The 41,283-nt window shown below is 71.2% G+C and carries 37 protein-coding genes (1 of these 37 cut by a window edge); 19 read left to right on the forward strand and 18 right to left on the reverse strand.

What is annotated here, in order from left to right; translation table 11 throughout:
* Positions 1-538, reverse strand: the beginning of a protein-coding gene (locus tag ACI3KY_RS05505; RefSeq protein ID WP_404929198.1) for an aspartate aminotransferase family protein. 902 nt of this gene lie to the left of the window's left edge; 538 of the gene's 1,440 nt are visible here — the first part of the coding sequence; its start codon is at positions 536-538; its stop codon lies off the left edge, out of view.
* 210 nt (positions 539-748) lie between these two features.
* A complete protein-coding gene (locus ACI3KY_RS05510; RefSeq protein WP_404929199.1) occupies positions 749-1,747 on the reverse strand; it encodes a LacI family DNA-binding transcriptional regulator in 999 nt (332 codons plus the stop codon).
* Between the two features lie 94 nt (positions 1,748-1,841).
* Between ACI3KY_RS05510 and ACI3KY_RS05515 the strand changes: the two genes are divergently transcribed.
* Genes ACI3KY_RS05515 through ACI3KY_RS05530 form a run of 4 tightly spaced genes read left to right on the forward strand, consistent with a single transcriptional unit; the run spans position 1,842 to position 6,356 of the window.
* Positions 1,842-3,059 (forward strand): Gfo/Idh/MocA family protein, encoded by a 1,218-nt coding sequence (locus ACI3KY_RS05515; protein ID WP_404929200.1) that lies wholly within the window; start codon positions 1,842-1,844, stop codon positions 3,057-3,059.
* A complete protein-coding gene (locus ACI3KY_RS05520) occupies positions 3,056-3,748 on the forward strand; it encodes a ThuA domain-containing protein (protein WP_404929201.1) in 693 nt (230 codons plus the stop codon). Before ACI3KY_RS05515 ends, ACI3KY_RS05520 begins: the two co-directional genes overlap by 4 nt.
* Entirely contained in the window at positions 3,745-4,854 is a 1,110-nt protein-coding gene (locus tag ACI3KY_RS05525) for a Gfo/Idh/MocA family protein (protein WP_404929202.1), read from the forward strand. Before ACI3KY_RS05520 ends, ACI3KY_RS05525 begins: the two co-directional genes overlap by 4 nt.
* Positions 4,851-6,356, forward strand: coding sequence for an alpha-N-arabinofuranosidase (locus ACI3KY_RS05530; RefSeq protein ID WP_404929203.1), 1,506 nt, complete (start codon positions 4,851-4,853; stop codon positions 6,354-6,356). The genes ACI3KY_RS05525 and ACI3KY_RS05530 overlap by 4 nt, the downstream gene beginning before the upstream one ends.
* Before the next feature lie 66 nt (positions 6,357-6,422).
* Here ACI3KY_RS05530 and ACI3KY_RS05535 read toward each other — a convergent pair whose 3' ends face one another.
* Genes ACI3KY_RS05535 through ACI3KY_RS05550 form a run of 4 tightly spaced genes read right to left on the reverse strand, consistent with a single transcriptional unit; the run spans position 6,423 to position 11,921 of the window.
* A complete protein-coding gene (locus ACI3KY_RS05535) occupies positions 6,423-8,726 on the reverse strand; it encodes a glycoside hydrolase family 3 N-terminal domain-containing protein (protein WP_404929204.1) in 2,304 nt (767 codons plus the stop codon).
* Positions 8,723-9,601, reverse strand: a complete 879-nt coding sequence (locus ACI3KY_RS05540; RefSeq protein ID WP_331906698.1) for a carbohydrate ABC transporter permease — start codon at positions 9,599-9,601, stop codon at positions 8,723-8,725. The genes ACI3KY_RS05535 and ACI3KY_RS05540 overlap by 4 nt, the downstream gene beginning before the upstream one ends.
* A 14-nt stretch (positions 9,602-9,615) precedes the next feature.
* Positions 9,616-10,614, reverse strand: coding sequence for a carbohydrate ABC transporter permease (locus tag ACI3KY_RS05545; protein WP_404929205.1), 999 nt, complete (start codon positions 10,612-10,614; stop codon positions 9,616-9,618).
* A gap of 17 nt (positions 10,615-10,631) precedes the next feature.
* Positions 10,632-11,921 carry an ABC transporter substrate-binding protein gene (locus ACI3KY_RS05550; RefSeq protein ID WP_404929206.1) on the reverse strand — a complete coding sequence of 430 codons (1,290 nt, stop codon included), beginning with the start codon at positions 11,919-11,921 and terminating at the stop codon, positions 10,632-10,634.
* Positions 11,922-12,093: 172 nt separating this feature from the next.
* Between ACI3KY_RS05550 and ACI3KY_RS05555 the strand changes: the two genes are divergently transcribed.
* The gene (locus ACI3KY_RS05555; RefSeq protein WP_404929207.1) at positions 12,094-13,089 is read left to right on the forward strand and encodes a LacI family DNA-binding transcriptional regulator; all 996 of its coding nucleotides are present in this window, start codon (positions 12,094-12,096) and stop codon (positions 13,087-13,089) included.
* 61 nt (positions 13,090-13,150) lie between these two features.
* Here ACI3KY_RS05555 and ACI3KY_RS05560 read toward each other — a convergent pair whose 3' ends face one another.
* A complete protein-coding gene (locus tag ACI3KY_RS05560) occupies positions 13,151-14,314 on the reverse strand; it encodes an ROK family protein (protein WP_404929208.1) in 1,164 nt (387 codons plus the stop codon).
* Between the two features lie 101 nt (positions 14,315-14,415).
* Here ACI3KY_RS05560 and xylA point away from each other — a divergent pair, with 101 nt between their 5' ends.
* The 4 genes from xylA (at position 14,416) to ACI3KY_RS05580 (ending at position 18,917) form a co-directional block, all read left to right on the forward strand.
* On the forward strand, positions 14,416-15,621 hold the full coding sequence (gene xylA, locus ACI3KY_RS05565) for a xylose isomerase (protein WP_404929209.1): 1,206 nt from the start codon (positions 14,416-14,418) through the stop codon (positions 15,619-15,621).
* 106 nt (positions 15,622-15,727) lie between these two features.
* Entirely contained in the window at positions 15,728-17,032 is a 1,305-nt protein-coding gene (xylB, locus tag ACI3KY_RS05570; RefSeq protein ID WP_404929210.1) for a xylulokinase, read from the forward strand.
* A 163-nt stretch (positions 17,033-17,195) separates the two neighbouring features.
* Complete coding sequence (locus ACI3KY_RS05575; protein WP_404929211.1) at positions 17,196-18,044, forward strand: transposase; 849 nt, start codon at positions 17,196-17,198, stop codon at positions 18,042-18,044.
* Positions 18,045-18,119: 75 nt separating this feature from the next.
* On the forward strand, positions 18,120-18,917 hold the full coding sequence (locus ACI3KY_RS05580) for a GTP pyrophosphokinase family protein (RefSeq protein WP_404929212.1): 798 nt from the start codon (positions 18,120-18,122) through the stop codon (positions 18,915-18,917).
* A 342-nt stretch (positions 18,918-19,259) separates the two neighbouring features.
* Here the strand turns inward: ACI3KY_RS05580 and ACI3KY_RS05585 are convergent, their stop codons facing one another.
* Positions 19,260-19,895 carry a TetR/AcrR family transcriptional regulator gene (locus ACI3KY_RS05585; RefSeq protein WP_404929213.1) on the reverse strand — a complete coding sequence of 212 codons (636 nt, stop codon included), beginning with the start codon at positions 19,893-19,895 and terminating at the stop codon, positions 19,260-19,262.
* Positions 19,896-19,977: 82 nt separating this feature from the next.
* On the opposite strand from ACI3KY_RS05585, the gene ACI3KY_RS05590 reads away from it, so the two are divergent.
* The 4 genes from ACI3KY_RS05590 (at position 19,978) to ACI3KY_RS05605 (ending at position 23,875) form a co-directional block, all read left to right on the forward strand.
* Complete coding sequence (locus ACI3KY_RS05590; RefSeq protein ID WP_404929214.1) at positions 19,978-21,153, forward strand: hypothetical protein; 1,176 nt, start codon at positions 19,978-19,980, stop codon at positions 21,151-21,153.
* A 135-nt stretch (positions 21,154-21,288) separates the two neighbouring features.
* Positions 21,289-22,488 carry a cation:proton antiporter gene (locus ACI3KY_RS05595; protein WP_404929215.1) on the forward strand — a complete coding sequence of 400 codons (1,200 nt, stop codon included), beginning with the start codon at positions 21,289-21,291 and terminating at the stop codon, positions 22,486-22,488.
* Positions 22,485-22,970, forward strand: coding sequence for a glutaminase (locus tag ACI3KY_RS05600; protein WP_404929216.1), 486 nt, complete (start codon positions 22,485-22,487; stop codon positions 22,968-22,970). The genes ACI3KY_RS05595 and ACI3KY_RS05600 overlap by 4 nt, the downstream gene beginning before the upstream one ends.
* 104 nt (positions 22,971-23,074) lie before the next feature.
* Positions 23,075-23,875 carry a TspO/MBR family protein gene (locus ACI3KY_RS05605; protein WP_404929217.1) on the forward strand — a complete coding sequence of 267 codons (801 nt, stop codon included), beginning with the start codon at positions 23,075-23,077 and terminating at the stop codon, positions 23,873-23,875.
* A gap of 1 nt (position 23,876) precedes the next feature.
* Here the strand turns inward: ACI3KY_RS05605 and ACI3KY_RS05610 are convergent, their stop codons facing one another.
* Positions 23,877-24,620 carry a glutamine amidotransferase-related protein gene (locus ACI3KY_RS05610; RefSeq protein WP_404929218.1) on the reverse strand — a complete coding sequence of 248 codons (744 nt, stop codon included), beginning with the start codon at positions 24,618-24,620 and terminating at the stop codon, positions 23,877-23,879.
* Between the two features lie 124 nt (positions 24,621-24,744).
* On the opposite strand from ACI3KY_RS05610, the gene ACI3KY_RS05615 reads away from it, so the two are divergent.
* From ACI3KY_RS05615 to ACI3KY_RS05630, 4 genes are all read left to right on the forward strand, one after another.
* Positions 24,745-25,422: an RNA polymerase sigma factor gene (locus ACI3KY_RS05615; RefSeq protein ID WP_404929219.1), complete on the forward strand. Its 678-nt coding sequence runs from the start codon at positions 24,745-24,747 to the stop codon at positions 25,420-25,422.
* Positions 25,412-25,879, forward strand: a complete 468-nt coding sequence (locus ACI3KY_RS05620) for a hypothetical protein (RefSeq protein ID WP_404929220.1) — start codon at positions 25,412-25,414, stop codon at positions 25,877-25,879. The genes ACI3KY_RS05615 and ACI3KY_RS05620 overlap by 11 nt, the downstream gene beginning before the upstream one ends.
* 72 nt (positions 25,880-25,951) lie before the next feature.
* Positions 25,952-27,589 (forward strand): S8 family peptidase, encoded by a 1,638-nt coding sequence (locus ACI3KY_RS05625; RefSeq protein ID WP_404929221.1) that lies wholly within the window; start codon positions 25,952-25,954, stop codon positions 27,587-27,589.
* 103 nt (positions 27,590-27,692) lie between these two features.
* Positions 27,693-30,179: a CHAT domain-containing protein gene (locus ACI3KY_RS05630; RefSeq protein WP_404929222.1), complete on the forward strand. Its 2,487-nt coding sequence runs from the start codon at positions 27,693-27,695 to the stop codon at positions 30,177-30,179.
* Between the two features lie 202 nt (positions 30,180-30,381).
* Here the strand turns inward: ACI3KY_RS05630 and ACI3KY_RS05635 are convergent, their stop codons facing one another.
* A complete protein-coding gene (locus ACI3KY_RS05635) occupies positions 30,382-31,134 on the reverse strand; it encodes a LysR substrate-binding domain-containing protein (protein WP_404929223.1) in 753 nt (250 codons plus the stop codon).
* A 36-nt stretch (positions 31,135-31,170) separates the two neighbouring features.
* Between ACI3KY_RS05635 and ACI3KY_RS05640 the strand changes: the two genes are divergently transcribed.
* On the forward strand, positions 31,171-31,569 hold the full coding sequence (locus ACI3KY_RS05640; protein ID WP_404929224.1) for a DUF1304 domain-containing protein: 399 nt from the start codon (positions 31,171-31,173) through the stop codon (positions 31,567-31,569).
* Between the two features lie 4 nt (positions 31,570-31,573).
* On the opposite strand, the gene ACI3KY_RS05645 is transcribed toward ACI3KY_RS05640, so the two are convergent.
* From ACI3KY_RS05645 to ACI3KY_RS05660, 4 genes are all read right to left on the reverse strand, one after another.
* Positions 31,574-32,143, reverse strand: coding sequence for a thermonuclease family protein (locus ACI3KY_RS05645; protein ID WP_404929225.1), 570 nt, complete (start codon positions 32,141-32,143; stop codon positions 31,574-31,576).
* A gap of 43 nt (positions 32,144-32,186) precedes the next feature.
* Positions 32,187-32,594: a transferase gene (locus ACI3KY_RS05650; RefSeq protein WP_194414587.1), complete on the reverse strand. Its 408-nt coding sequence runs from the start codon at positions 32,592-32,594 to the stop codon at positions 32,187-32,189.
* A gap of 139 nt (positions 32,595-32,733) precedes the next feature.
* Positions 32,734-34,140, reverse strand: coding sequence for an aspartate aminotransferase family protein (locus ACI3KY_RS05655; RefSeq protein WP_404929226.1), 1,407 nt, complete (start codon positions 34,138-34,140; stop codon positions 32,734-32,736).
* Between the two features lie 124 nt (positions 34,141-34,264).
* The gene (locus tag ACI3KY_RS05660; RefSeq protein WP_404929227.1) at positions 34,265-35,833 is read right to left on the reverse strand and encodes a CoA-acylating methylmalonate-semialdehyde dehydrogenase; all 1,569 of its coding nucleotides are present in this window, start codon (positions 35,831-35,833) and stop codon (positions 34,265-34,267) included.
* A gap of 167 nt (positions 35,834-36,000) precedes the next feature.
* On the opposite strand from ACI3KY_RS05660, the gene ACI3KY_RS05665 reads away from it, so the two are divergent.
* Complete coding sequence (locus tag ACI3KY_RS05665) at positions 36,001-37,584, forward strand: PucR family transcriptional regulator (protein WP_404929228.1); 1,584 nt, start codon at positions 36,001-36,003, stop codon at positions 37,582-37,584.
* A gap of 18 nt (positions 37,585-37,602) precedes the next feature.
* Here the strand turns inward: ACI3KY_RS05665 and ACI3KY_RS05670 are convergent, their stop codons facing one another.
* The 4 genes from ACI3KY_RS05670 to ACI3KY_RS05685 form a co-directional block, all read right to left on the reverse strand.
* Positions 37,603-38,646 carry a zinc-dependent alcohol dehydrogenase family protein gene (locus ACI3KY_RS05670; RefSeq protein ID WP_404929229.1) on the reverse strand — a complete coding sequence of 348 codons (1,044 nt, stop codon included), beginning with the start codon at positions 38,644-38,646 and terminating at the stop codon, positions 37,603-37,605.
* Between the two features lie 76 nt (positions 38,647-38,722).
* Complete coding sequence (locus ACI3KY_RS05675) at positions 38,723-39,052, reverse strand: cupin domain-containing protein (protein WP_404929234.1); 330 nt, start codon at positions 39,050-39,052, stop codon at positions 38,723-38,725.
* A complete protein-coding gene (locus tag ACI3KY_RS05680) occupies positions 39,052-40,482 on the reverse strand; it encodes an NAD(P)/FAD-dependent oxidoreductase (RefSeq protein WP_404929230.1) in 1,431 nt (476 codons plus the stop codon). The genes ACI3KY_RS05675 and ACI3KY_RS05680 overlap by 1 nt, the downstream gene beginning before the upstream one ends.
* Before the next feature lie 126 nt (positions 40,483-40,608).
* Positions 40,609-41,169 carry a cysteine hydrolase family protein gene (locus ACI3KY_RS05685; RefSeq protein WP_404929231.1) on the reverse strand — a complete coding sequence of 187 codons (561 nt, stop codon included), beginning with the start codon at positions 41,167-41,169 and terminating at the stop codon, positions 40,609-40,611.
* Between the last annotated feature and the right edge of the window lie 114 nt (positions 41,170-41,283).

Genomic DNA, 41,283 nt, shown 5'->3' on the forward strand with positions numbered 1-41,283 from the left:
TCGCGAGTGCACCCTGCGGGGTGCCGTGGTACGCGACCGAACGCGAGATCACCTTGTGCTTCGTCGGCTGGCCCTGGATCTTCCAGTAGTACTTCGCGAGCTTGAACGCGGTCTCGACGGCTTCGCCGCCGCCGGTGGAGAAGAACACCTTGTTGAGGTCGCCGGGCGCGTAGTCGGCGAGACGGTCGGCGAGTTCGATGGCGGCGGGGTGCGCGTACGACCAGATGGGGAAGAACGCCAGCTGCTCCGCCTGCGTGGCGGCGACCTCGGCGAGACGCCGGCGGCCGTGACCGGCGGCGACGACGAACAGTCCCGACAGGCCGTCGATGTACTGCTTGCCCTGCGAGTCCCAGATGTGGTGACCCTCGCCCTTGACGATGATCGGCACCCCCGGGCCGTCCGTCATCACCGACTGGCGGGCGAAGTGCATCCACAGGTGGTCCTTGGCCATCTGCTGGAGCTCCGCCTCCGTCCTCGCGGGGCGGTCCGTCCTCGCGGGGCGCTCGGTGCGGGTGGGGCGGTCGGTCGAGATCGACATGTGGAGCCTTCCGTCAGACGTGCTGCCCACGCTACTCGGGTGCCTCTGGCGCACGGGGGCGACGTTTCGTCCGGTTCGGATGCCGCGGCCGCCGGTCCGTCCGGATGCCGAGCCCGCGGCATCCGCTCTCCTCGGTGGTTCGTGTCCCTCTGCCGTCGTTCAACCTGTCGGGATCCGGCTGGGCGCGGAATCCGGCACCGCGCCGCCGGCTCAGGTGGAGCCGCGGACGATGAGCTGCGTGGGGAGCGCGATCGGCGCGGGCGGCAGGTCGGCGCCGGCCGCCGCCTCGGTGAGCGCGGTGACGGCGGCCCCCGCCATCTCGCGGATCGGCTGGCGCACGGTGGTGAGGGGCGGGGTGAGCCAGCGCGCGCCGCGGAGGTCGTCGAAGCCGACGACGAGCACGTCGTCGGGGATGCGGCGGCCCGTCGCGGCTGCGGCGGCGTACACGCCGGCGGCCATCTCGTCGGAGCACGCGAAGACGCCGAGCCGTTCGCCTGGTTTGAGTCCGCGCAGGACCGGCAGGGCGGCCTCGCGCGCCCCCGCGGCGCCCCAGTCGGCCTGCACCGCGACGAGGTCGGCGTCCGGGCGGACGAGTCGCAGCGCCTCGCGGAAGCCGGTGTTCCGTGCGCGACCGTAGCGATACGGCGGCGAGCCGAGCACCACCGCGAACCGGGTCGCGCCGCGCTCGGCCAGGTGCATCGCCGCGGCCGCGCCGCCCTCCCGGTCGGTGGTGCGGACGCTCGTGAGGCCGCGCGATGTCTCGGCCTGCGGATCCATCAGCACGACGGGGATCTCGGCATCGTTGAGGGCGGCCAGCTGCGACGCCGTCGGAGAGATCAGTCCGAGCACCACGCCGGCCGAGCCGCGCCGGCGGATGCGCATCGGCCAGTCGTCGTCGGGGGTGTCGCGCTCCTCGGTCAGCACGAGGTCGTAGCCGGCGGCGGCCGCGGCGCTGCGGGCGCCGGCCGTCACCTCGTCGGAGTACGCGTTGTGGAACCACCCGAGCACCAGGTCCACCAGACGCGCCGACCCCGGCGGTCGGCCGCCGGCGGCGGGGTCACGCGCATAGCCGAGGGCGCGGGCGGTCGCCAGCACGCGGCGTCGCGTCGCGGGCGCGAGGTCGCCGCGCCCGGAGAGCGCGCGGGACGCCGTCGCCACGCTGACCCCGGCCGCGGCCGCCACCGCGGCGAGGCTCACGCGTGAAGGCACGGCACCACTGTCGCGCATGCCGGAGGTTTTGCGCAACAGAGTCGCGACGCCCGGCCGGCGGTGGCATCGTCTGTGGCTGGAAAGGGCACACCCGATGACGACGACGACATCGCCGCTGCGGATCGCACTGATCGGCACCGGCTTCATGGGCCGCATGCACACCCATGCCTGGCGCACCGCGCCGCGCTTCTTCGACCTCCCGCTGACACCGGAGCCGACCCTGCTCGTCGGGCACCGCCCCGACGCGACCGCAGAGGCTGCAGCCCGCTGGGAGTGGCCGGAGCACACGGTCGACTGGCGCGAGGCCGTCGAACGCGACGACATCGACGTGATCGACATCTGCACCCCCGGCCAGACCCACGCCGAGATCGCGCTCGCCGCCTTGGCCGCCGGCAAGCAGGTGCTGTGCGAGAAGCCGCTGGCCAACTCGGTCGCCGAGGCGGAGGAGATGACGGATGCCGCATCCCGCGCCGGAGTGATCGCGATGTGCGGCTTCAGCTACCGTCGCACTCCGGCATTGACCCTTGCGCGCGAGCTCATCGCGGCGGGTCGCGTGGGTGAGATCCGCCACGTGCGGGCGCAGTACCTGCAGGACTGGCTGAGCGACGCGGATGCGCCCCACACCTGGCGCCTGGACCGTGATCGGGCGGGTTCCGGGGCGCTGGGCGACATCGGGGCACACAGCATCGACACGGCCCAGTGGCTCACCGGCCAGGACATCACCGCGGTCTCGGCGACGCTGCGCACCTTCGTCACCTCGCGGCCCCGCCGCGGAGAGGTCGAGGGGCTGGGCGGCGTCGCCGCCGACACGTCCGACCGGCTCCCCGTCACCGTCGACGACGCCGCCGCGTTCACCGCCCGCTTCGACGGCGGCGCCCTCGGCGTCTTCGAGGCGACGCGCCTGGCGACCGGACGCCGCAACGCCAACCGCATCGAGATCAACGGCGACCGCGGCGCGATCGCGTTCGACTTCGAGCGGATGAACGAGCTCGAGGTGTACGACGCCGCCGCCGATGTCGCGCAGGGCTTCCGGCGCGTGCAGGTCACCGAGGCGCAGCATCCGTATGCCGGCGCGTGGTGGCCCGTCGGGCACGGACTCGGGTACGAGCACCTCTTCACGCACCAGGCCGTCGACTTCGTGCGCGCCGTCGCCGGTGAGATCCCGGTGTCGCCCACCTTCGCCGACGCGACCCAGGTGCAGCGCGTGCTCGCCGCGGTCGAGCAAAGCGCCGCGCACGACAGCATCCTGACGACGGTCGCCACGGGCGCCGCCGATGCCCCCGAACACCCCCTGGAAGGGAACCCCTCATGACCCGCACCGCCCTCGTCGTCCGCGGCGGATGGGACGGCCATCACCCGGTCGAGGCGACCGAGCTGTTCCTGCCGTTCCTCCGCGACAGCGGCTTCGACGTCACCATCGAAGAAGACCCGCAGGTCTACGCCGACGCCGACCGCATGGCCGCGACCGACCTCGTGCTGCAGTCGGTCACCATGTCGCAGGCCTCGAACGAGGCAGTGAAGGGCCTGCGCGAAGCCGTCGCGGCCGGCACGGGACTCGCCGGCTGGCACGGTGGCATCGCCGACTCGTTCCGCGCAAGCTCGGACTACCTCCAGCTCGTCGGTGGCCAGTTCGCGACCCACCCCTCCAAGCACCCCGACGAGGTGCACGGCGACCAGACCGACAACTACCTGGAGTACACGGTCGAGATCACCGACCTGGGCCGCCGGCACGAGATCACCGCCGGCATCGACGACTTCCGGCTCACGACCGAGCAGTACTGGGTGCTCCACGACGACCTCATCGACGTGCTCGCGACGACCACCCACCCGGTGCAGCCGTACCACCCGTGGCACCGGCCCATCACCTCGCCGGCCGTGTGGACACGGGACTGGGGCCAGGGCCGCGTCTTCGTGTCGACGCCGGGTCACAGCCTCGACGTGCTGCAGGACGCCAACGTCCGCACGATCATCGAGCGCGGCATCCTGTGGGCCGCGCGATGACCCCCGGCAGCGTCACCCCGGCCACCACGACCGACATCGGCATCGTCGGGCTCGGCGTCATCTCGCGCCAGTACCTCCAGACCCTCCTCGGAGTGGACGGGGTGCGGATCGCCGCCGTGGCCGACCTGGACGCGTCGCGGGCGCAGGCCGCGGCCGACAGCATCCCCGGGTGCCGTGCGCTCGGCACCGACGAGCTGCTCGCCGATCCCGGCGTCGGCACGGTCCTCAACCTCACCATCCCCGCCGCGCACGCCGAGGTGGCGCTGGCGGCCATCGCGCACGGCAAGGACGTCTTCGGCGAGAAGCCGCTGGCCGCGACGCTCGTGGACGCCACGCGGGTGATGGATGCCGCAGCCGCCGCGGGCGTCCGCGTCGGGAGCGCGCCCGACACGGTGCTCGGCACCGGTGTGCAGACCGCGCGCGCGGCGATCGACGAGGGGCGGATCGGGCGGCCGGTGTCGGCCTCAGCGATGTGGATCTCGGCGGGCCACGAGGCGTGGCATCCGCAGCCCGACTTCTACTACCGCGAGGGCGGCGGACCGCTGCTCGACATGGGGCCCTACTACGTCACGTCGCTCGTGCAGCTGCTCGGACCGGTCGAGGCGGTGTCGGGTGCCGCATCGCGGTCGCGCGACGTCCGTGTGATCGCCACGGGGCCGCGGGCCGGCGAGAGCATCGGGGTCGACGTCGACACCCACCTCACCGGCATCCTGCACCATGCGTCCGGCGCGATCTCGACCGTGACCATGAGCTTCGACGGCGTGCGGTCGACCGCGGCGCCGATCGAGGTGCACGGCGTCGAGGGATCGCTGATCGTGCCCGACCCCAACATGTTCGTGGGGGAGGTGCAGCTGCATCCCAGGGGCGGCTCGTGGGAGACGCTCGAGCCGTCGGCCGGGTACGCCGACGCCGGTCGGGGCATCGGCCTGCTCGACTTCGTCGCCGGCCACGATCGGGCGAGCGGGGCGATCGCGCTGCACGTCCTCGAGATCATGACGGCGCTGTCGGACTCGGCGGCATCGGGCGCGCGCGTGGCGTTGCGCACCACGGCCGAGCGCCCGTCCCTCGTTCCGCTGACCCCCGCATCCGAGTGGAGAAGCCTGTGACCACGGCCCGCGCCGTCATCGACCTCGACGTCCCCGGCGACGTCATCAGCCGCCACCTCTACGGCCACTTCGCCGAGCACCTCGGCCGCTGCATCTACGGCGGCTTCTGGGTGGGGGAGGACTCCGCGATCCCGAACGTGCGCGGCATCCGCTCCGACGTCGTCGAGGCTCTGCGGGCGCTCGACATCCCGAACCTCCGCTGGCCCGGAGGCTGCTTCGCCGACGAGTACCACTGGCGCGACGGCATCGGACCCCGCGAGGACCGGCCGCAGATGATCAACTCGCACTGGGGCGACGTCGTGGAGAACAACCACTTCGGCACGCACGAGTTCATGGACCTGTGCGAGATGCTCGGCGCCGACGCGTACGTCAACGGCAACGTCGGCAGTGGCACGGTGCGCGAGATGAGCGAATGGGTCGAGTACCTGACGCGCGACGGGGACTCGCCGATGGCGCGGCTGCGGCGCGAGAACGGGCGCGACGAGCCGTGGAAGGTGCCGTTCTGGGGCATCGGCAACGAGGCGTGGGGCTGCGGCGGCAACATGACCGCCGAGCAGTACGCACTCGAGGCGCGCCGGTACGGCACCTTCTGCCGCAACCACGGCGGCAACGAGCTGTACCGCATCGCCGCCGGCGCCTCCGACGACGACATCACGTGGACGCGCGCGCTCATGGAGTCGCTCGGCTGCCTGACGTGCGGCTCGCAGCCCGCGCCCGTGTTCCAGGGCGTCTCGTTCCACTACTACTCACATGCCGGCGGGGGCATCAACACCGAGTCGGCGACGTCGTTCGCGCCGGAGGAGTTCTACGGCACGATGCGCAAGGCACTCGACGTCGAGCGGGTCATCCGCCGGCACGAGGCCGTCATGGACTCGTACGACCCGGATCGCAAGGTGGGCCTCATCCTCGACGAGTGGGGCACCTGGTGGAACGTCGAGCCCGGCACCAATCCCGGCTTCCTGTTCCAGCAGAACACCGTGCGCGACGCGCTGGTCGCTGCCGTGCATTTCGACGCCTTCCACCGTCACGCGGGGCGCCTGAAGATGGCGAACATCGCGCAGACGCTCAACGTGCTGCAGGCGATGATCCTCACCGACGACGACGGCGCGATGGTGCTCACGCCGACGTACCACGTGTTCGAGATGAACCGCGGGCACCACGATGCGACCGCACTGGCCGCGCACGTGCTGTCGGCGCCCGTCGCCGCAGACGACGTGCCGGGCCTTTCGGTCTCGGCCTCGACACGCGACGACTCCGCGCTGGTGTCGCTGTCCAACCTGTCGCTCGACGCTCCGCTCGACGTGCGCGTCGACCTGCGTGGTCGCGGAGCGTCGGTGCGGCGCGCGCGCGTGCTGACGGGGACGGATGCCGCGGCCCACAACACTCCCGAGAACCCCGACGCCGTGGCGCCGGCGTCGCTCGAGACGTCGATCGAGGCGGGTGTGCTGACCGTGACGCTGCCCCCACACTCCTTCGCGACGGTGGAGCTCGACCTGGCCTAGCGGGCGAACGGCACGACGAAGGCCCCGCGGCGCGATGCCGCGGGGCCCTCTTCGCTGCAGACGGGCTCAGCGCACGGGCAGGGCGTCCTCGCCGGTCCGGACCGTCGAGGACGCGGCGCGGGGATCGGCCGACGTCACCACGTGCACGTCTCCGGTCAGCTCGACCTGGACCTCCGCGTCGCGCTGCGCGCACGACGGACCGACCCAGAGGTCGATCGCGCCCGGCTCGACGATGCGGCGACCCTCGCGCCCGGTGAACGCCAGGCGCGCTGCCGGCACGGCGAAGCGCACCGACACCGACTCGCCCGGCTCCAGCGGCACGCGCTGGTACGCGAGCAGCTGCGCGACCGGACGCGTGACCGACGCGACGGGGTCCCGCGCGTAGAGCTGCAGGACATCGGTCCCCGGCCGGTCTCCGGTGTTGGTGACCACGACCGAGACATCCAGGATGCCGTCGGTCGCGGCATCCGTCGCTCGCAGCGATGCGCGCTCGAACGTCGTGTACGTGAGACCGTGGCCGAACGGGAGGGCCGGGGTGTTGTCGGCGCTCGTGATCTCGGTCGGCCCGCCCAGCACCGGGTGGAGGTACGTGTACGGCTGCGCGCCCGCCGACCGGGGGAGCGACACGGGCAGATGCCCCGACGGCTGCGTGCGGCCGGAGAGGATCCCCGCGATGGCGGGGCCGCCCTCCTCGCCCGGGAAGAAGGCCTGCAGCACCGCGCTCGCGGCACCCGGCCCCTCGAGCATCCAGCCGATCGCGTACGGGCGTCCCGAGACCACGACGACGATGGTCGGCGTGCCCGTGGCGATGACCGCCTCGACGAGACGTCGCTGTGCGCCGGGCAGCTCGAGGTCGTCGACGTCGTTGCCCTCGCCCACGGTTCCGCGGCCGAACAGGCCGGCGCGGTCGCCGACGACGACGATCGCAGCATCGGCGGCGCCTGCCGCCTCCGCGGCCGCGGCGATCCCGCTCGTGTCGGGGTCCTCGACCTCGCACCCGCGTTCGACCACCACATCGGTGCCGGCGAACTCGCGGCGCACCGCCTCGGCGATGGTCGGCATCTCGAACCCGAGCGGCGTGCCGGGGTGATGCGCGAGCACGTGGTTCGCGAAGGAGTAGCACCCCATGAGCGATTCGGCGGAGTCGGCGTTCGGCCCGATGAGCGCGATCCGGCCCGGAGTCGCCAGCGGCAGCAGGCCGTCGTTGGTCAGCAGGACCACCGATTCCTCGGCGGTCCGCCGGGCCAGCGCACGCAGCGCGGGATCGTCGAGGTCGATCTCGGTGGGCGGTGACGCGAAGTCCTCATCGAGCAGGCCGAGCCGCTCCTTCTGCGCGAGCACGCGCAGCACAGCCCGGTCGACGAGCTCCACCTCCTCCGGGTGCGCGGCCAGCCTGTCCCGCAGCGGACCCGCGAAGGCGTCCGCGGTGGGCAGCTCGACGTCGATCCCGGCGCGCAGGGCCAGCACGGCCGCCTCGCCGAGATCTCCCGCGACACCGTGGAGCGAGTGCAGGAACGCCACCGAGAAGTAGTCGGCGACGACCGTGCCCTCGAAACCCCACTCGTCGCGGAGCAGATCCGTCAGCAGGGTCGGGTCCGAGGCGACGGGAACGCCGTCGATCTCGGCATACGAGTTCATGACCGACCGCACGCCGCCGTCGCGGATCGCCATCTCGAACGGCGGCAGCACCAGGTCCTGGAGCCGACGCCGGCCCATCTGAACGGGGGCGTGGTTGCGGCCCGCCTGCGAGGCGGAGTACCCGGCGAAGTGCTTCAGGGTCGCGTCGACCCCGGCCGACTGCAGGCCTCGCACGTACGCGGTGCCGATGGTGGCGACGACATAGGGGTCCTCGGCGATGCACTCGTCGACGCGGCCCCAGCGGGGATCGGTGATGACGTCGAGCACGGGGGCCAAGCCCTGATGGATCCCGAGCGCGGCCATGGACCGGCCGATGGCGGCGCCGAGCTCCTCAGTCAGCTCGGGATCGAAGGCCGCGCCCCATGCCAGCGGGGTCGGGAAGGTCGCGGCCTTCCACGCCGCGAGACCCGTGAGGCACTCCTCGTGCACGATCGCCGGGATTCCCAGGCGGGTCTCGGTGCGCAGGCGCCGCTGCTCCGCCCAGAGCCACTCGGCCCGCGCGATCGGCTCCACCGGCCGCGTGCCGTACACGCGGGTGAGGTGACCGAGGCCGTGGGCCGTCGCCTCCTCGTACGGACCGGTGTTGCCGCGTTCGCCGGCCATCGGCGCGACGACCTCGCCGCCCTTGTCGACCCAGTAGCCGACGAGCTGCGCGAGCTTCTCATCCAGCGTCATCTGCGCGTGGAGGGACTGCACCCGCGGTGAGACCGCGGGCATCACGACGTCGCTCATCCCTTGACCGCCCCCGTCAGACCGCCGACGATCCGCCGCTCGAACAGGCTGAAGAACACCAGCGCGGGCAGCATCGACAGCGAGGTGAAGGCGAGCACCTTGGCCGTGTCGACCGAGTACTGCGACGAGAACGCCTGGACACCCAGTGGGAGGGTGAACTGTGCTTCGTCGTTCAGGATGAACAGCGGCAGCAGGTAGCCGTTCCAGCTTCCGATGAACGCGAGGATGCCGACGGTGATGACGCCGGGCACCGCGAGCGGGAGCACCATCCGCCAGAAGAACGACAGGCGACCGCATCCGTCGATGTACGCGGCCTCCTGGATCTCGTCGGGGATGGCTTTCAGGAACGGCACGAGGATGATGATCGTGGTCGGCAGTGCGAACGCGATCTGCGGCAGGATGACCCCCGGCAGCGTGTTCATGAGCCCGAGGTTCCGCACCACGATGTACAGCGGCGTGATCGCCACCGTGATCGGGAACATCAGCCCGGCGGCGAACAGCGCGTACAGCGCCCCGCGGCCGACGAAGCTGTAGCGGGCGATCACGTAGCTCGCCATCAGGCCGAGCACCACCGCGCCGACCGTCGTCGCGAGGGCGACCATCGTCGAGTTCAGGACTTCGGTCCAGAACAGCCCGCTGGTCAGGACGTCGATGTAGTTCTGCGGGTTCCAGCTCACCGGCATGCCCGACGGGTCGACCGTGATCTCGGAGTTCGTGCGGAAGCCGCCGATGATGATGTAGAGCACGGGCCCGAGCATCAGCGCGATGATGACGAGCGCGATGAAGTAGACCGCCGGGCTGCCCCACGGGAGTTTGTTGACGTCGCGGCGGCGTCCGGGGACGGTGTCGCGAAGAGTGATGGTGCGGGTGCTCATCGAGTCCGTGGTGCTCACTTGACGCCCCTCTCTGTGATGGCCCCCGCGGTGTCACGGCGCAGGATCGTGCGCTGGTAGATCAGGGCGACCACCAGCGAGATGACGAAGATGACCACGGCGACCGCGCTGCCGTACCCGAAGTTCCCGGAGTTGCGTCCGGTCGCGACCATGTAGATCGCCATCGTGTTGGTGCCCGCGACGGACGACACGTACTGGCCCCAGATGATGTAGACGAGATCGAACAGCTGCAGCGCGCCGATGATGGACAGGAACGCCCAGATGCGCAGGGTGGGTCCGAGGAGCGGCAGCGTGATGGTCCGCTGGATCTGCCAGTACGACGCGCCGTCGATCGCGGCGGCCTCGTACAGCTCCTGGGGAATGCCCTGGAGTCCCGCGAGGAAGAGGATGACGGCGAAGCCGATGTACTTCCACGTGAGGATCGCCATCAGCGTCCAGATGGCGATGCTCGGGTCGGAGAGCCAGTCCTGTGCGAGCCAGGTCAGGCCGACCTTCTCGAGGAAGCCGTTCACCGCGCCATTGGTGGCCAGCATGAGGCTGAAGCCGGTGCCGACGATGACCTCGGCGATCACGTACGGGACGAAGATGAGCACGCGGATCAGGGACTGGCCGCGCATCCTGCGGTTGAGCAGCAGCGCCAGCAGGATGGCGATCGGGCCCTGGAGCACCAGGGACGCGACGACGATGAAGGCGTTGTGCCCCAGCGCCTGCTGGAAGATCGGGTCGGTGAAGATCGTGACGTAGTTCTGCAGGCCGATGAAGTCGGTCGCCGGGCCGAAGCCCGACCAGCGGAAGAACCCGTAGTACGCGGCCATGATGACCGGGAAGATCACGAAGCCGACGAAGAAGATCAGGGCCGGCCCCACCAGGATCATGACCTCGAGGCGGCCGGCCCAGCCTAGGCCTCGGGGGCGCCGGCGGCCCTGCGGCACCGACGGGGGCGGCGTGATGCCGCCCCCGTGGTGTTCTGCAAGACCGCGAGCGTCGGAAGACATCTCGCGGGTAGACACGATCAGCCCTGCTTGCCTGCCGCGTTGACCGCTGCGACGAGCTTCTCCGGGTCGCTGTTGCCGGCGAGCATGTCGACGACCGCGACGTTGAGCGCGTTGCCGACGTTCTGGCCCAGCACCGTGTCGAGCCACTGCGAGACGAACGGAGCGTTGTTGTACGCCTCGAGGATCTGCTGCAGGTACGGCTCGGTGACGGCTTCCTGCGCCACGGTGTTGACCGGCGGCGAGTTGAAGGCCTTGTAGTAGGCGGTCTGCTGGTCGGCGCTGGCGACGAAGTTCAGGAAGTCCGCGCACTCCTTCGGAGCATCGACCGAGCACGAGTACCCGTCGACGCCGCCCATCATCGAGCCCGGCTCACCGTCGCCGCCCGAGATCTCGGGGAAGGGGAACCATGCGAGGTCGGGAAGCGGCTTCTCGTCGGGCGTCAGCGACGCGATCACGCCCGGGTCCCACGCGCCCATGAGCTCCATCGCGGCCTGACGGTTGGCGATGAGGCCGGCCGAGCTGCCCGCTCCCTGCTGGGGCTCGGTGGTGAGGAAGCCGTCGTTGAACGGGTCGATCGCCGCGAAGTCCTGCAGGTCCTCACCGGCGCGCAGCCAGCACTCGTCGCTGAAGTCCTTCGTGTCGCCGGTCTCCTCGATGACCTCGGGGCTGCACTCGCGGATCGCGAAGAAGTAGTACCAGTGGGCGGCGGGCCAGGCGGCCTTGGCGCCGAGGGCGATCGGCTCGATGCCCGTTTCCTTGAGGCTCTCCACCGCGCCCTTGAGGTCGTCGATGGTCGCGGGAGCCTCGGTGATGCCGGCCGCGTCGAAGGCGTCCTGGCTGTAGAAGAAGCCACCCGGCAGCACCGAGAGCGGCATCGCCCACACCTTGTCCTGGTACGTCTCGGCCGCGAACGAGCCCTCGGGGATCTCGCTCTTGATGTCGTCCGAGATGGCGTCGGTCAGATCCATCAGCTGGCCGGCGTTGACCATCGCGGTCATCTTGCCGCCACCGCGCTGGAGGAAGATGTCGGGCGCGTCGCCCGCGTTCAGCGCCGTCTGCAGCTTTCCGTCCATGTCCTCGTTCTGGACCGACTGCATCTTGATCGTGACGCCCGGGTTCTCGTCCTCGAACGCGGCGATCGCGTCCTTCCAGAACTGCTGGCCGGGGCCGGTCGTCGAGTTCTGCCAGAGCGTCATCTGGACGTCGCCGTCGCTGTTCTCGCCCGAGCCGCCGGCACTGCAGCCGGCGAGCGCAAGCGCGCCGACGACGAGTGCTGCGGAACCCGCGAGGATTCTCTTGCCCATCATGTGATTCCCGTTCTCTTCATCGAGGAGCACCTCTGCTCCGGGGTGCGGTTCGGCGCGATCGGGTCGCGCACTGCTCGGCGCTGCGACCGAGCAAGCAAAAGTGTGCGTGCGCAACAAATAGTTTGTCAAACGTTTTCGAAAACGGTTTCCATGCCGTTACGCTATCGAGATCATGAAGCGTCGTCCCACCATCACGGATGTCGCCGCTGCGGCCGGCGTCTCCGTCGCGACCGTGTCGAAGGCGGTCAACGGCCGCTACGGCGTGGCCAGTGAGACGGCGGACCGCGTCCTCGCCGTGGTGGCGGAGCTCGGCTACGAGTCCAGTCTCATCGCCAGCAGCATGCGCTCGCGTACGACCGGTGTGATCGGCGTGCTGGTCGCCGATTTCGAGCCGTTCAGCGCGGAGATCCTGAAGGGCGTCGGGCAGGCGCTGCGCGACTCCCGCTACGACCTCCTCGCCTACTCGGGGTCGCACGGCTCGGCGGAGGGATGGGAGCGGCGATCGCTGTCGCGCCTCAGCGGCACCCTGATCGACGGCGCGATCATGGTGACCCCCACGGTGGTCAACGTGGGCGCCGAGGTGCCCGTGGTCGCCATCGATCCGCACACGGGACCGGCCGATCTGCCCACCGTCGAGTCCGACAGCTACGGCGGCGCACTGCAGGCGACGCGTCATCTGCTCGATCTCGGTCATACCCGCATCGGCTTCATAGCCGGCCGGCCCGACCTGCGTTCGTCGATCGCCCGTGACGCCGGGTACCGGCGGTCGTTGACGGATGCCGGCATCCCGGTGGATCCCGCCCTCGTCGGCTCGGGCAGCTACCGTCAGGACGCCGTCCGTGTCGCCGCGCTCGAGATGCTCCGCCGCGGCGATCGCCCCACGGCGATCTTCGCCGCCAACGACATCTCGGCGATGGAGATCGTCAAGGTCGCGGCCGAGCTGGGGATCGCGGTTCCTCGTGACCTCTCCGTCATCGGGTTCGACGACATCCCCGAGGCGTCCAAGGCGGCACCGGCCCTGTCGACGGTCCGCCAGCCGATGCAGACCCTGGGTGCCGAGGCGGCGCGGCTGCTGCTCACCCTGATGGACGGCGAGGTGCCGGCGGCGACGCACGTGACGCTGCCGACGCGGCTCATCCCGCGGGGGACGACCGCGCCGCCGCTCTGACCGCGGCCGGCTCTGTGGCTCAGTGCGGCGCGCTCATGCAGCGCAGCTCGGCCGAGGCGACTCAGTTCAGCGCGACGCCCGCCGGGTCGCGCAGGAGCTCCGCGAAGGCGGCCTCGGCGGCGCCGATGAGCAGGCGGTCCTCGGCGAGTGCCGCCGGCCGGATCTCGAGGTCTTCACCGTTCGCGGGCATGGTCTGAGCGGTGACCGCGTCGGTGAACCCGTCCAGATCGTCGGTGGCGAGCATCGCGAGGAAGCCGCCCAGCACGACGACTCTCGGGTTCAGCACGTTGACCGCGTTGGCCAGCGCGGTGGACAGGATGCGGCGCTGCCGAGCGATCTCGTCGCGCACCTCGGGCGCGCCGGCCGCGCGCAGCATCTCGGCGAGGGTCGGCTCGTCGGCGTTGTCGCGACCGAGGACGGCGAGCAGGCGCGCGCGGCTCACCTCGTCCTCGAGGACGCCGGCGCTCGCGCGCCGATCGTCGCTGGATGCGATGCCGGGGCGGTTCTGCCCGAACTCGCCGGAGTAGCCGGAGGCGCCGGCCACCGGCATCCCGTGCACGATCAAGCCGCCGCCGATACCGCTCGCACCGCCGTTGAGGTAGACCACGTCGTCGATGCCGCGGGCGGCGCCGAACAGGTGCTCGGCGAGGACGCCCAGCGCCGCGTCGTTGCCGACGACGGTGGGCAAGCCGGTCGCGGTCTCGATGAGCTCGCGCAGCGCGGTGTCGGTCCACCGCAGGTGCGGGGCGTCCCGCACGAGGCCGTCGGAGGCCCGCACGAGCCCGGGCACGGCGACGCCGATCCCCGCGATCGCCGCGTCGGCGAGGTCGTCCTGGCGCCAGGCGTCGATCCGCTCGCCGATGAGCTGCGCCGTCCCCTCGGGGCCCAGCAGCCCGGTCATCTCGAGGCGCTCACGGCGCCGTACCGTGCGATCCAGCCCGACGGCCGCCATCGTGAGGGCGTCGACCTCGGGGTTCACGGCGATCGTCACGACGCGGGGGTGCGGGGCCACGAGCGGAGAGGGCCGGCCGACGCGACGGCTGGGGTCGGGGGCACGTTCCTCCACGACTCCGAGGGCGACGAGGTCGCCCACGAGGTCGGCGATCGTCGAGCGATTGAGGCCTGTCGCTCCGGTCAGTGTCGCGCGCGAGACGGGTCCATCGAGGTGGGCGAGGCGCAGCAGCCGCGACAGATTCGCTTGGCGACTGCCGACCGGCTCGTTCATACCCTCACTGTAGAGGCCGATCCGCGACGCGATCGCGCGGTGGACGCCGCAGACTTTCTGGTATAGGTTGTCGTCAGCAACATTTCTCGCAAAGGAGCGTCATGCCCACGCAGTCCACCGGACCGACCCCCACCCGCGCCGACAAGTTCTCGTTCGGTCTCTGGACCATCGGCTACAACGGCACCGATCCCTTCGGCGGACCGACCCGCCCGGCCCTCGATGTCGTCCACGCCGTCGAGAAGCTCGCCGAGCTCGGCGCCTACGGCCTCACCTTCCACGACGACGACCTGTTCGCCTTCGGCTCCACGGATGCCGAGCGCCAGACGCAGATCGACCGCCTCAAGGGCGCGCTGGCCGACACCGGCCTCATCGTGCCGATGGTGACGACCAACCTGTTCTCGGCCCCCGTCTTCAAGGACGGCGGCTTCACCTCGAACGACCGGCAGGTGCGACGCTTCGCGCTGCGCAAGGTCTTCCGTCAGCTCGACCTCGGCGCCGAGCTGGGCGCCAAGACCTTCGTCATGTGGGGCGGCCGCGAAGGTGCCGAGTACGACTCGGCCAAGGACATCCGCGCCGCGCTCGAGCGCTACCGCGAGGCCGTGAACCTGCTCGGCGACTACGTCACCGACAAGGGCTACGACATCCGCTTCGCGATCGAGCCCAAGCCCAACGAGCCGCGCGGCGACATCCTGCTGCCCACGCTCGGGCACGCCATCGCGTTCATCGACTCGCTGGATCGCCCCGAGCTCGTCGGCCTCAACCCCGAGGTCGGCCACGAGCAGATGGCGGGCCTCAACTTCGCCGCCGGCATCGCTCAGGCGCTGTACCACGGCAAGCTCTTCCACATCGACCTCAACGGTCAGCGCGGCATCAAGTACGACCAGGACCTCGTGTTCGGCCACGGCGACCTGCACAACGCGTTCGCCCTCGTCGACCTGCTCGAGAACGGCGGCCCCGGCGGGGTCCCGTCCTACGACGGCCCGCGTCACTTCGACTACAAGCCGTCGCGCACCGAGGACGAGGCCGGGGTCTGGGACTCGGCCGCCGCCAACATGCGCACGTACCTGCTGCTCAAGGAGCGCGCCGCGGCCTTCCGCGCCGACCCCGAGGTGCAGGAGGCGCTCGAGACCGCGCGCGTCGCCGAGCTGTCGATCCCGACGCTCAACGAGGGCGAGTCGTACGACGACTTCCTCGCCGACCGCTCCGCGTACGAGGAGTTCGACGCCGACGCCTACCTCGGCGGCAAGGGCTTCGGCTTCGTCCGCCTGCAGCAGCTCGCGACCGAGCACCTGCTCGGCGCACGCTGACCCGTCGGTCCCACACGCACACACACCGTTGACTTGCCCCATATGTCCGCGACACGCCAGGCGTGTCGTACATATGGGGCAAGTCACGGTCTAGGCAGGAGAAGCAATGACGCTGGTCATGGGAGTCGACTCGTCGACGCAGTCGTGCAAGGTGCTGGTGACGGATGCCGCGACCGGCACGGTCGTGAGGCAGGGGCGCGCCTCGCACCCGGACGGCACGTCGGTCGATCCCGACGCGTGGTGGACGGCGCTGCAGGCGGCGATCGCCGATGCCGGCGGCGTGGACGACGTCGAGGCGTGGGCGGTCGGCGGGCAGCAGCACGGCATGGTCGCCCTGGACGCTGACGGCCGCGTGATCCGCGACGCCCTGCTGTGGAACGACACCCGCTCGGCGCAGGCCGCGGCCGACCTCACGGCGGAGTTCGGCGCCGAAGAGCTCGCGCGGCGCACGGGACTCGTGCCCGTGGCATCCTTCACGATCACGAAGCTGCGCTGGCTCCGCGATCACGAGCCCGACAACGCGGCACGCGTGGCCGCCGTCGCCCTCCCGCACGACTGGCTCACCTGGCGCCTGCGCGGCTTCGGTCCCGCCGGCGAGTCGCCGCGCGGACCGGTGCTCGACGAGCTCGTCACCGACCGGTCGGACGCCTCGGGCACCGGGTACTGGAATCCCGCGACCGGCGGCTACGACCGCGAGCTGCTGACCGCCGCGCTCGGTCACGATGCGCTGCTGCCGCGTGTGCTCGGGCCCGACGAGTGGGTGACGGATGCCGCGGGCCGGCGCGTCGGCGGCGGCGCCGGCGACAACGCGGGCGCGGCGCTCGGGCTCGGTGCGGGCCCCGGAGACGTCGTGGTCTCCATCGGCACGAGCGGAACCGTGTTCGCGGTGAGCGAGGAGCGCACGATCGACCCGACCGGCACCGTCGCGGGGTTCGCCGACTGCACCGGACGGTTTCTGCCCCTGGTCGCGACACTCAACGCCGCGCGCGTGCTGGACGCGATCGCCCGGGTGCTCGGCGTCGACCACGCCGAGCTCTCGCGGCTGGCTCTCGCCGCGCAGCCGGGCGCGGCGGGCCTGCAGCTGGTGCCGTACTTCGAGGGCGAGCGCACCCCGAATCTGCCCGACGCCACGGCGTCGCTCACCGGCATGACGCTCGCGTCGACGACCCGCGAGAACCTCGCCCGGGCCGCCGTCGAAGGCATGCTGTCAGGGCTCGCGGCCGGGCTCGCGGCGCTGCGCGGGCTGGGCGTTCCGCTCGAGCGCGCGCTGCTCATCGGCGGTGGCGCGCAGTCCGAGGCGGTGCGCCGGATCGCGCCGCTGATCCTGGGCCTGCCCGTCGAGGTGCCCGAGCCGGGCGAGTACGTGGCGCTCGGCGCCGCGCGGCAGGCGGCATCCGTCCTCGCTGTGTGATCTCAGCCGGGAAGGAAGACGGCACGCGCCGCCGAGCCGATGCGTACCGTATTCAGGATCACTGGCGCGGACTCGACGCCGCTTCCGCCGATTTCCGCGGGAGTCGCCGCACACCCCGTGCAACGCTCCTGAGTTCGGTACGTGAACGGGAGAGAATGCGGGTATGGATGCCGCGGCCGACGCAGACGAAGAACTCGACGCGATCGCGGCCGAGCTGTACGTCCTGCCGCCGTCGGAGTTCACCGCGAAGCGCAACGCGCGGGCCGGCATGGCGGCCGGCCCCCTGGCGAAGCGGATCAAGGCGCTGCGCAAGCCCACCGTCGCCGCCTGGGCGGTGAATCTGCTGGCACAGGACGGCCAGCTCGCCGACGCGGTCGAGCTGTCGGCGGCGCTGCGCGAGGCGCAGGACGACCTCGACGCGGCCGAGCTCGGCCGTCTCGGCAAGCAGCGACGGCAGCTCGTCGCGGCGCTCGCGAAGCAGGCCGTCGGGCTCGCGCAGGACGCGGGCGGCACCCTGAGCGCTGCGGCGCAGGAGGACGTCGCGACGACGATCAACGCCGCCGTGATGGATGCCGCGGCCGCCGCCGCGGTGCTCACCGGCCGCCTCGTCACGGCGCTGGAGGCCGGCGACATCGAGCCCGGCGCGCTTGCTGAGGCGGTCGGGGGATCGGTCCCCGGCGTCGAAGCACCGCCACCGCGTGACGACCTCGCGGAGCGGCGCGCCCGCAAGGCGGCCGAGAAGGCCGCGCGGGAGGCGGAGCGGCTCGCCAACGAGGCCGAGCGGGAGCTCGCACGCGTCGACGCGCGCCGCGCCAAGGCGCAGGAGCGGGTCGACCATGTGCGCGAGAGGATCGACGACCTCCGCCGCGACCTCGCCGCCCTCGAGAAGGACGAGCAGGCAGCGGCCGAGAAGCTCGACGCGATCGAGGGCGAGCGCGCGGATGCGGCGACCAAGGCCCGCGATGCGGCGAAGGAGTCCGAGCGCGCCCAGGCCGCGCTCGACGACGCGTGAACCGCCGCGCGGCGCAGGGCCGCGGCATCCGTCTTTCACAGGACTCTCGTAGGCCCGCCGCCTAGCGTCGATCGCATGGCGACTCCCGCACCATTGGTGCCCGCGACGGCGTCCGACGAGGGTGAGATCACGGTCTCGCCGAGCGAGCTGAGGGAGCTGCGCGACGAGCTGCAGCGCTTCATGATGGAGTACCGCTTCGGCCTGCAGGAGGTCGAGACGAAGATCGGCATCCTGCGCGACGAGTTCCTGCTCACCCACGACTACAACCCGATCGAGCACGTCTCGAGCCGCGTGAAGTCGCCCGACAGCCTCGTGGAGAAGGTGCAGCGCAAGGGCATCGACGGCGACTTCGCGTCGATCCGGAGCAGCATCACCGACATCGCGGGCATCCGCATCACCTGCAGCTTCACCGCCGACGTCTACCGTCTGTTCGACCTGCTGACCGCCCAGGACGATGTGCGGGTGCTGCAGGTCAAGGACTACATCGCCCAGCCCAAGCCCAATGGCTACAAGAGCCTGCACGCGATCCTCGAGGTGCCGGTGTTCCTCTCGACCGGTCGTATCGAGGTGCCGGTCGAAGTGCAGTTCCGCACCATCGCCATGGATTTCTGGGCGAGCCTCGAGCACAAGATCTACTACAAGTACGCCACGCAGGTTCCGAACGAGCTGCTGGAGAGCCTCAAGGACGCCGCGGACACCGCTGCCGAGCTGGACGCCCGCATGGAGCGCCTTCACCGGCAGATCAAGGGCTCCAGCGCCGGGCAGGCGGCGCCGGTCGCCGTGCGCGAGATCACGGGCGCTCCCGCTGCGGCGGCGGGCGATCCGGATGCCGCGACCCGGCCGCGCGACGACCGCGGGGTGCGCGCGGTCTGACGCGCGTTTCGTCTCGCTCGTTCCTCGCTCGCTCAACGACCGGGGCGAGAGGGATCGGTCGCTCACCGACCGGGGCGAGACGTATCGGTCGCTCACGGACGGAGGAGAGACGTACCGGTCGTTGAGCGAGGGAGCGCTAGCGACCGAGACGAAACGCCTCGGGCCCACGGCGGCGTTTCGTCTCGCTCGTTCCTCGCTCGCTCAACGACCGGGGCGAGACGTATCGGTCGCTCACCGACCGGGGCGAGACGTACCGGTCGCTGAGCGAGGGAGCGCCGGCGACCGAGACGAAACGCCTCGGACCCACGGCGGCGTTTCGCCGCGCAGGACTCTTCCGTCGGCTCAGCTCGCGAGGACGGCGCCCGTCCCGGCGAGGTACTCCTCGACGTCGCGCGGACCGAAGACGGCGGTGTTCGCGATGTATCCCTGCGCGAGGGACACGATCGACCGCGCCGTCTCTGCGGCGAGAGCTTCCGCCGGATCCGGGTGTGCTGACGCTTCGAACGACGCATCCGACGCCGGGACCGCGACCGACCCTGTCTGCGTGCGCGCCCACGGGCCGATCGCGTGGGTCAGGGCCGCTCGCAGGCGTCCGGCGGTGCGGAGCATCTCGTCGTGCAGGCCCGGCTCGACCATCGCCTCGCCCCAGAACTGCAGGACCAGCGCGGTCGACAGTCCGGACTCGCTGAACGTCGACAGCATGCCGCGCAGCGCCTGGCGGGGTGTGACGATCTCGTCGCGGTCGCCGGCGGCCTCCAGTGCGTCCAGGCGCGGCAGCAGGAAGCGCCCCACGACGTAGCGGGCGAGTTCCACCTTGTTCGAGAAGTGCGAGTAGATCGCCCCCGTCGACAGACCCGACTCCTCGACGATGTCGGCGATCGAGGTGTCGCGCACGCCGTTGCGCTCGAGCACCCGCAGCGCGGCCCGCCCGATCTCGTCGCGGCGGGCTTCGCGATAGGCGTCTGTCACCTTGGGCATGGAAACAGAATAGCCATTCTGTTATGGTGACAAACAGAACAGCCATTCTTTTTACCCCGCCACTCTTCTCAAGGAGGCCGCGATGTCCCTTCATCGCGAGGCCCGGCCGAACCCGGCCCGCCCCACCCGCTGGCCCGTCGCTGCGGCGTTCGGGCTTCTCGGATCGGTCATCGTCGCCATCATCGTGATGGCGTTCGTGTGGCCGGCCGCCACGGCGCAGCCGCAGAATCTGCCCGTCGGCATCTCCGGACCGGCCGAGGCCGTCAGCGCGGTCGAAGACAAGCTCGCGGCACAGGACCCCGCACCCTTCGACCTCAGCGAGGTCGGCTCGCGCGACGACGCCGTGTCGCAGATCGAATCCCGTGAGCTCTACGGCGCCATCCTGCTCGGCGACGAGCCCGAGGTGCTGATCGCGACCGCCGCAAGCCCGGTCGCCGCGCAGGCGCTCCGCGGTGTGGCGACCCAGCTCCAGGCGCAGATCGACACCGCCGCCAAGACGGCGCTCACCGACCAGCTCACCGCGATCGTCGGCGCGCTGAAGTCCGGTCAGATGCCCCAGCTGCCCGAGGGCGCTGCGGGTGGCCCGCCGGAGATCCCCACCGTGACCGTGACCGACGTCGTGCCGCTGGCGGAGGGCGACAGCACGGGCGCCGGGCTCGCGGCATCCGTCTTCCCGCTCGTGCTGGGTGGCATGCTCGGCGGCATCCTGCTGACCCTGCTGGTGCAGGGCGTCGTGCGGCGGCTCATCGGGCTCGTGGTCTTCGGGGTCGCCGCCGGCGCGCTGATCACCCTCGTGATGCAGACGTGGTTCGGGATGCTGACGGGCGACTGGTTGCTGAACGCCACCGTCATCGGCCTCGGCGTGAGCGCCACGTCCGCGCTCATCATCGGCCTCGCGGCCCTGATCGGTCCTCCCGGTATCGCTGTCGGCGCCATCATCACGATGTTCATCGCCAACCCGATCGCCGGTGCGGCGCTGCCTCCGCAGTTCCTGCCGGAGCCGTGGGGAGCGGTCGGCCAGTTCTTCGTGCCGGGCGCGTCGGCCACGCTGCTGCGGTCGGTGATGTACTTCCCGGATGCCGCGACCGCGGCGCAGTGGATCATCCTCAGCGCCTGGCTCGTGGGCGGTGTCATCCTCGCGCTCATCGGGCACCAGCGCACCCGCGCCGAGCTCACCCCGCCGGAGCGCCAGCTCGAGCCCGCCGAGCACCTCGAGGCTGCGGACGAGCGCGAGCCCGCGGCGCAGCTCTCACACTGACGGGCGTGTGATCCGGCGCGACCGGCGCCGGATCACGGGCCCGTTCGGGCGACGCGGAGGGCGCCGCTGCGCGTGTGCCCGCGCGAGATGGGCGCCCCGCGCGGCGCGGCGACGCACCATCGCTAGTCTGTTCGCGTGGATGACCTCGAGCCGACACTGCTGGTGATACCGCTGCTGGCGGTCCTGGCGCCGCTGCTGACACGAGGGCTCGGGCGATGGATCCGCATCCCGGTGGTCGTCTTCGAACTGCTGCTCGGCATCCTCGTCGGTCCCGCCCTCCTCGGCTGGGCCGCACCGTCCGAATTCATCCAGGCGCTCTCGGAGTACGGGCTGGCGATGCTCTTCTTCGTCGCGGGCACCGAGATCCAGTTCGGCTCGTTCCGCGGACGCCTGGGCCGGCGCGCGTCGCTCGGCTGGCTGATCAGCCTCGCCGCGGGCATCGCCGCCGGGTTCCTGCTGGCGCCGGGCGAGGCGGCGATCGTCATCGGCGTCGCGCTCTGCTCGACTGCGCTGGGCACCCTGCTGCCCATCCTGCGGGACGCCGGCGAGCTGCCCACGCCGTTCGGTCAGGCGGTCGCCGCGATCGGCGCGGTGGGGGAGTTCGGACCCCTCATCGCCATCTCGATCTTCCTGGGTGGACGTGAGCCCGGCGTGTCGACGGTGGTGCTGGCGCTCTTCGCGCTGCTGGCCGGCCTGGCGATCTGGCTCGCCTTCAAGATGCCGCGCGGAGCGATGCACGCCTTCGTGAGCTCGACCCTGCACACCTCGGGGCAGTTCGCGATCCGGGTCGTGTTCCTGATCCTCGCGGCCCTCGTCTCGCTCAGCATCGTGCTCGACCTCGACATGCTGCTGGGCGCCTTCACCGCCGGCATCGTCTGGCGTCTCGTCATGCGCGACGCCACCGAGGCCGACCGCGAAGCCGTCGAGAGCAAGATCGAGGGCGTCGCCTTCGGGTTCCTGGTGCCGGTCTTCTTCATCTACACGGGTGTGACGTTCGATCTGCAGGCGCTCTTGGAACAGCCCCAGCTCTTCCTGCTGCTTCCCGTCGGCCTCGTCGCCCTCCTCATCGTGCGCGGACTGCCGTCGATGCTCGCCGCCCCCGTCGGGTCCACCCGGCGCGAACGTCTGTCCATCGCCCTGCTGGGTGCCACCGCCCTCCCGATCATCGTCGCGGTCACGGCGATCGGCGTGGACGAGGGCATCCTCACCACCACGCACCAGGCGGTGCTGATCGCCACCGGCATGCTCTCGGTGCTGCTGTTCCCGCTCATCGGCATGGCACTGCGCGGCGACAAGGTGAAGGCCGGCTCGGCTCTGCAGGACGACATGGCGTGAGCACCGCCGCGCTCTTCGACGCCGCTCGCGCCCGCCTCGCGGAGGCGCCACGGGAAGCGCTCGGCGAGCTCGTGGTGCCGCGGCGCGTCCTCGGTGTGGCCCGGGCCCCGCGGGTCGAACGTCGGGGGGAGGCCTGGCACCTCGGCGTGCTGCTGCTGACGGACGACGCCGTGCTGGCGACGGGTGAGATCGTCCGTGCGCGGCAGGAGGCCCGTCGCGGCTACACCGCCGAGTCTCAGCGGCAGCGCGCCGAGCTCGCCGCAGCGGCGCGCCGCGGCGGCTTCACCGAAGGCGAGACGGTGCATCTGGGATGGCGGATGCTGCAGCCCGCCGTCGTCGACGCCGGCGGCGAATCCGGACCCCTCGCCGCGGTCGGCGGGGTTCCGAGCGTGCGCTGGAGCACCGCCGGCGGCCTGATGCCACTGGAGACATACCTCGCCGACCGGGCGGCACTGCTGCTCGATCCCCCGCGAGGCGCGTAGGGCGAGGCCCGTGAGCCGAGGCGGTGCGCAGCGTGCCGCTACCCGCCGGGGCGCGGCCTGTCAATACGCTCAGCCGCTCCCCGGGCGCACCGTACGGTGTGGGCATGGCCGCTCGGGATCTCACACGTCAGATCGTCGTCATCAGCGCGTTCTGCTTCATGATCATCGCCGCGATGGTGGGCACCGGCCTGTTCGGCGGCACGCCGGTGCAGGACCTGCAGAACGGCGCGCTCGACGAGGACGGCTCGTATCTCGCCCCCGCCAGCCCGGCCTTCTCGATCTGGTCGGTGATCTACGTCGGTCTGTTCGCGTACACGATCTGGCAGGCGCTGCCGCGGCAGCGGGCGAGCGAGCGGCAGCGCGCGCTCGGCTGGCTCATCGCGGGCACGATGGTGCTGAACGGCCTGTGGCTCGTGATCGCGCAGTTCGGTTCGCTCGCGCTGACCGTGCTCGCCATCATCGTGCTGCTGGCGGTGCTCGGGGTCACCTTCCACCGCACGGTCATCGAGCCGCCGGACGGCTGGGTCGACAGACTGCTCGTCGACGGCGTCACGGGCCTGCACCTGGGCTGGGTGACGCTGGCCACCGTCGCGAACATCACGGCGTGGCTGACGTCGATCGCGCCCCCCGAGTGGGGGGATGCCGCCGACCTCTGGGGCGTCATCGTGCTCATCGTCGTCGGGGTGGTGGGGCTCGGCATCGAAGCGGCCAGCCACTGGCGATTGGCGCCCGCGCTCGCTCTGGCGTGGGGGCTGAGCTGGCTCGCAGTCGCCCGGCTCACCGGCGAGCCGTCCAGTTCCGCGATCGGCGTGACGGCGCTCATCGTCGCCGGCCTGATCCTCGCCGCAGGGGTCATCGGCACCGTTCTGCGCGAGGTGACCGCCCTCCGTAACGCCGAGGCGTGAGTCAGACCGACGAGAATCGGTCGGCGAACGCGCGCAGCAGTCGGGCAGGCTCCGTGACGGATGCCGCGAGCACGCGCCCCGCGATGGCGTCGTAGTGTGCGGACTCGAAGTAGCCGTCGTCGCGGTACACCGCCATGCGCTCCGTGAACGCCTTGGCGGTCGGCTCAGGGTGGAACTGCGTGGCGTAGAGCCTGTCGCCCACCCGGTACGCCTGGACGGGGCATCCGTCGTTCGATGCCAGCAGAACCGCGCCATGGGGCAGCTCCTCCGTGCCCTCCTTGTGGGCCGTGAGCGCGGTGAAGCGGCTGGCGAGACCCCCGAACACCGGGTCGGTGCGGGCGGCATCGCCGAGCTCGACGGTGACCGGGCCGGTGTCCTCGGGGAAGGCCCGGCTCACGATGCCGCCCAGCGTGCGCGTGGCGACGCCGATGCCGTAACAGGTGAAGAGCGCGGCGGGTCCCATGCCCGATGCGGTGTGCTCGGCGATTCGCGCGAGGTCGCCCTCGAGGCGGCGCTGCGCGTCGGTCTTCGTCGACTCCGGGTCGGTGACGTTGAACGGGCTGCCGCCGATGAGGAAGCCGGCGTAGCGCTCGAAGGCGTCGTCGGGCAGCGCTTCGCGCACCAGGTCATGACGCGCGAGCCGGCTCTCGTCGAGGCGCATCGCCGCCCGGAACGACTCGTATTCGGCGGCGGCCGCGCCCACCTGCGGGCGCACGCAGACATAGAGCAGCGGCGCGGTCGTCATGCAGGAATTCTAGGTCTCCGGTCGCAGAGCGAGCGAAAGAGGCGACATCCGCTGTCTTCATCCGGGAATCGTGTATCAAACCCGCACTATCGCGCTCGGGCATGGTGTGGACAGAATGGGCGCTATGACGCAGGCCGGCGCCGAGGCTGGGGCCCCGCAGCCAGACGATCCGCGTGACGCAGCAGCGGCGCGCGGTGAGGCGACGGGGCGCGTCGACTCTGCGCAGCCGGCGCGATGGGAACGCGCCGCCGCACTCTTCGTGCGGTGGCGTGAAGGTGACAGCCGTGCGATGGACGAGCTCGTCCGCCTGATGACGCCGCCGCTGTGGCACGTCGTGCGGGCGTACGGAGTCGACCCCGCGCTGGCACAGGACGTCGTGCAGACGACCTGGCTGACGCTCGTACGCCGTCACGAGACCATCAACGACCCGCTCGCGGTGTCGGGATGGCTCACGATGTGCGCGCGCCGTGAGGCGTGGCGCGTCGGCAAGCAGCATCGGCGCGCCGATGCCACCGAGGCCGAGACGCTCGAACCCCACCTGCCTGTCCACGAATCCGCCGAGCAGACCGCCGCGCAGGACGACGAGACCCGTCGCCTCTGGACAGCGGTCGCCACGCTCAACGATCGATGCCAGCGTCTGCTGCGGATCGTCGCGTTCGAGGACCGCCCCGACTATGCCCGCATCGCAGAGGATCTTGCGATGCCCATCGGATCGATCGGACCGACCCGCCAGCGCTGCCTCGCGAAACTTCGCGCCGTCCTCGAGGGCGACGGATGGAGAGGTGACGACGATGGACACTGAGGACTTCGCGGCAGACGCCGCGCTCTTCGCACGAATGCGCCGGATGTGGGAGGACGTCGATCCGGTGCCCGCCGGACTGGTCGACCGCATGGTCGCCGCGGTCGCCGTCGAAGACCTGTCGCGCGAGTACGCCCTGCTGACGCTGGTCGAGGGCACGCTGGCCGCCGTCCGCGGCGAGACCGACACCGCGACGCTCCAGTTCAGCGACGGCACGACCAGCGTGCTCCTGCACGTCACCGCCACGGAGGACGGCGGCAGACGCGTCGACGGATGGGTGGATGCCGCGGCTCTGGCCATCCGGCTGGTGCAGGCCGACCGCGAGTGGTCGGCCGAACCGGGCGAGCACGGACGCTTCGCCTTCGACGAGGTCACGCCTGGGGTGGCGCGACTTCGCCTGGTCGTGCGGGACGCCGACGGCGCCCTGTGCGACTTCCAGACCCCGCAGTTCGAAGTCTGACGAGATGACGGATGCCTCGGCCGAGGCATCCGTCTCGACCGCTGAGTACAGAGCCTTTCGCGAGAGGGAACGATGGCCAACCCGAATCTCAATGCCCGCCCGCCGCGCCTCGGATGGCGCGAGCGTGAAGCCCGCCACGTGCGCGGCGCTCTCCTCGACCCGGGGCTCGTCGCGCCGGGCGAGGCCTCGCCCACGCTGTATGAAGCCGACGTGCTGCTGATCACAGCGCAGGCGCAGACCACCCAGCGCGGCGTGGCCGCGCCACCGACGCTCGATTCCGTCGCCGCCGGACTGGGCTGGGTCCTCACGCCCGAAGACCTGGAGGATCCCGTTCCCCCGCGTGGAGCAGGCAAAGGCCTGGCGCGCTCGGCCGCGTCCGGGCGCCGGCGCGGCAAAGCGACCACCCGCCGGGTGCGGATCGCCCTGGCTCAAGCGGCACCCTCGGGCAAGCCGGAGACACCGCCCGACGCCTGGCGGCTGCTCGTGGAGGCGCGCCGCAAGGGCATCACCGGCCTCGGCCTCAACCACATCCTGACCACGGACGCGCTCGGCTCGAACCCGTTCACGGGCAATCCGTTCACCGGCAATCCGTTCACGGGCAATCCCTTCACCGGGAACCCGTTCACCGGCAATCCGTTCACGGGCAACCCCGCGGGAATGGGGGGTTATGCGTTTCCCGGCCTGGGGGGCCGCCAGCCGGTCGCCTATGTCGGCCCTGATCTGCCCCAGCCCACGCTCGCTGAGGCCGAACGGCCGGTGGTCGCGATCCTCGACACCGGATGTGGCGAGCACCCCTGGCTGAAGGAGGCGCGGATCAATCCGGCCGCGGTCTACGGCGGCGAGATCGGGATCATCGACGGCACGACGGATCCTGAGGCGTTCACGTCGCTCGACAGCCCGCTCGATGGTGTGGTCGACAGCGCGGCCGGCCATGGCACGTTCATCGCCGGCCTCGTGCTGCAGGCGTGTCCCGAGGCGCGGATCCTGCCGGTGCGAGTGGCCGATTCCCAGGGCGTCATCCTGGAGAACGACCTGCTCGGCGCTCTCGGACGCCTGGTCGCGCTCATGGACGACGGCTTCCGGCTCGATGTCGTGAACCTGTCGTTCAGCTACTATCACGAGTCTCCGAAGCGTGAATCCATCGACAGCGAGCTGTTCGAGCTGCTCACGCAGCTGCGTGAGCGCGGATGCGTCATCGTGTGCTCGGCCGGAAACGACGCCACAGACCGGCCGGCATCGCCCGCGTCGTTGCATCACTGGGTCGGCGATGACTGCGGGATCGCGCCGGAGGGCGACATCGCCCCGCTCGTCACGGTCGGCGCGCTGAATCCCTCGGGCCGATCCGTCGCACTGTTCTCCAACATCGGTACGTGGGTGCAGACCTACGTGCGGGGGGTCTCGGTGCTCTCCACGATCCCGACCAGCTTCCAGGGCGGCGTCCAGGCCGACCTGCGCAGCGACGAGTACGACCGGCAGCGCGAGACCCTCGACCTCGACGACTTCCAGTCGGGGTTCGCGGTGTGGAGCGGAACGTCGTTCGCGGCACCGGTCGTCGCCGGACGGATCGCCGCGAAACTGGCAGGGAAGCGGCCCAAGCCGGACCCGAAGAAGAAGCCCATCATGGCGACATCGCATATCAAGGCGACGGTGAAGGTGTGCGACGGCGTCGTAGCCGACTCGGCGAAGGAGGACCGCTCGAGACTGCGCTGAACCGGCGACTCTGCGACGGGTCGGCGCGGGGCACTACTCCGAGCGGAACCGCGCCCGCGGTGAGGCGTCGACAGGCGAGCGCGCAACGCGCCATGCTGTGTGGATGACCCTCACCGCGGCTGAGCTGTACCGTCGCGGCCGCGCACACCTGAACGCGGGACGCAACGCCGCGGCCCGACGGGAGTTCGCGCTCGCTGCCGCCCGCACCGACGATCCGGATCTGCTCGCCCGCATCGCCGGTTCCACGGCCGCCGTGGTCATCCGCCAGGGCGACCCCGGCGCGGCCGAGCGGCTGTGCCGCGAGGCGCTCGCCTATCCAGGGCTCTCACCGCACACGTCCGCGATGCTTCACGGCCAGCTCGGTCTGCTCGCGCTGGAGCGCGGGGATCTCGATGCCGCGATCGTCTGGCTGGACCAGGCGATCGAAGGAATCGGCGACGAGGCCGAGCATCGTGCGCCGATGCTGCTCAACCGCAGCCTGGCGCACATGCGAGCGGGCCGCTTCGGCGCGGCGCGCGCCGACCTCGAACGCGCCGCCCCCGACTATGCGGCCACGGGGAACGACGTCGAGCGCGCCATGGCGGTGCACAACGCCGGCTATGCCGCACTCCTGGAGGGCGACCTGGTCGCTGCGCTCTCGACGATGGCCACGGCCCGTGACGCCCTCACCGCGGCCTCCGCGGTGAACGCCGCGATCTGCGACCTCGACCGCGCGGAGGTCCTCCGCGACGCCGGGCTGGTGGTGGAGGCGGAGGCCAGTCTCACGCGCGTCGCCCAGACGTTCGGTGCGCACCGTATGCCGCAGGCGCGCGCAGAGGCGGAGTTCCATCTCGCTCGTGCGCTGCTCACCCATGCTCCGGCCCGCGCGGAACTCGTCGCACGGGGCGCCGCACGGCGATTCCGTCGGGTGCACGCGGAGTGGTGGGCGCTTCGTGCCGACGCCATCGGAGTGCGTGCAGCGCTGCTGGCCTCGATCCCCGATGGGAGATACAGCACCGGTGATCGCACCGGCGTCCCGGCGCGGCGCGTCGATGTCGGCGCGTCCGAAGAAGTGGCCGAGGCGTTGCGAGGGTACGGGTTGGAGGCCGAGGCCGAAGCCGTCGAGCTGACTGCTCAGCTGTGGCGGGCGCGGATGGGAATCGACGACGGGGCGAACGGCCGCGTGCGCGTCCACGCGAGCGCGCCGATCCAGCTCACCCTTCTCACCCGCCAGGTGCAGGCGGCACGCGCGCTGGGTCGGGGGCGCGAGGACCTGGTGCGTGCTCGGGCCGCCGCCGGACTGGAGGCGCTCAGCGACTGGCAGGCATCGTTCGGAAGCCTCGATCTCGCGACGTCCCTCGCCATGTACGGGGAGGGGCTGATCTATGCGGGACTCCAGTCCGCCGTTCGTTCGATGCGGCCGGACGTGGTGTTCGAGTGGTCCGAGCGCGCCCGTTTCCTGAATCAGGAGGTCGTGCCGCTTCGTCCGCCGCCGGATCCCGAGCTGGCGGCGGATCTCTCGGAACTGCGGGCGCTGCGCGTGGAGGGCGGCCCCGACTGGCTGGCCTCGGAGCGTGCCCGTGAGGTGGGCGAGCAGGTTCGTCAGCGCCAATGGGCCGCGTTGGGTGCGGCGGGGAGACGCCCTCGCGCCTCGCTCGAAGAGCTGCAGGCGGGCTTGGACGACGAGACGGCATCGGTCTCCTACGTATTCGATCGCACCGGGCTGGTGGCCGTTGCGGCGCGGCGGGATCGTGCCAGCGTGGTGCCGATCGAGGCGTGGCCGGAGGTGGCGCGGAGCGTCGCCGCGCTGCGGGCCGAAGCGGACGTCAGCGCCGCCGTCCGCGCCGGCCCCATGGCCGCCGTCGTCCAGCGCTCGCTCGACGACCGTGTGGCGTCTCTGTCGGCAGCGCTCCTCGACCCGGTGGCGGAGGTCGTCGGCGATCGGAAGCTGGTGCTCAGCGTCCCCGGCATCCTGGGCGGCATCCCGTGGGCGCTGTTGCCGGCCCTTCGGGGGAGGATCTTCACCGTCGCCACCTCGGCGTCCCAGTGGCTGGCGACGCGGGAGCACCCCGCCGGACGGCGGGTCGCCTTCGCGGCCGGACCGCGCGTCGAGCGGGCCGGCGAGGAAGTGGCGCGCGCCGCGGAGGCGTGGCCCGATCCCATCGTCCTGCACGACGAGGACGCGTCGGTCGTGGCGCTCACCCGCACCGCCTCACGCGTCGACATCCTCCACGTCGCGGCCCATGGCCGCCATTCCGCTGAGCACCCGCTGTTCTCGGGTCTGCAGCTCCACGACGGCACCCTGTTCGGCTACGACGTCGATCTGATCGAGAAGGTGCCGCACACGGTCGTGCTCTCGGCCTGCGAGGTCGGGCGGTCGTCCATCCGCTGGCATGAGGAGGCCGTCGGGATGACCCGCGTCTGGCTCCACGCCGGATCGCGCAGTGTCGTCGCGGCGCCCGTCGTGGTCGCCGACGACGCGGCCTGCGAGCTTCTGGGAGCGATGCACGAGGGTCTGGCGGCGGGCGTCGGACCGTCGACCGCACTGGCCCAGGCGTCCCGGCGCACCGGCATCGTCGCTCCGTTCCAGGTGCACGGCACCGGCTTCTGAGATTTCTCCCGCCGTGTATCAGGGTCGCCGGCGAGGACTCCTGGTCATCGGAACGGCTCGTGCACGCCGACCGGGGGGCCGGGTGCAGAGCAGAAGGCCGATTCTGGGGAACGCAGGTCGGGCTGCGGGTCTTCGCGCCGATCCATGAGGGGCGCCGCACTGGGGACTGGGGCGGCGCCCCTCCTCCGTGTGCCCGTCGGACTCAGGCGCGCGAGGAGTTCGCGGTGCGCCCGCGCACGATGCCCACGAACGCATCGACGGCGGGCGTGGTGCGGTCCACCGACCACGCCAGCGCCACCGTGGAGGCGGGGCCGTCCAGAAGCGGCCGGTACTCGACGTCCTTGCGCTGGTGAAGGCGCGCGAGCGACATCGGCACCACGACGATCCCCACCCCTGCCGCGACGGTCGCGATCGCCTCAGCCGTGTCGGCCGGGGGAGCGAAGCGCGGCTTCTCGGTGCCGGGTGCACGGATGCCGAGCACATCGTCCTGCGGAACGATCAGCACCTCTCCGACGAGGTCGGCGGTATCGAGCTCTGCGGCAGCCGTCAGGTGGGACTCCTTCGCGCAGACGACGACCGGCACCTCGTCGTAGAGCGGGATGACGTGAAGCCCGTCCTTGTCGATCGGCAGTCGCACCAGCGCGGCGTCGACCTCGCCGTCGACGAGAGCCTGTCGCTGGTCGGCGAACGCCAGGGGCACGAGCTCGAGGCTCGTGCGCGGCATCCGTTCCTTCCAGGTGTCGATCCACTTGCCCGGGGTCGCACCGGGGATCGCGCCGAGGAGGAACGTCGTCGGCATGGGCTCGGCGGGAGGCGTCGGCGACGGCCCGGGCGACGGTTGCGGTCGCTGGAGCTTCGCGGGTCTCGCCTTCGCCGCGGAGCCGGATGCGGCGCCACGGCGCTTGCCTGCGGCATCCCGTCCCCGTCCGCCCGCGCGCGACCCGCCCTTCGCCATACCGTTCAGCGTAAGCCCGGGCGCTATGGTTCGCTCATGGTGGCTATCCTCGCAACGGTCTTCGCAGCGCTGGCGGCGCTGCTGCACGTGTACATCTTCGTGATGGAGAGCGTGCAGTGGACGCAGCCCAAGGTCTGGAAACGGTTCGGCGTCGCCGACCAGGCGGCCGCTGACACGACGAAGCCGATGGCGTACAACCAGGGCTTCTACAACCTGTTCCTCGCCATCGGCGTGGTGATCGGTCTCGTGCTGATCTACGCGGGAGCGGATGCCGAGCCCGTGCGCGCGGCGGGGCTCGCGCTCGTGCTGTTCAGCCTCGGCTCCATGGTCGCGGCTGCGCTCGTGCTGCTCACCACGGGCATGAAATACCTGCGCCCCGCGCTCATCCAGGGGACGCTGCCGCTCATCGGGTTCGTGCTGTTCCTCTTCGCCTGAGGGCTCAACCGCACGCGCCCCACCGGCCCGCTTCGGCGGCGACCGCCGCCGACTCGAGGGCGCGGAGAAGCGCCTCCTGGCTACGGTTGGGGGAGTACATCTCCACGCGCGCATCACCCTGCGCCACGAGCTCCCCGTTGACGAACCTGCCGTCGGGCGTCCAGACGTAGAGCAGCGTTCGACCGTACTGGTCGTGCACCTCGGCATCGGGCGCCACCCAGATCGTCGACCCCGCGGGGACGAGAGCGGTCAGCTTCGCCGTCGCCTCCGTGCCCCAGCAGTCGGGTTCGGGCGAGATCTCGGGGGTGTCGATTCCGAGCAGGCGGACGCGCGTCGACGCGACGTCGGTGACGACGGCGTTCGGCGTCACCGCCCGGGCGCGCAGCGTGTCGCCGTCGTGCACGCTCTCGACCGTCATCTCGAACGCATCGGTCGGGATGGCGGGACTCGTCGGCGCGGGGCCGGGCGTCGCAGGGCCGACCTCTGGCGAATCGCCGTCGTGCCCGGCCCACCACCAGATCGCCGCGCCCGCCACGGCGAGCACGAGGATTCCGATGAGGACGCGCCTGTACACGTCGCGAGCCTAAGCGGTGCCCGCGACTTGCGGAGATCGCGCCTCAGGCCGCCAGGCGCAGGCCCCGCTGGTCGGTGGCGACGCGCTCGCCGTCGGCGATCGTCTGGTCATCGCCGATGAGCGAGCCACCGGCGACGCGAGCGTCGTGACCCACCTGGGTGCGGACGCCGATCTTCGCCTTCGGGCCGATCGCGGCACGCGGGCCGATGTGCGCGTGGGGCTCGATGACGGCGTCGGGGCCGATCACCGCGTCCGTCTCGACCCAGACACCACGGCCGACATGTGCGCCCGCGGCGATCTGCACGCCCGGTTCGACATACGATCCCGCTTCGACGACGGCGCTCGGGTGCACCTTCGCTCCGTGCGCGATCAGACCACGGCCGTTGACATGCTTGCGGTAGCGCAGCGTCTCGCCCTGGTCGTTCTCGATGTCGATGTAGTTCTTGCCCACGGTCCCCTCCTGGAGCCAGCACATGGTGCTGAGTACAGAAATAACCGGGGGCAGGGCACATATATTCCCGCGCATCGGATCGATTCGGATGCCGCGATCACGGGCCCTCGGAGACCTCACGCCTGAGGGGCGCAGCGGCTCAGCCGGCGACGAACTCGTCGGCGGCAGACAGCGCACGGTCGATCACGTCGAGGCCGCGCTGCAGCTCATCCTCGGTGATCACGAGCGGCGGGGCGACGTGCACGCGGTTGAAATGCGTGAAGGGCCACACGCCCTCGCGCTTGCACGCCGCGGCGACGGCGGCGATGGGTGCGGCATCCGCACCGCCCGCGTTGAACGGCACCAGCTGCTCGCGGGTCTCGCGGTCCTTGACGAGCTCGATCGCCCAGAACAGCCCCATGCCGCGCACGTCGCCGACGGACGGATGCCGCGAGGCGATGTCGCGCAGCCGCGGCTCGACCACGCGCGAACCGAGGTCGCGGACGCGCTCGAGGATGCCGTCGCGCTCGAAGACCTCGAACGTCGCGACGCCCGCTGCGCACGCCAGCGGGTGCCCGGAGTAGGTGAGCCCGCCGGGGAACGACACGGTGTCGAAGTGCGCCGCGATGCGGTCGGAGATGACGACGCCGCCGAGCGGCACGTAGCCCGAGTTGACGCCCTTGGCGAAGGTGATGAGGTCGGGCCGCACGTCGAACGCCTGGAAGGCGAACCACTCGCCCACGCGCCCGAAGCCCACCATCACCTCGTCGGCGATGTAGACGATGCCGAAGCGGTCGCACAGCTCGCGAACGCCGGCGAGGTACCCGGGCGGCGGCACCAGCACGCCGTTCGTGCCGACGATCGTCTCGATGAGGATCGCGGCGATCGTCGAGGCGCCCTCGAGCACGATGGTCTGCTCGAGGTGCTCGAGCGCGCGCTGGGTCTCTTCCTCAGGGCTCGAGGAGTGGAACGCCGAGCGGTAGGGGTAGGGGCCGAAGAACTTCGCCGTCGACCCGTCGCCCGGTTCGTTCGGCCAGCGCCGCGGGTCGCCGGTCAGTGAGATCGCGGTGGTCGTGTTGCCGTGGTAGCTGCGGTACATCGACAAAACCTTGCGGCGACCCGTCACCAGGCGTGCCATGCGCACGGCATTCTCGTTCGCGTCGGCGCCGCCGTTCGTGAAGAACACCTTCTCGAAGCCGTCGCCCGCGACCTCCGCGATGCGTCGGGCGAGCTCTCCCCGCACGTCGTTCGCCATCGACGGCTGGATCGTCGAGAGTCGGCCCGCCTGCCGCTGGATGGCCTCGACGAGATCCGGATGCTGGTGGCCCAGGTTCAGGTTCACCAGCTGCGAGCTGAAGTCGAGGTAGGCGTTGCCGCTGTAGTCCCAGAACGTCGAACCCTCGCCGGCGGCGACGGGGAGCGGGTCGATGAGCGCCTGCGCGCTCCACGAGTGGAACACGTGCGCGCGGTCGTCCGCGCGCACGCGTGCGTCGGCCTCGAGGTCGGGGAGCGCCCGGGGGTCACCTGCCGGATCGGTGTGGACGGCGGCGGCGAGCGTGTCGGTCATGGGGAGTCCTCTCCTGTTGCGGTCGTTGAGCGAGCGAGGAACGAGCGAGACGAAACGCGTGCTGATCGCGAGCAACGTCCGGCGCGTTTCGTCTCGCTTCGCTCGCTCAACGACCGAATGCGCGTCAGTTGTTCTGGGGGAAGCCGAGGTTGATGCCGGTGTGGCCGGACTGGCTGCGCGTGGCGGGGTCGAGCCAGCGGCTGGTGATGGCCTTCTCGCGGGTGAAGAAGTCGAACCCGTGCACCCCGTAGGCTTTCGCGTCGCCGAAGAGGGACTGCTTCCAGCCGCCGAAGGAGTGGTAGGCGACCGGAACCGGGATGGGCACGTTGATGCCGATCATGCCGACCTGCACCTCGTTCTGGAAGCGGCGGGCGGCTCCGCCGTCGTTGGTGAAGATCGCGGTGCCGTTGCCGAACTGGCCGGAGTTGATCAGCTCGAGGCCCTCGTCGTACGACTGCACGCGCACGACGGAGAGGACCGGTCCGAAGATCTCCTCCTGGTACGCACGGCTGGTGGTGGGGATGTCGTCGATGAGGGTGGGGCCGAAGAAGAACCCGTCCTCGTGCCCGTCGACGGTGAAGCCGCGGCCGTCGACGACGATCTTCGCGCCGTCCGCCTCGGCGATGTCGACGTAGCTTGCGACCTTGTCGCGGTGCACGTCGGTGATCAAAGGGCCCATGTCGGGCTCGACGCCGTGGACACCCGCGCCGTTGCCGATGCGCAGCTTCGCGATCCGCTCCTGGATCTTCGCGATGAGGTCGTCGGCGACCGGCTCGACGGCCAGCACCACCGAGATCGCCATGCAGCGCTCGCCCGCCGCACCGTAGCCGGCGTTGACGGCCTGGTCGGCGACCAGGTCGAGGTCGGCATCCGGCAGCACCAGCATGTGGTTCTTCGCGCCGCCCAGCGCCTGCACCCGCTTGCCGTGCTTCGACGCGGTCTCGTAGATGTACTGGGCGATCGGCGTCGAGCCGACGAACGAGATCGACTGCACGTCCGGGCTCTCGAGAAGCCCGTCGACCGCGAGCTTGTCGCCCTGCAGGACCGTGAAGACGCCGTCGGGCAGCCCGGCTTCCTTCCAGAGCGCCGCCAGCCACAGCGCGGCCGACGGGTCCTTCTCGCTCGGCTTGAGCACGACGGCGTTGCCGGCCGCGATGGCGATCGGGAAGAACCACATCGGCACCATTGCGGGGAAGTTGAACGGGCTGATGATGCCGACGACGCCGAGCGGCTGCTTCAGCGAGTACACGTCGATGCCGCTCGAGGCGTTTTCGCTGAACGCGCCCTTGAGGAAATGGGGGAACCCCGTCGCCAGCTCGACGACCTCCTGGCCGCGCAGGATCTCGCCCATGGCGTCGGAGACGACCTTGCCGTGCTCGGCCGTGATGATCTCGGCCAGCTCCCGCTTGCGGGTGTTCAGCAGCTCGCGGAAGCTGAACAGCACCGACTGCCGTCGGGCGAGGGAGAACTGCGACCACACCTCGTATCCGCGCACCGCCGACGCGATCGCGGCGTCGATCTCGGCCCTGTCCGCCAGCGCGACCTGTGCCGACACGGCGCCGGTCGCCGGGTTGTACACGGGGGCGGTACGGCCGGATGTCGACGCGCGCTCGGCGCCATCGATCCAGTGCGGGATCACTCTCGCATCGGCCTCCGTGGTCGCCGTGGCGACAGCGATCTCGGCAATGCTCATGGGTGGCCCCTTTCGGCGTCGGACAGATCGTGTGGCGATCCCTTAGGCTTGGCGCGTCCCAGCCTGTCAGAGAAGAAGAGGCGAATACGGTGCCCGACCGTCGCGAAGATCGCACGATCCAAACGGATCGTCCGGCTGATCGAGCCGCAGATGAGACCCTGCCCACCGTGCGCGAGGTGATCGCGCTCGACGCGGTCGCGCACGGTGTGCCCGAAGTGCTCGTCGGCGACGACGCGCTCGACGCGCGCGTGCGCTGGCTGCATGTGTCGGACAGTGCGGGGGTGGCCCGCCTGCTCGACGGCGGGGAACTCCTGCTGTCCACCGGCTCGTCGTGGCCGGTCGAGCCCGCCGACCTCCGGCGGTTCATCGACGAACTCGCCGACGCCGGTCTCTCGGGTCTGGTGCTGGAACTCGGCACGCACTACCGCTACGTGCCGGCGGTGGTCGTCGAGGCGGCCGCCGCGCGCGGCCTCGCCCTCATCGTGCTGCACCGCGAGGTGAAGTTCGTCACCGTCACCGAGGCGGTGCACAGCCGCATCATCACGGGGCAGACCGACGCGCTGCGGGCGCGCGACGAGGTGCGCGAGCGCTTCACCGCGCTCGTGCTGCGCGGCTCGCCGGCCGACTTCATCGTGTACCAGCTCGCGCAGACGCTCGGTGCGCCGATCCTGCTCGAGAACCTCGGCTATGAGGTCGTGGCGGCCGAGGTGCCGCTCGCGATGGAGGAGGAGCTCTTCACCGACTGGGAGCTGCGATCTCGCTCCGCCCATCGACGTTCCGAGCAGCGACGCGAGCGCGGCGCGGTGGCCAGCGCCGACGACTGGCTCATCGTCCCGGTCGAGGCACGCGGCATCCGCTGGGGCAACCTCATCGCCCTGCCCGGTCCGGAGCACGCGGCCGGCCGCATGGCGGTGCTCGAGCAGGGCGCCATCGCCCTCGCGGTCGGGCGCCTCGCGGACGGCGACGCCGACGAGTGGGTGCGCATCGGCCGCCGCCGCCTGGTGGACAGACTGCTCGCGGGCCGCTTCGCGGGCGTCGGCGGGGCGGCCGCGCGCCTGGAGGCGGCGGGGCTGCCGCTGCGCGGCGCCCAGCTGCACGGTCTCGTGGTGTCGGGTGCGCCTGTCGCGGTGGAAAGAGCGGATGCCGCGGCCCGCGCCCTGCGCGGACGCGCCCTGGCCGGCTCGGCGCCGACCGGCGTCGCACCGCCGGCGGCGACGATGCTGGTGTCGCTCCCGCCGGATGCGGTGTTCGACGACGCCGCCGTGGTGGCGTTCGTGCGGGCACTCGTCGACGCCGCCGACCTCGAGCGGGTCACCGTGTCGGTCGGTCGCGGCGCCGAAGGCATCGACGCGGCCCTCGCCTCGGTGCACGAGGCCGTCGACCTGGCAGGCGGCCGACGTCGCCGCACCGGCCGCGGACCCCATCTCCGCCGAGCCGAGAACCGCCCGCTCGTGCAGTTGGTCGCGGCGCTGCGCGACGACCACCGGGTGCTCGAGCACGGCGAGCGCATGCTGGCGCCGCTCATCGCGCACGACCTGTCGCGCTCCGGGGATCTGCTCGACGTCCTCGAGGCGATGCTCGCGCACCCCGGCAATCGCACGGCGGCGGCCGGGGCATCCCATCTCTCCCGCTCGGTGTTCTACCAGCGCATCGCGCTCATCGAGGAGCTGCTGGGTGCCGATCTCGACGACGGCGAGACTCAGACCGCGTTGCACCTCGCGCTGCTGGTGCGGAGGTCTGCGGGGCGCTAGCGACGACGGCGGCTCGACTCAGGGCAGGCGCGGGTCGATCATCGTCATGCCGGCGGGGGTGGCCCGGTCCAGCGCGGGCAGCAGCGATGCCGCCTCCGACAGTCCGACGACGCGCTCGATGAGCGACTCGGGGTGGAGCGTGCCGGACGCGATGAGCTCCAGCATCCCGGGATAGTCCGCCGCCGCCATGCCGTGGCTGCCGAGCAGGTCGAGCTCCCACCCGATGACGCGCGACATCGGCACGCGCGGATGCCCGTCGACCGGCGGAAGCAGTCCGATCTGCACGTGACGTCCGCGTCGGCGGAGGCTGAGGATCGCGTCGCTGCAGGTCTGCTCGCTGCCGACAGCATCCACCGACACGTGTGTGCCGCCCCGGCTCAGCTCGTGGACGCGCGCGGGCACGTCGGTGCCGTCGGCGAGGACCGCATGGTCTGCGCCGAGAAGGGATGCCGCATCCAGCGCCGGCCGGCTGCGGTCGACCACGATGACACGGGCGCCGAGCGCCTTCGCGATCATGACGGCGCTGAGGCCGACGCCGCCGGCGCCGACGATCGTCACCCACTCGTCGGACGCCAGCCGGGCGCGGCCGACGAGACCGCGGTACGCGGTGGCGAAGCGGCACCCGAGCGCGGCGGCGGCCTCGAAGCTCACCGAGTCGGGGATCGCCACCAGGTTCGCGTCGGCGGCGTGCAGCACGACGGATTCGGCGAACGAGCCATCGTGCGTGAAACCCGGCTGCGTCTGGTCGGGACACACCTGCGCGTCGCCCTGCCGGCACCATTCGCAGCGTCCGCAGCCGCAGACGAACGGCACGGTGACGCGGTCGCCCACGCGCCAGCGCGTGACCCCCTCGCCCACGTCCGCGATGACCCCCGCGAGCTCGTGGCCCGGCACATGCGGCAGCGAGATGTCGTCGTCGTGCCCCGCCCAGCCGTGCCAGTCGCTGCGGCACAGCCCCGTGGCGCGCACCTCGACGACCACGCCGCCCTCCGGAGCGGCGGGCGTCTGGACGTCACGGACCTCGGGCGCGACGCCGAAGGCGTCGTAGACGACTGCACGCATGCCCCCATCGTCGCACCCGTGCGGACCGCGGATCCGGGATGCCACGGCGCCATGCCTCTGCCGCCGGCGGCCGACGCTAGCCGGCGACGTAGACCTTGCGGAGCGTCTCGTGCACCGTCCAGACCGTCTGCATGCCTGCCGTCAGCTGCACCACGGAGCCCGCGGACAGCGCCACGGGCGCCAGCGAGGAGTCCGAGAACGACAGGGTCGCAGAGCCGGACAGCACGACGAAGACCTCGTCCGCCTCGACGTCGGTCGAGGTTCCGCGGGTGTGCTCCCACACGCCGATCGTGTCGGTCAGCTCGACGAAACCCGCCGAGGGAGAGCCCGACAGCACCTGGTCCACGGGCAGCGGCTCCAGCGGGACGGCGACGGTCGCGGCATCCACTCCCACACCGGGGACCATCACGAGTCGAACCCCAGCCCCACGGCGTCGAGGGTCTTCAACAGCAGGTTGCGCTTGCCCTGATTGTGGTCGGCGCGGTCCAGCGACCAGCGCGTGGCGTTGATGCCGATCGCGGCGGCGGGCTCGGGCGGGAAGGGGAGCGCGCGCTTGCGCACCATCTCGAGCCCGGTGCGTTCATTCGAGACACCGTCGAGGAGGTCGAGCATGACCTCGCCGGCGAAGCGCGTCGATCCCACGCCGAGCCCGGTGAAGCCCGCGGCGTAGGCGACGCGGCGCTCGCGGGCGGTGCCGAAGAACGCCGTGAACTGCGTCGAGGTGTCGATCGCCCCCGCCCACTGGTGCGTGAACCGCAGCCCCTCGAGCTGCGGGAACGTCGTGAAGAAGTGACCCGCGAGCCTCGCCCAGGTCTCGGGGCGCTGCTCGTACGCGGGGTCGACCTTCCGGCCGTAGTGGTAGATGGCGTCGTACCCGCCGAAGAGGATCCGGTTGTCCTTCGTGATCCGGTAGTAGTGGAACTGGTTCGCGAGGTCGCCGATCCCCTGCCGGTCCTGCCAGCCGATCGACGCGACCTGCGCGTCGGTGAGCGGCTCGGTCATGAGCACGTAGTCGTACACGGGCACGGTCATCAGCCGGTTGCGCTTGATGAGCGAGGGGAACACGTTGGTGCCGAGCGCGGCCCGGGATGCCTCCACCCGGCCGTCTGCGGTCGCCACCACGACGCCCGGGCCTGTCGTGTCGAGCCCGGTCACGTGCGAGCGCTCGAAGATCTCGATCCCGCGCTCCTCGCACACGCGAGCCAGTTCGGCAGCCATGCGTGCGGGGTGCACCATGCCGCACGCGTGCTTCTCCCAGACCGCCGCGAGATACGTGGGGGAGTGGACGGATGCCTGGGCCTCCGCCTGATCGAGATAGACGACGCCCTCCTCGCCCTCGGCCGCCCATTCCTTCAGCCATTCGACCTGGTGGGGTTCCACGGCCGGCGCCAGCTGGCCGGTGCGCTCGAACTGGAAGTCCATGCCGTAGCGGGCCTCGGAGGCTTCGATCGCGTCGAGGTTCTCGCGGCCCAGCCGGTCGAGGAGCGGCATCTCGTCGGGCCAGCGGGCCACGCCGTTCTCGTGGCCGTGCGTGAGGCTCGCCTCGCAGAAGCCGCCGTTGCGACCCGAGGCCGCCCAGCCGACGCGTTGCGCCTCGACGATCACGACCTTCGCGCCCGGGTCGCGTTCGGTGGCGAGCAGCGCGGTCCACAGGCCGGTGTAGCCGCCGCCGACGACGACCAGGTCGGCGCGATGCGTGCCGACGAGCGAGGGCCGGTCGGGCCGCAGGCTCTCGGGAAGGTCGTCACGCCAGAAGACCGCGTGCTGTGTGCCGGCGAGGGAGTGCTGGACGACGGATGCTGCCGGCCGCTGTCGTTCGAAGACGGTCGTGCCCACGGTTATCAACTCCGATGCGGGTGTGTGGTGCTCCCATCCTCGCCCGTCGGCGGCAGCGGCGCGGGCCTCGCGTGTCGCAAGTTGTCCGTCGGCCGGACAGGTTGTCGTACGCCGGCGCCGATCGGGTCAGCGGGCGGGAACCAGCGCGGCGGCGAGCGCGTCGACGTCGGCCACGCGGGCGTACGTGCCGTTCAGCGCCGCCATGAACGCCAGATGCACCTGCGCGCCGGGCACGGTCCGGCCGTCGTAGGCGAGGTCGGGCGCAGCGCACGCGTCCTGCGCGACGGCCAGGCGGAACCCCAGATCGGATGCCGCGCGCACGGTCGCGTCGACGCACATGCTCGACATCATCCCGGCGACGACGATCTCGTCCGGTGCCGCGGCGCGCAGCAGAGCCTCGAGTCCCGTGCCGAGGAAGGCGTTCGGCTCGTGCTTGACGATGACGTCCTCGGAGCCGTCCGGCGCCACACGCGGATCGAATTCGACGCCGGGGGTGCCGGCGGCGAAGAACGCGGCATCCGGACCGCTCGACACGTGCTGCACGTGCACGACCCGCTCACCCGCCGCCCGGAAGGCGGCGAGGAGTCGCGCGGCGGCATCGGCGGCCGCATCCGTGTCGACGAGCGGATGCCTTCCTCCGGGAAAGTAGTCGCGCTGGATGTCGATGAGGAGCAGGAGTCGGGTCACGGCATCAGCCTATGACCGCTCCCCCCACTTGTTCGTCCGTCGTATATGTACGCGAATCCCGGGGTTCTGCGTACATATACGACGGACGAACGGGGGGGGGAGGGGGGAGGGGAG

The sequence above is a fragment of the Microbacterium sp. ZW T2_14 genome (assembly GCF_044987405.1).
GTDB lineage: Bacteria > Actinomycetota > Actinomycetes > Actinomycetales > Microbacteriaceae > Microbacterium.

Coding starts and splice junctions, on each gene's coding strand:
- ACI3KY_RS05515 (WP_404929200.1), top strand. CDS start 1,842: ATGACGACGACGACATCGCCGCTGCGGATCGCACTGATCGGCACCGGC.
- ACI3KY_RS05520 (WP_404929201.1), top strand. CDS start 3,056: ATGACCCGCACCGCCCTCGTCGTCCGCGGCGGATGGGACGGCCATCAC.
- ACI3KY_RS05525 (WP_404929202.1), top strand. CDS start 3,745: ATGACCCCCGGCAGCGTCACCCCGGCCACCACGACCGACATCGGCATC.
- ACI3KY_RS05535 (WP_404929204.1), bottom strand. CDS start 8,726: ATGAGCGACGTCGTGATGCCCGCGGTCTCACCGCGGGTGCAGTCCCTC.
- ACI3KY_RS05540 (WP_331906698.1), bottom strand. CDS start 9,601: ATGAGCACCCGCACCATCACTCTTCGCGACACCGTCCCCGGACGCCGC.
- ACI3KY_RS05545 (WP_404929205.1), bottom strand. CDS start 10,614: ATGTCTTCCGACGCTCGCGGTCTTGCAGAACACCACGGGGGCGGCATC.
- ACI3KY_RS05550 (WP_404929206.1), bottom strand. CDS start 11,921: ATGATGGGCAAGAGAATCCTCGCGGGTTCCGCAGCACTCGTCGTCGGC.
- ACI3KY_RS05555 (WP_404929207.1), top strand. CDS start 12,094: ATGAAGCGTCGTCCCACCATCACGGATGTCGCCGCTGCGGCCGGCGTC.
- ACI3KY_RS05560 (WP_404929208.1), bottom strand. CDS start 14,314: ATGAACGAGCCGGTCGGCAGTCGCCAAGCGAATCTGTCGCGGCTGCTG.
- xylA (WP_404929209.1), top strand. CDS start 14,416: ATGCCCACGCAGTCCACCGGACCGACCCCCACCCGCGCCGACAAGTTC.
- xylB (WP_404929210.1), top strand. CDS start 15,728: ATGACGCTGGTCATGGGAGTCGACTCGTCGACGCAGTCGTGCAAGGTG.
- ACI3KY_RS05575 (WP_404929211.1), top strand. CDS start 17,196: ATGGATGCCGCGGCCGACGCAGACGAAGAACTCGACGCGATCGCGGCC.
- ACI3KY_RS05580 (WP_404929212.1), top strand. CDS start 18,120: ATGGCGACTCCCGCACCATTGGTGCCCGCGACGGCGTCCGACGAGGGT.
- ACI3KY_RS05585 (WP_404929213.1), bottom strand. CDS start 19,895: ATGCCCAAGGTGACAGACGCCTATCGCGAAGCCCGCCGCGACGAGATC.
- ACI3KY_RS05590 (WP_404929214.1), top strand. CDS start 19,978: ATGTCCCTTCATCGCGAGGCCCGGCCGAACCCGGCCCGCCCCACCCGC.
- ACI3KY_RS05605 (WP_404929217.1), top strand. CDS start 23,075: ATGGCCGCTCGGGATCTCACACGTCAGATCGTCGTCATCAGCGCGTTC.
- ACI3KY_RS05610 (WP_404929218.1), bottom strand. CDS start 24,620: ATGACGACCGCGCCGCTGCTCTATGTCTGCGTGCGCCCGCAGGTGGGC.
- ACI3KY_RS05615 (WP_404929219.1), top strand. CDS start 24,745: ATGACGCAGGCCGGCGCCGAGGCTGGGGCCCCGCAGCCAGACGATCCG.
- ACI3KY_RS05620 (WP_404929220.1), top strand. CDS start 25,412: ATGGACACTGAGGACTTCGCGGCAGACGCCGCGCTCTTCGCACGAATG.
- ACI3KY_RS05625 (WP_404929221.1), top strand. CDS start 25,952: ATGGCCAACCCGAATCTCAATGCCCGCCCGCCGCGCCTCGGATGGCGC.
- ACI3KY_RS05630 (WP_404929222.1), top strand. CDS start 27,693: ATGACCCTCACCGCGGCTGAGCTGTACCGTCGCGGCCGCGCACACCTG.
- ACI3KY_RS05635 (WP_404929223.1), bottom strand. CDS start 31,134: ATGGCGAAGGGCGGGTCGCGCGCGGGCGGACGGGGACGGGATGCCGCA.
- ACI3KY_RS05640 (WP_404929224.1), top strand. CDS start 31,171: ATGGTGGCTATCCTCGCAACGGTCTTCGCAGCGCTGGCGGCGCTGCTG.
- ACI3KY_RS05655 (WP_404929226.1), bottom strand. CDS start 34,140: ATGACCGACACGCTCGCCGCCGCCGTCCACACCGATCCGGCAGGTGAC.
- ACI3KY_RS05660 (WP_404929227.1), bottom strand. CDS start 35,833: ATGAGCATTGCCGAGATCGCTGTCGCCACGGCGACCACGGAGGCCGAT.
- ACI3KY_RS05670 (WP_404929229.1), bottom strand. CDS start 38,646: ATGCGTGCAGTCGTCTACGACGCCTTCGGCGTCGCGCCCGAGGTCCGT.
- ACI3KY_RS05675 (WP_404929234.1), bottom strand. CDS start 39,052: ATGGTCCCCGGTGTGGGAGTGGATGCCGCGACCGTCGCCGTCCCGCTG.